This window comes from Pseudoalteromonas sp. K222D (assembly GCF_017653575.1).
GTDB lineage: Bacteria > Pseudomonadota > Gammaproteobacteria > Enterobacterales > Alteromonadaceae > Pseudoalteromonas > Pseudoalteromonas nigrifaciens.
Genome location: NZ_JAGGDL010000009.1, coordinates 57,672 through 112,026, shown reverse-complemented (window position 1 = coordinate 112,026; position 54,355 = coordinate 57,672). Strand labels below are relative to the sequence as shown.

At 40.7% G+C, this 54,355-nt stretch carries 48 protein-coding genes and 1 pseudogene (1 of these 49 running past the window's edge); 16 read left to right on the top strand and 33 right to left on the bottom strand.

From position 1 onward, the window contains the following. Positions 1-75, bottom strand: a pseudogene (locus J5X91_RS07135) (Mobile element protein); the annotation flags it as partial. A gap of 137 nt (positions 76-212) precedes the next feature. On the opposite strand from J5X91_RS07135, the gene J5X91_RS07130 reads away from it, so the two are divergent. Further along, positions 213-701: an Sbal_3080 family lipoprotein gene (locus tag J5X91_RS07130; protein WP_011328878.1), complete on the top strand. Its 489-nt coding sequence runs from the start codon at positions 213-215 to the stop codon at positions 699-701. 135 nt (positions 702-836) lie between these two features. On the opposite strand, the gene metH is transcribed toward J5X91_RS07130, so the two are convergent. The 3 genes from metH to metA are packed head-to-tail and all read right to left on the bottom strand — an operon-like array spanning position 837 to position 5,496. After that, on the bottom strand, positions 837-3,467 hold the full coding sequence (metH, locus tag J5X91_RS07125) for a methionine synthase (RefSeq protein ID WP_208834318.1): 2,631 nt from the start codon (positions 3,465-3,467) through the stop codon (positions 837-839). Between the two features lie 12 nt (positions 3,468-3,479). Beyond that, positions 3,480-4,559 carry a homocysteine S-methyltransferase family protein gene (locus J5X91_RS07120; RefSeq protein ID WP_011328880.1) on the bottom strand — a complete coding sequence of 360 codons (1,080 nt, stop codon included), beginning with the start codon at positions 4,557-4,559 and terminating at the stop codon, positions 3,480-3,482. Next, on the bottom strand, positions 4,549-5,496 hold the full coding sequence (gene metA / locus J5X91_RS07115) for a homoserine O-succinyltransferase (RefSeq protein ID WP_182684505.1): 948 nt from the start codon (positions 5,494-5,496) through the stop codon (positions 4,549-4,551). The genes J5X91_RS07120 and metA overlap by 11 nt, the downstream gene beginning before the upstream one ends. Positions 5,497-5,736: 240 nt before the next feature. On the opposite strand from metA, the gene ettA reads away from it, so the two are divergent. Further along, positions 5,737-7,410, top strand: a complete 1,674-nt coding sequence (ettA, locus tag J5X91_RS07110; RefSeq protein ID WP_208834317.1) for an energy-dependent translational throttle protein EttA — start codon at positions 5,737-5,739, stop codon at positions 7,408-7,410. Positions 7,411-7,496: 86 nt separating this feature from the next. Then, on the top strand, positions 7,497-8,405 hold the full coding sequence (locus J5X91_RS07105) for a histone deacetylase (RefSeq protein ID WP_011328883.1): 909 nt from the start codon (positions 7,497-7,499) through the stop codon (positions 8,403-8,405). A gap of 197 nt (positions 8,406-8,602) precedes the next feature. Here the strand turns inward: J5X91_RS07105 and cyoE are convergent, their stop codons facing one another. The 17 genes from cyoE to J5X91_RS07020 form a co-directional block, all read right to left on the bottom strand. Next, positions 8,603-9,487 carry a heme o synthase gene (cyoE, locus tag J5X91_RS07100; protein WP_208834316.1) on the bottom strand — a complete coding sequence of 295 codons (885 nt, stop codon included), beginning with the start codon at positions 9,485-9,487 and terminating at the stop codon, positions 8,603-8,605. A gap of 9 nt (positions 9,488-9,496) precedes the next feature. After that, on the bottom strand, positions 9,497-9,856 hold the full coding sequence (cyoD, locus tag J5X91_RS07095; RefSeq protein WP_011328885.1) for a cytochrome o ubiquinol oxidase subunit IV: 360 nt from the start codon (positions 9,854-9,856) through the stop codon (positions 9,497-9,499). Further along, positions 9,856-10,503: a cytochrome o ubiquinol oxidase subunit III gene (gene cyoC / locus J5X91_RS07090; RefSeq protein ID WP_244363778.1), complete on the bottom strand. Its 648-nt coding sequence runs from the start codon at positions 10,501-10,503 to the stop codon at positions 9,856-9,858. Before cyoC ends, cyoD begins: the two co-directional genes overlap by 1 nt. Next, positions 10,500-12,503 (bottom strand): cytochrome o ubiquinol oxidase subunit I, encoded by a 2,004-nt coding sequence (gene cyoB, locus J5X91_RS07085; RefSeq protein ID WP_208834315.1) that lies wholly within the window; start codon positions 12,501-12,503, stop codon positions 10,500-10,502. The genes cyoC and cyoB overlap by 4 nt, the downstream gene beginning before the upstream one ends. 2 nt (positions 12,504-12,505) lie before the next feature. Continuing rightward, positions 12,506-13,420: a ubiquinol oxidase subunit II gene (gene cyoA / locus J5X91_RS07080; RefSeq protein ID WP_086993897.1), complete on the bottom strand. Its 915-nt coding sequence runs from the start codon at positions 13,418-13,420 to the stop codon at positions 12,506-12,508. 316 nt (positions 13,421-13,736) lie between these two features. Continuing rightward, positions 13,737-14,156: a hypothetical protein gene (locus J5X91_RS07075; RefSeq protein ID WP_208834319.1), complete on the bottom strand. Its 420-nt coding sequence runs from the start codon at positions 14,154-14,156 to the stop codon at positions 13,737-13,739. A 371-nt stretch (positions 14,157-14,527) separates the two neighbouring features. Next, entirely contained in the window at positions 14,528-14,740 is a 213-nt protein-coding gene (gene nqrM, locus J5X91_RS07070) for a (Na+)-NQR maturation NqrM (protein WP_011328891.1), read from the bottom strand. Between the two features lie 94 nt (positions 14,741-14,834). Then, positions 14,835-15,866 carry an FAD:protein FMN transferase gene (locus J5X91_RS07065; protein ID WP_011328892.1) on the bottom strand — a complete coding sequence of 344 codons (1,032 nt, stop codon included), beginning with the start codon at positions 15,864-15,866 and terminating at the stop codon, positions 14,835-14,837. A 159-nt stretch (positions 15,867-16,025) separates the two neighbouring features. Next, positions 16,026-17,258, bottom strand: a complete 1,233-nt coding sequence (nqrF, locus tag J5X91_RS07060) for an NADH:ubiquinone reductase (Na(+)-transporting) subunit F (RefSeq protein ID WP_086993904.1) — start codon at positions 17,256-17,258, stop codon at positions 16,026-16,028. 18 nt (positions 17,259-17,276) lie between these two features. Further along, positions 17,277-17,885, bottom strand: coding sequence for an NADH:ubiquinone reductase (Na(+)-transporting) subunit E (gene nqrE / locus J5X91_RS07055; RefSeq protein WP_011328894.1), 609 nt, complete (start codon positions 17,883-17,885; stop codon positions 17,277-17,279). 10 nt (positions 17,886-17,895) lie between these two features. Then, positions 17,896-18,528, bottom strand: coding sequence for an NADH:ubiquinone reductase (Na(+)-transporting) subunit D (locus J5X91_RS07050; RefSeq protein ID WP_011328895.1), 633 nt, complete (start codon positions 18,526-18,528; stop codon positions 17,896-17,898). Then, positions 18,528-19,301, bottom strand: a complete 774-nt coding sequence (locus J5X91_RS07045) for a Na(+)-translocating NADH-quinone reductase subunit C (RefSeq protein WP_011328896.1) — start codon at positions 19,299-19,301, stop codon at positions 18,528-18,530. Before J5X91_RS07045 ends, J5X91_RS07050 begins: the two co-directional genes overlap by 1 nt. Further along, complete coding sequence (locus J5X91_RS07040; protein WP_011328897.1) at positions 19,294-20,496, bottom strand: NADH:ubiquinone reductase (Na(+)-transporting) subunit B; 1,203 nt, start codon at positions 20,494-20,496, stop codon at positions 19,294-19,296. The genes J5X91_RS07045 and J5X91_RS07040 overlap by 8 nt, the downstream gene beginning before the upstream one ends. A 4-nt stretch (positions 20,497-20,500) precedes the next feature. Continuing rightward, entirely contained in the window at positions 20,501-21,844 is a 1,344-nt protein-coding gene (locus J5X91_RS07035) for a Na(+)-translocating NADH-quinone reductase subunit A (RefSeq protein WP_011328898.1), read from the bottom strand. Between the two features lie 345 nt (positions 21,845-22,189). Beyond that, the gene (gene fabV / locus J5X91_RS07030; RefSeq protein ID WP_208834314.1) at positions 22,190-23,383 is read right to left on the bottom strand and encodes an enoyl-ACP reductase FabV; all 1,194 of its coding nucleotides are present in this window, start codon (positions 23,381-23,383) and stop codon (positions 22,190-22,192) included. A 116-nt stretch (positions 23,384-23,499) separates the two neighbouring features. Continuing rightward, positions 23,500-23,805, bottom strand: coding sequence for a BolA family protein (locus tag J5X91_RS07025; RefSeq protein ID WP_011328900.1), 306 nt, complete (start codon positions 23,803-23,805; stop codon positions 23,500-23,502). A 62-nt stretch (positions 23,806-23,867) separates the two neighbouring features. Continuing rightward, entirely contained in the window at positions 23,868-24,458 is a 591-nt protein-coding gene (locus J5X91_RS07020; RefSeq protein ID WP_208834313.1) for an alpha-ketoglutarate-dependent dioxygenase AlkB, read from the bottom strand. 43 nt (positions 24,459-24,501) lie between these two features. On the opposite strand from J5X91_RS07020, the gene J5X91_RS07015 reads away from it, so the two are divergent. From J5X91_RS07015 to J5X91_RS07000, 4 genes are read left to right on the top strand one after another with little or no spacing between them, the layout of a single operon-like run. After that, complete coding sequence (locus J5X91_RS07015) at positions 24,502-25,650, top strand: methyltransferase (protein ID WP_208834312.1); 1,149 nt, start codon at positions 24,502-24,504, stop codon at positions 25,648-25,650. After that, positions 25,651-26,211 carry a YajG family lipoprotein gene (locus J5X91_RS07010; protein WP_182678696.1) on the top strand — a complete coding sequence of 187 codons (561 nt, stop codon included), beginning with the start codon at positions 25,651-25,653 and terminating at the stop codon, positions 26,209-26,211. Positions 26,212-26,213: 2 nt separating this feature from the next. Further along, on the top strand, positions 26,214-26,834 hold the full coding sequence (locus J5X91_RS07005) for a peptidylprolyl isomerase (RefSeq protein WP_011328904.1): 621 nt from the start codon (positions 26,214-26,216) through the stop codon (positions 26,832-26,834). Between the two features lie 50 nt (positions 26,835-26,884). Further along, positions 26,885-28,264: an MFS transporter gene (locus J5X91_RS07000; protein ID WP_208834311.1), complete on the top strand. Its 1,380-nt coding sequence runs from the start codon at positions 26,885-26,887 to the stop codon at positions 28,262-28,264. Between the two features lie 88 nt (positions 28,265-28,352). Here J5X91_RS07000 and J5X91_RS06995 read toward each other — a convergent pair whose 3' ends face one another. Next, positions 28,353-28,592: a helix-turn-helix transcriptional regulator gene (locus tag J5X91_RS06995; protein WP_011328906.1), complete on the bottom strand. Its 240-nt coding sequence runs from the start codon at positions 28,590-28,592 to the stop codon at positions 28,353-28,355. Between the two features lie 394 nt (positions 28,593-28,986). Here J5X91_RS06995 and J5X91_RS06990 point away from each other — a divergent pair, with 394 nt between their 5' ends. Beyond that, positions 28,987-29,175: a hypothetical protein gene (locus tag J5X91_RS06990; RefSeq protein ID WP_011328907.1), complete on the top strand. Its 189-nt coding sequence runs from the start codon at positions 28,987-28,989 to the stop codon at positions 29,173-29,175. 315 nt (positions 29,176-29,490) lie between these two features. Here the strand turns inward: J5X91_RS06990 and erpA are convergent, their stop codons facing one another. Beyond that, entirely contained in the window at positions 29,491-29,829 is a 339-nt protein-coding gene (gene erpA, locus J5X91_RS06985) for an iron-sulfur cluster insertion protein ErpA (protein WP_011328908.1), read from the bottom strand. A gap of 253 nt (positions 29,830-30,082) precedes the next feature. Here erpA and J5X91_RS06980 point away from each other — a divergent pair, with 253 nt between their 5' ends. The 4 genes from J5X91_RS06980 (at position 30,083) to hemL (ending at position 34,667) form a co-directional block, all read left to right on the top strand. Continuing rightward, positions 30,083-31,765, top strand: a complete 1,683-nt coding sequence (locus J5X91_RS06980; protein ID WP_058373927.1) for a chloride channel protein — start codon at positions 30,083-30,085, stop codon at positions 31,763-31,765. 16 nt (positions 31,766-31,781) lie between these two features. Beyond that, the gene (locus tag J5X91_RS06975) at positions 31,782-32,216 is read left to right on the top strand and encodes a CopD family protein (RefSeq protein WP_011328910.1); all 435 of its coding nucleotides are present in this window, start codon (positions 31,782-31,784) and stop codon (positions 32,214-32,216) included. A gap of 117 nt (positions 32,217-32,333) precedes the next feature. Further along, complete coding sequence (locus J5X91_RS06970) at positions 32,334-33,350, top strand: aspartate carbamoyltransferase (RefSeq protein WP_011328911.1); 1,017 nt, start codon at positions 32,334-32,336, stop codon at positions 33,348-33,350. 36 nt (positions 33,351-33,386) lie between these two features. After that, complete coding sequence (gene hemL / locus J5X91_RS06965) at positions 33,387-34,667, top strand: glutamate-1-semialdehyde 2,1-aminomutase (protein WP_011328912.1); 1,281 nt, start codon at positions 33,387-33,389, stop codon at positions 34,665-34,667. A gap of 74 nt (positions 34,668-34,741) precedes the next feature. On the opposite strand, the gene mrcB is transcribed toward hemL, so the two are convergent. The 4 genes from mrcB to J5X91_RS06945 all read right to left on the bottom strand — a co-directional run bounded on the left by mrcB (position 34,742) and on the right by J5X91_RS06945 (position 40,285). Further along, a complete protein-coding gene (mrcB, locus tag J5X91_RS06960; protein ID WP_182684582.1) occupies positions 34,742-37,084 on the bottom strand; it encodes a penicillin-binding protein 1B in 2,343 nt (780 codons plus the stop codon). Between the two features lie 176 nt (positions 37,085-37,260). Continuing rightward, complete coding sequence (locus J5X91_RS06955) at positions 37,261-38,490, bottom strand: ammonium transporter (RefSeq protein WP_011328914.1); 1,230 nt, start codon at positions 38,488-38,490, stop codon at positions 37,261-37,263. A 9-nt stretch (positions 38,491-38,499) separates the two neighbouring features. Beyond that, positions 38,500-38,838, bottom strand: coding sequence for a P-II family nitrogen regulator (locus tag J5X91_RS06950; protein ID WP_011328915.1), 339 nt, complete (start codon positions 38,836-38,838; stop codon positions 38,500-38,502). Between the two features lie 181 nt (positions 38,839-39,019). Continuing rightward, positions 39,020-40,285, bottom strand: coding sequence for a diguanylate cyclase (locus tag J5X91_RS06945; protein ID WP_086994059.1), 1,266 nt, complete (start codon positions 40,283-40,285; stop codon positions 39,020-39,022). A 352-nt stretch (positions 40,286-40,637) separates the two neighbouring features. Here J5X91_RS06945 and J5X91_RS06940 point away from each other — a divergent pair, with 352 nt between their 5' ends. Next, positions 40,638-42,158: a carboxypeptidase gene (locus J5X91_RS06940; protein WP_197182676.1), complete on the top strand. Its 1,521-nt coding sequence runs from the start codon at positions 40,638-40,640 to the stop codon at positions 42,156-42,158. Positions 42,159-42,218: 60 nt separating this feature from the next. Here the strand turns inward: J5X91_RS06940 and J5X91_RS06935 are convergent, their stop codons facing one another. After that, positions 42,219-43,739 (bottom strand): CYTH and CHAD domain-containing protein, encoded by a 1,521-nt coding sequence (locus tag J5X91_RS06935; protein ID WP_086993916.1) that lies wholly within the window; start codon positions 43,737-43,739, stop codon positions 42,219-42,221. A gap of 216 nt (positions 43,740-43,955) precedes the next feature. Between J5X91_RS06935 and J5X91_RS06930 the strand changes: the two genes are divergently transcribed. Next, positions 43,956-44,561 (top strand): TIGR04211 family SH3 domain-containing protein, encoded by a 606-nt coding sequence (locus tag J5X91_RS06930; protein ID WP_011328919.1) that lies wholly within the window; start codon positions 43,956-43,958, stop codon positions 44,559-44,561. Between the two features lie 67 nt (positions 44,562-44,628). On the opposite strand, the gene J5X91_RS06925 is transcribed toward J5X91_RS06930, so the two are convergent. After that, positions 44,629-45,111, bottom strand: coding sequence for a winged helix-turn-helix transcriptional regulator (locus J5X91_RS06925; protein WP_011328920.1), 483 nt, complete (start codon positions 45,109-45,111; stop codon positions 44,629-44,631). Positions 45,112-45,280: 169 nt separating this feature from the next. Here J5X91_RS06925 and putA point away from each other — a divergent pair, with 169 nt between their 5' ends. Together putA and J5X91_RS06915 are read left to right on the top strand one after the other, a co-directional pair. Further along, positions 45,281-49,084 carry a bifunctional proline dehydrogenase/L-glutamate gamma-semialdehyde dehydrogenase PutA gene (gene putA / locus J5X91_RS06920; RefSeq protein ID WP_179808038.1) on the top strand — a complete coding sequence of 1,268 codons (3,804 nt, stop codon included), beginning with the start codon at positions 45,281-45,283 and terminating at the stop codon, positions 49,082-49,084. Positions 49,085-49,204: 120 nt separating this feature from the next. Continuing rightward, complete coding sequence (locus J5X91_RS06915) at positions 49,205-50,398, top strand: HD-GYP domain-containing protein (protein WP_197182674.1); 1,194 nt, start codon at positions 49,205-49,207, stop codon at positions 50,396-50,398. A gap of 7 nt (positions 50,399-50,405) precedes the next feature. On the opposite strand, the gene J5X91_RS06910 is transcribed toward J5X91_RS06915, so the two are convergent. From J5X91_RS06910 to J5X91_RS06895, 4 genes are all read right to left on the bottom strand, one after another. After that, positions 50,406-51,521: a general secretion pathway protein GspB gene (locus J5X91_RS06910; RefSeq protein WP_208834310.1), complete on the bottom strand. Its 1,116-nt coding sequence runs from the start codon at positions 51,519-51,521 to the stop codon at positions 50,406-50,408. Between the two features lie 11 nt (positions 51,522-51,532). Continuing rightward, positions 51,533-52,450 (bottom strand): AAA family ATPase, encoded by a 918-nt coding sequence (locus J5X91_RS06905; RefSeq protein WP_089368647.1) that lies wholly within the window; start codon positions 52,448-52,450, stop codon positions 51,533-51,535. Between the two features lie 147 nt (positions 52,451-52,597). After that, positions 52,598-53,113 carry a DUF1566 domain-containing protein gene (locus J5X91_RS06900; protein WP_011328925.1) on the bottom strand — a complete coding sequence of 172 codons (516 nt, stop codon included), beginning with the start codon at positions 53,111-53,113 and terminating at the stop codon, positions 52,598-52,600. 9 nt (positions 53,114-53,122) lie between these two features. Next, positions 53,123-54,355 carry the 3' portion of a DUF1566 domain-containing protein gene (locus tag J5X91_RS06895; RefSeq protein ID WP_197108659.1) on the bottom strand. 429 nt of this gene lie beyond the right edge of the window, so only the last 1,233 of its 1,662 coding nucleotides appear in the window; its start codon lies beyond the right edge, outside the window — the gene reads right to left on this strand; it ends in the stop codon at positions 53,123-53,125.

Sequence of the window (54,355 nt, the reverse complement as noted above, 5' to 3'; positions counted from 1 at the left end):
GCGTACACAGCGCGAAATACAGTGATAGTATTTTGTATCGACCAAACTAACCTGACGTTTTCTTGCGATAGCCATGTGACACCCTGCTTAATTATTGCACTAAACAGAGCATAGTTAATTACACTGATATTACAAATATTAAGGTGGGTGTCTGTTCAATTTTTACCATGGTATTATTTATAAGATCTATATAATTATTGGAAATTAATTTAATGTTAAGATGCTTCACCGCTATATCTACAATATTGTTACTCTCTGGTTGTGCTAACAATGCAATTGTTGAGCTTCAAAAACTAGATTCAAAAAGTTTAACAAACAAAAATATACAAATAATCGATGATGGTAAAACTAAAGATTCAATTAAACATATCATTGCTGGCAAGTTAGATAAATACGGCTTTAAATATCAAATTGTCGATATTTCACAGTCTAACTCTAACGTAACAAATAACCCTAAGCTGACTTACTCTGCAAACTGGTGGTGGGACATGGCTAGTTATATGCGCTATTTGAACATTGAGATAAAAGACAACAGCCAAACTATCGCACTGGTAAAAATTGACACCGTGAAGTGTGGTGGTTTTGACAAGTTTGGTTCAGCCCAACGACGCACTGAGATCACCTTAGATTTACTCCTAAGTGACTTGAGCAAAGAAGAAGCCAATGAACTGATTTGTCTTGGTGGCCAACCCAAAAACTAATCTAAAAAATTGAATAATAAAATTAATGTGTTGTGGCCAATTAATTCTAGACACTGAATTAATTGGTCACAATAGTTGTTAAAAACGAGCCAAATTTGGCTCGTTTTTGTTTTACTGATAACTGACCGCTCCGCTCTATTCTGGATCATACCCCAAATTAGGCGACAGCCATCTTTCAGCTTCTTCCAGCGTCATATTGGTTCGTTTAGCGTAATCTTCAACCTGATCCTTTTGTACCGCTGCTACTGCGTAGTATTTTGCCTCAGGGTGTGAAAAGTACCAGCCCGAAACGGCCGCACCTGGCCACATGGCGTACGAGCTGGTTAGCTGCATGCCAATACGTTTTTCGGTGTCGAGCAACTGCCAAATTTTCTTTTTCTCGGTGTGCTCTGGGCACGCCGGGTAGCCGGGCGCTGGGCGAATACCTTGGTAGTTTTCGCGTATTAGCTCATCGTTTTCTAGGTTTTCATCTGGTGCAAAACCCCAGTATTCTTTACGTACTTGCTCGTGTAGGTACTCGGCAAACGCTTCGGCGAGCCTGTCGGCAACGGCTTTAATCATTATTTTGTTGTAGTCGTCTTGCTGGGCGTCAAACGCATTAGCTAGGTCGTCTTCTTCCAACCCCCCCGTTACTGCAAATGCGCCAAAGTAATCTGGCGTACCTTTTGGGGCTATGTAATCGGCTAGGCAGTAGTTAGCAAAGTCGGTTTTTTCGGTTTGCTGGCGTAAATGGCACGAGGTAGTTAACACCTCTTTGCGTGTTTCGTCTGTGTATATTTCTATGTCGTCGCCAACGCGGTTTGCAGGGAATAAACCAATTACACCCAGTGGTTGCAAACTGCCTGCTTTTTCAAGGTCGTCTAACATGTCGTTGGCGTCTTTAAATAAGCTTTGCGCTTGCTCGCCTACTACTTCATCGGTCATTATGCGCGGGTATTTACCAGCAATTGACCAGGTCATAAAGTATGGCGTCCAATCTATGTATTTACGCAGCGTAGTTATAGATACATTTTTAAACTCTTGCACGCCAAGCTGTTTAGGCACTGGTGGTGTGTAGTTATCCCAATCGAGTTTTGCGGCGTTATCGCGAGCACGCTGAATTGTCACTGGTTTTGAGCGTGGTTTTTTACGCGCCTGTTGCTCGCGTACTTTAACGTATTCGGCTTGTGTTTTTTCTAAAAAGTCACTTTTGTGCTCTTTCGATAATAAGTTTGAAACCACACCCACCGCACGGCTGGCGTTACTCACATACACTACGCCTTTATCGTACTGAGGCTCAATTTTAACGGCGGTGTGCGCTTTTGATGTAGTAGCACCACCAATTAACAGCGGCAGTTCAAAACCACGACGTTTCATTTCTTTGGCTACGTGCACCATTTCGTCAAGCGATGGGGTAATTAGCCCCGATAAACCAATAATATCGGCTTTTTCATCGATTGCGGTTTGCAGTATTTTATCAGCAGGCACCATTACGCCTAAGTCGATTACTTCGTAGTTATTACATTGCAGTACTACGCCAACAATGTTTTTACCTATATCGTGTACGTCGCCTTTTACTGTGGCCATCACAATTTTGCCGTTGGTTGAACCTTCTTCTTTTTCAAGCTCAATGTAGGGGTCTAGGTAGGCTACGGCGCGCTTCATTACACGGGCCGATTTAACTACTTGTGGTAAAAACATTTTACCTGCACCAAATAAGTCACCTACTACGTTCATGCCGTCCATTAACGGACCTTCAATTACGTGAATAGGTTTAGCGGCAGCAGCGCGGCACTCTTCGGTATCTACTTCTATGTATTCGGTAATTCCTTTAACAAGGGCATGCTCAAGGCGTTTTTCAACGCTCCAACTGCGCCATTCTAAATCTTCAACGCGCTCAGCTTGTGCCATGCCTGAGTACTTAGGCGCAAGCTCTACTAAACGCTCGCCTGCACCTGGATCGGTGTTGAGTATTACGTCTGTAACGGCTTTGCGTAGTTCTTCTGGTATGTCGTCGTAAACCGCCAGTTGCCCCGCGTTAACAATCCCCATATCCATACCCGCTTGAATAGCGTGATATAAAAATACTGAGTGAATAGCTTCACGTACTGGGTTATTACCGCGAAACGAAAACGACACATTCGACACCCCACCCGACACTTTACAGTGCGGCAAATTTTGCTTTATGCGCCGTGTGCCTTCAATAAATTCGACCGCGTAGTTGTCGTGCTCTTCTATCCCTGTGGCTACAGCAAATATATTTGGGTCAAAAATAATGTCTTCGGGCGCAAAGCCAACGTCTTCTACTAATATTTTGTAGCTACGCTCACATATTTCAAACTTTCTATCGGCGGTGGCGGCTTGGCCGTCGGTGTCAAAGGCCATAACTACAGCCGCTGCACCAAAACGTTTAATGGTTTTGGCTTGACGAATAAACGGCTCTTCGCCTTCTTTTAACGAAATTGAGTTAACAATGGCTTTGCCTTGAATACACTTTAAACCGGCTTCTATTACTTCCCATTTAGAGGAGTCGACCATGATAGGTACGCGAGAAATGTCGGGCTCTGAGGCAATTAAATTTAAAAACTTAACCATGGCGGCTTTTGAATCCAACATGGCTTCGTCCATGTTTATATCAATTACCTGCGCGCCGTTTTCTACTTGCTCGCGGGCAACAGTTAGCGCGGTTTCATAGTCTTCTTCCATGATCAAACGTTTAAACATGGCGGAGCCGGTTACATTGGTACGTTCGCCGACATTAGTAAATACAGCTATTTTTTGAGTCATGTTGGCGGCTCCTTAATTTAAGTTACAGGCTTCGAGGCCCGATAAACGCATGCGTACTTCAATTTCTGGCAACTGGCGTGGCTTAACGCCTTCAAGCCCTTTTGCAAAGGCGCGAATATGCGCAGGTGTGGTGCCGCAGCAACCACCTACAATATTAATAAAGCCCGACTTACCCCAATCAATAATTTCGGTTGCCATTTCTTTTGCTTCTAGGTCGTAGCCACCAAATTCGTTAGGCAAGCCTGCATTGGGATGCACTGAGGTAAAGGTTTCGCATACACGCGACAACTCTTGCACATATTGGCGCAGTAAATCTGGGCCTAAGGCGCAGTTAAGGCCAATAGAAAGCGGCTTAATATGACGGATAGAGTTGTAAAAGGCTTCGGTAGTTTGCCCCGAAAGCGTACGCCCAGAGGCATCGGTAATAGTGCCGGAGATCATAACTGGTAATGTGCGCCCTGCTTGCTCAAACGCTTCCTCTACTGCAAACGATGCAGCTTTAGCATTGAGGGTATCGAATATGGTTTCGATTAAAATAATATCGGCGCCACCTTCCATCAGTGCCAAGGTCGATTCTACATAGGCAGTAACTAAACGATCAAAAGTAACATTACGATAGCCCGGATCGTTTACATCTGGCGACAATGAACAAGTTTTTGATGTTGGCCCAAGTACGCCTGCTACATAACGTGGTTTTTCGGGTGTTTTAGCACTAAACTCATCGCAAAGTAGCCGTGCCAATTTTGCCGACTCTAGGTTTATTTCACGGCTTAGATTAGCCATGTCGTAATCTTCCATCGAAATGGTGGTGGAGTTAAAGGTATTGGTTTCGATAATATCGGCACCGGCAGCTAAAAAGCTACGATGAATATCGGTAATTATTTTAGGCTGCGTAAGGCTTAGTAAATCGTTATTACCGCGAATAAGTACATGCCAATCTTTAAAGCGCTCACCGCGATAGTCTTGCTCTTCTAATTGGTGTGCTTGGATCATAGTGCCCATAGCGCCGTCTAAAATTAAAATTCGCTCTTTTAACGCTGCACTTAGTTCGTCGTGCTTATTTTGGTCATTATTAAGAGGGTTATTCGGCATAGTTGTTAGTCCTTACGTCTTGGCTAACTAAATTAATATCATAGGGTGTAGTTTGGTACACGTAATAATTTAACCAGTTCGAAAAAAGTAAAAAAGCATGGCTTTGCCACGTTTTTGAAGGTTGTTTAGTTGCATCATCATCTGGAAAGTAATTTTCGGGTTTGGGCGCATTGTCGCTTTTTTCGCAATCGCGTTGGTATTCAGCTTTTAACGAGTCGGCGTCATACTCTGGGTGGCCGGTAATAAACACTTGGCTGCCCGACTTATTTTTAACTAAGTAAGCACCTACTTTCTTAGAACCCGCTAGCACGACTAGTTCATTGCAAGCATTTATTTTATTTACATCTACATGGCCATAACGCGAATGCGGTACTAAAAAGGTGTCGTCAAAGCCGCGCGTTAACGCCCCATGTTCAAAATAACATTGGTGCGTAAATACGCCGCACAGTTTATCGGTTTTTAAATCGCGCTTTATTTTATAATGATGATAAAGCGCTGCATGCGCTGCCCAACACGAAAAAAGTGTAGACGTAACATGCTGCTCAGCCCAATCTAAAATTGCGGTAAACTCATCCCAGTATGCTACATCCTGGTACTCTAAATGCGCTAGCGGCGCGCCGGTAACTATTAATGCATCGTAGTTATTGTTTTTTACTTCTGAAAAATAACGATAAAAAGTGTCTAGGTGCTGCTCTGAATTACTGCTACTGCGATGAGTGTCAAGACGCAGTAGTTCTACATTTACTTGCAAGGGCGAATTGGCAAGCAAACGAATAAACTGTACTTCGGTTTCAACTTTATTAGGCATTAAGTTAAGAATAGCCAAACGCATGGGGCGAATTTCTTGCGTTTTTGCACGAGTTTGTGGCATTACAAATACGTTTTCTTGGCGCAGGCGAGCAATAGCTGGTAGCTCGTCTTTTACTGTAATTGGCATCCTTTTACTCCTATTCATCAAAACCGAAAACTTATTATGAACAGATAAGAAAAAATATCAACCAATAGATGTATAGATGTCTAAATATCCAAATGAAATTTTTTCATCCTATTTTATAATCGTTTTTGCGCACTTTATAGTTTGTTTGTCGGTTTAAAATTGGCCATTCGTTGACTGCCTCACCCGTCAACCACTACAATAGAGCATTGTAATTTTTATTATTATTTGAAGGTTTTTTCCATGGTTTTACCTGATAAATTTATATTCTCGATGAGTCGAGTTTCTAAGGTTGTGCCACCTAAGCGCACTATCTTAAAAGACATCTCGTTACACTTTTTCCCGGGCGCTAAAATTGGTGTGCTTGGTTTAAACGGCTCTGGTAAATCAACATTGCTACGTATTATGGCCGGTGTTGACCAAGACTTTGAAGGTGATGCCTTTCCACAACCAGGCACTAAAATTGGTTACTTACCGCAAGAACCTGTTTTAGACGAAAGCAAAACCGTACGCGAAATTGTTGAGCAAGCTGTTGGCGAAGTTAAATACGCGCTTAAACGCCTTGACGAAGTGTATAACGAATACGCCATGGAAGACGCTGACTTTGACGCACTTGCAAAAGAGCAAGGCGAGCTTGAAGCGGTTATTCAAGCGCACGATGGTCACAACATAGACAACGTTTTAGAGCGCGCTGCCGATGCACTACGTTTACCTGAGTGGGATGCTAAAATTGAGCACCTTTCGGGTGGTGAGCGCCGCCGTGTTGCTATATGCCGACTGTTACTTGAAAAACCAGACATGCTTATTCTCGATGAGCCAACTAACCACTTAGACGCTGAGTCGGTTGCCTGGTTAGAGCGCTTCTTACACGATTACGAAGGCACAGTTGTGGCGGTAACGCATGACCGTTACTTCCTAGATAATGTAGCAGGTTGGATTTTAGAGCTTGACCGTGGTGAAGGTATTCCATGGGAAGGTAACTACTCTTCGTGGTTAGAGCAAAAAGATGCGCGCCTACAACAAGAGCAAAAATCTGAAAAAGCACGTCAAAAGTCAATTGCACAAGAGCTTGAATGGGTTCGTTCAAACCCTAAAGGCCGCCAAGCTAAGTCAAAAGCACGTATGGCGCAGTTTACCGAAATGCAGCAGTCTGATTATCAAAAACGTAACGAAACCAACGAAATGTTTATTCCGCCTGGCCCACGTTTAGGGGATCAAGTGCTTGAAATAACTAACTTACGTAAAAGCTTTGGCGACCGTGTATTAATCGACGATTTAAGCTTTAGCATGCCAAAAGGTGCCATTGTGGGCATTATTGGTGCTAACGGCGCGGGTAAATCAACACTGTTTAAAATGATCAGCGGCGAGCAACAGCAAGACAGCGGCAACATCACCATAGGTGAAAGCGTACACATTGCAACGGTTGATCAGTTCCGTGACGGTATGGACGAAAGCAAAACTGTTTTCCAAGAAATATCTGACGGGCAAGACGTACTTAAAATTGGTAATTTTGAGTTCCCAAGCCGTGCTTACGTTAGCCGTTTTAACTTTAAAGGTAACGATCAGCAAAAGTTTGTTAAAGACCTATCGGGTGGTGAGCGTAACCGTTTACACCTTGCTAAGTTATTAAAAGCTGGCGGTAACGTGTTACTACTCGATGAGCCAACTAACGACTTGGACGTTGAAACACTACGTGCACTAGAAAACGCTATTTTAGAGTTTCCTGGTTGTGTAATGTGTATATCGCATGACCGTTGGTTCCTTGACCGTATCGCTACACATATTTTAGATTACCGCGACGAAGGCCAAATTAACTTCTTTGATGGTAACTACACTGAGTACGAAGAGTGGCTTAAAAAGAAGTTAGGTGCTGAGGCAACTCAACCTAAGCGTATTAAGTACAAAAAGATTGGTTAATAGCTAATTTTAAGCTCTAGGCAATAATTAAGCCCTGCATTTATGTAGGGCTTTTGTTTTATAACTATAACTACAAATAGAATTTTATGACCCTAAATCCTCACTTGCCGTTAGTTTATCATCCTAATTACTCGTTTAGCTTTGATCCTAAACATCGCTTTGTAATGAGTAAATTTGCACATTTATACCAGCACGTTAAGCAGTTAGGATTAGTTGGCGATAACTTAGTACAGCCGTTATTAGGTACGCCAGAGGCACTAGAATTAGTACACTGCGAAAACTATATTCACGACCTATATCATAATCAATTAGACGAAAAAGCCATGCGCCGTATTGGTCTACCTTGGTCAAAAGAGCTAATGGCGCGTACCTTTACAGCCCCACAAGGTACACTACAAACCGCTCGCTTAGCCCTTAAACACGGTATGGCATGCCATTTAGCAGGCGGTACACACCACGCGCATACTGATTTTGGCTCAGGCTATTGCATGGTTAACGACTTGGCTTTTACTACGCAAACACTCATTGAGTCGGGTGAGGTTACTAATGTACTTATTTTTGATTTAGACGTACATCAAGGCGATGGCACCGCGGCCATGCTGCAACATCAGCCTTATGCGTATACCTGCTCGATTCATTGCGAAAAAAACTTTCCGTTTCGTAAATCCCCTAGCGATTTAGATATTGGCTTAACTAACAATATGCAAGACGCTGAGTATTTAGGCATAGTTGACGACACTCTGCAATTTTTGCTCAAGGAGCTAAACCCCGATTTAGTGCTGTACGATGCGGGAGTTGATGTGTGGCAACAAGACGGTTTAGGCAAACTCGATATTAGCTGGCAAGGTATAGAGCAGCGCGATCATCTCGTACTTAAACGCTGCCTTGAGCACAACACTCCGGTAGCTACGGTTATTGGCGGCGGTTACGACAGAGATCACCAGCGTTTAGCTCAGCGTCATGGCATTGTAGTTGAGCAAGCAGCACGTTTTTAATAGTTTTAGAGTTTTGGTATAAATACATATTGCAGCGGGCGTTAAAACGAAAAAAGGCTCCTCGAATATCTCAGAGCCTTTGTTAACTTTGGAATTAACTCGGTACTATTAACTCGGTACTATTAACTAGGTGTATTAATTAGGTGTATTAATTAGGTGTATTAACTAGGTATGATTAAATTAACCGCAACTTAAACTTAATTAAGTACGAGTAACTGCGGCGCTATGCTTTGATAATCTACCGCCATAGCAATACTAAGTGCGGTAATATTAATAATTGAAAACGCGAATACTTGACGCGCCCAGCCGCTTATATCTATATTACGACGATAGCCCCGCAGCGCCATTAACAGCCACCAAAAACTAGTAATACAGGCAACCGCCATAAAAGCAGCACCGGTATAACCACTAATAGGTAGCAGCATTACAACCAAGGCATATATGGCAATATAAAGCACAATATGGCGTTTTGCTTTATCAATACCTTGCGCTACAGGTAATACAGGAATACCCGCTGCTTGGTAATCTTTAAAGCGAAAAATAGCAATGGCGTATGAGTGCGGCATTTGCCACAGGCTAAACATTACCAGTAAAATTAATGCCCCCATATCAAACTCCCCAGATACTGCACAGTAACCAACAACTGGTGGCACAGCCCCCGATAAACTGCCAATAAAAGTGCCATAAACTGAGTTACGCTTCATGTAAAGGCTATAAACCCCTACATAAATAAAGTAACCAAAGGCGGCAAAAAATACTGCTGCAGGAGTGGTATAAGCTATTAATAAACCAAAGCCTATAATCCCCAATACCACCCCATGACATAAAGCAGCCATTGCAGACATTTCGCCCGTTACTGTTACCCGGGTGCGAGTACGCGCCATGGCAATATCTATATCTCGGTCAATCACATTATTAATAGCACAACCTGATGCAACCACTAGCGATAAGCCAATTAAGGTAGCAACCATTAGCCATGGGTTTATATCACCGCGGGAGGCTAGTAAAAACCCGCCCGCTACGCTGATTAAGTTACCCATAATAATACCTGGCTTAGTTACTGATAAATAACGACGAAACATCTTTAGCTCCTAATACATCATCATTGCGTTAGATTCGTAAATAATCCAAACAGATAGCCCAACCACCATAACAATAATTAGGGCACTGAATAAAAACGAGAAGGTACTTGCACGGCCATCTTCAGTAATAAAATTAAGGTGTAAAAAGTATTTTAAATGCACCCAAATTTGTACTACGGCTAGAGTAATAATGCTGTAAAGCGTGGTTGCTTTTGAAAAGTCGCCACTCATTACCATATAAAATGGTATAGCGGTTAAAATTACCGACAATACAAAACCAATTAAATAACTTTTAACACTGCCGTGAGATTCATCGTGGTGATGCTCATTTTGCATTTGCTTTAAAGCATGTGTTTCGCTGTGGCTCATTACATTGCTCCCATTAAATAAACTAGGGTGAATACACAAATCCACACAATATCTAAAAAGTGCCAAAACAAGCTTAAGCAGCTCAAACGCGTTATGGTTGCTTTACCTAAGCCACGTTTAGCAACTTCAATCATCATTACACTCATCCAAATTAAACCTGCGGTTACGTGTAAACCATGCAAGCCAACTAATGCAAAAAACGAGGTTAAAAAAGCACTTTTTTGTGGACCATTGCCATGCACAATTAGGTGATTAAATTCGTAAACCTCCATACTAATAAACACCACACCTAAACAAAAAGTAACCGCTAACCATATTAAGGTCAGCGCCTTTTTTTGCCCTTGCGCGGCTATCATTGCAAAACCAAAGGTAATACTACTAATAAGCAGTGCGGCAGTTTCTACTGCTACAAAGTCGAGTTCAAAAATATCTTTACCCGATACGCCGCCAGCGGTGTTCATAAACAACACCGCGTAGGTAGCAAAAAACGAGGCAAACAATAGGCAATCGGTCATTAAGTAAAGCCAAAAACCAAAAGTAGTATTACTAGAGGTATCATGATGCGCGTGAGCATCATGATCCTGTTTGGTATTTACAATTGCAGAGTTTAAAGTTACTGACTCTTGACTAACAGACAAGGTACTCATGCGTTTAGCTCCTTATCAGTGGCTAAAATAGTGGCACTTAAGTTATGTGCTTGTTCAATACGTGCTACTTCGTCGGGCTGCACATAGTAGTCAACATCGCTTGCATAACAACGTTTGATAAATATAGCTATGCCTCCTGCTAAACCTGCCGCAGCTAACCACCAAATATGCCAGATCATGGCAAAACAAAATGCGGTTAAACTAGCAGCCATAAGTACCCCTGCCGAAGTGTTTTTAGGCATATGAATTGGGCTATAGCTTATTTTACCTTGATAAGCTTGGCCTTTTTCTTTCATGTCGGTCCAGGCATCAATATCGTCAACATGCGGTATTTGGGCAAAGTTATAAGCCTGTGGTGGTGACGATGTTGACCACTCAAGCGTGTGACCGTTCCATGGATCGCCGGTAGCATCGTCAAGTGCTTCACGGTCTCTAAAGCTCACATACAATTGAATTACTTGGCAAATAATACCAAACATAATAATGACTGCGCCTACTGCAGCTATGTATAACCAAATATTCCAATCTGGGTTATTGGTGTGATTTAAACGACGGGTCATACCTAAAAAGCCTAATACGTACAGCGGCATAAACGCGACAAAAAAGCCAATAATCCAACACCAAAATGCGCATTTACCCCAGCCTTCATTTAGCTTAAAGCCCATTGCTTTAGGGAACCAAAATGCAAAGCCAGCAAGGTAGCCAAATACCGCGCCACCAATAATAGTATTATGAAAATGCGCGATTAAAAACAAACTGTTATGCAGTACGTAGTCAGCACCAGGTATTGCTAATAGCACTCCGGTCATGCCACCTACGGTAAAGGTAACCATAAAGCCAAGCGTCCACAATACGGGTACGGTTATACGTAAACGACCACGGTAAATAGTAAATAACCAGTTGAACAATTTAACCCCGGTTGGTACGGCAATAACCATGGTCATTACCCCGAAAAACGCATTAACGTTGGCGCTCGAACCCATGGTAAAAAAGTGATGTAACCACACAATAAAGCCTAAAATAGAGATAGCACCACTGGCGTAAATCATCGACTTATAACCAAATAGACGTTTGCTGGTAAAGGTAGAAATTATTTCAGAGAACACACCAAATGCTGGCAGCACTAAAATATAAACCTCTGGATGACCCCACGCCCAAAATAGGTTGATGTACATCATGGCGTTTCCGCCCAGATCATTGGTAAAGAAGTGAAAATCGAGATAACGGTCAAGCGTTAGCATGGCCAATACGGCTGTTAAAATAGGGAATGATGCGGCAATTAAAATATTAGCCCATGTACAGGTCCAAGTAAAAACCGGCATTTTCATTAAGCTCATACCTGGTGCACGCATTTTAAACACGGTAACTAAAAAGTTCACTGCGGTTAATAATGTGCCAAGCCCTGATATTTGCAACGCCCATATATAATAGTCGACCCCCACCCCGGCACTAAAAGTTAGCTCCGAGAGCGGTGGATAAGCCACCCAACCTGTTTTTGCAAACTCACCAAAAATAAGTGACAAATTAATTAAAATAGCGCCACTGGCAGTAAGCCAAAAGCTTAAGTTATTTAAAAATGGAAAAGCGACATCACGTGCGCCAATTTGCAATGGCACTATAATATTCATTAAACCTATCATAAATGGCATGGCCATAAAGATGATCATAATAACGCCGTGTGCGGTAAATATTTGGTCGTAATGTTCTGGTGGCAAATATCCAGGAGCGCCACTGGTAGCAAGTGCTAACTGAGCACGCATCATAATGGCATCAGAAAACCCACGAAATAGCATAATTAACGCTAATAAAATGTACATTACGCCTAAGCGTTTATGATCAACCGAGGTGATCCAGTCGCGCCACAGCACGCCCCATTTTTTATATTTTGTAATAAGCCTGGCAATAATAAGCCCAGCTAATGCAATAACGGCCATGGTTACCATAATAATGGGTTCATGAAACGGAATTGCATCCATTGAAAGTTTACCTAAAAACAACATGGCTATTCCTCGCCTTGGCTGTGAGATGAGTGCGTTGAATGCTCGCCCATTGCAGGGTGCTTTTTATTCATATCGCCGTGTGCGCCCATATATTTCATCACTATGGTATGAAATAAGCCTGCTTCAACGTCGCCGTAATAGGCCACCTGGTTGTTTTCGCTCGCTTTAGCCAGCTCAACATAATTTGCATGAGTAAGGTTATTACCTTGTGCTTTAATATCGCTTACCCATTTGTCAAAACCGGCTTGGGTAGGAGTAGCAATGGCATTAAACTTCATACCGGTAAAACCTGCACCACTGTAATTGGCCGAAAAACCTTTAAAAGTACCCGGTTCATTGGCGATTAAATGCAGCTTGGTTTCCATGCCAGCCATTGAGTATATTTGACTCCCCAATTGCGGAATAAAAAATGAATTCATGGTGCTCTCTGAAGTGATTTTATATTCAACCGGTACATTTGCCGGAAACACTAATTCGTTAACCGTAGCAATGCCTTGCTCAGGGTAAATAAATAACCACTTCCAGTTTAGCGATACCACTTCAACAGTGAGGTGCTTGCCTTTGCCTTCAATTGGTTTATAAGGGTCTAACGCTTGCGTAGACTGCCAAGTAATAACACCTAAAATAACAACAATAACAATAGGAACAGCCCACACAACAGCTTCAATCTTATTAGAATGAGCCCATTTGGGAGCGTAAATTTCATGAGTTTGTGTGTCTCTATATTTCCAAGCGAAATATAAAGTCATCACAATAACGGGGATCACTACCAGTAACATAAGCACAGTAGCTATGATGATTAAGTTTTTCTCATCAATGCCTATCTGCCCTTTTGGATCGAGTATCCCGCCTTTACAGCCTGACAACGCCAGTACTGTACTAGCTAAAGCAATATTACAGAGGTTACGAATTATCAAGGGACTATCCTACAAACCTAAAAGTTCTAAGGTGCTGCTTTAAAATAGCGCTAAGCAACGGTTTATCGGTAAACCCAAGTTAACTAATATCAAATTATAAAAAAATAAGGGGGCTATTCAAAATCTAAAGCTCATGCCAATAAAAACCTAGCAACAAACCCAGCTTTCTAAACGCATTTATATAACGTAATAAAAGTTAACTTGGGTGAGTGGTGGTTGGCTGAAATGTGTTTAAAAAACACTGAGCTACTTTGTTTACAACAGGCTAATTATTTACAGCAAGACAAAATAATTAAACCAATAACAAGGGGTAACCTTACAGACAACCTGTAAAGCTAGGTGGAGCACGACAACCATGTGCGGCTTGCACTGGTTGGCTAACTTTAGCCTCGCTAAAAGCAAAGGCTGCTTTACGGAGGATTATTCCAGCACGACGTGCTGAAAATGTATGAAACAATAACCAACAAAGGCCAATAAGTAACTGGCTAGAAATAATCGGATAAGCCAAAAATTCAGCTATTGTAAGTAATAATGATTCTATAACCGAGTTATCACTTAATAAGGCTTCAAGGCTAAATACATCCTCTACAGCTCCGCTTAGCAGCATTAAGGTATTAAATACAATTAATGTTACAGCCACGCACACGCCTTTTCCTACCTTATTCAAGCGCCCACACAATGCACTCTCGCCAAAGGCAAGTTCCACATTAGTATGCTTACAAGATAGTGCGTTCAAAGACATTAACCTACTTAAATGACTAATAACAAAAATAACTCAATACGCAAATAGTGAAAAATCACATCTGCTGTAAGCCTAAAATCAGCTGCTAAATACAATTAGATCCGGTTAGCACAAATTAGCTAAGTGGCAATTGATTTGCATCAATCAAACTTTCAAAACTTACTGAAAGTTCGAACGTGAGTATAACAAAGCGAGTGTGCGGCACAAGAAAAAATTAATATTTTTTAAAAAGAGTTTTCTTTAAACTCGAGTAACATAATACCCGTGTGCATAACTGTTTGAGTTCGTATAAAAAGCAGATACTAAAAAGCCCCCAATAATTAAATATTGAGGGCTTTTTTACGTATGTTTTAAATAAAAATACGTTACATAATTTGGTTTTCTTTCCAAACTTGCTCTTTTGCCATGCGCTGTTTGCGTTTATCACACGGATCATCGCAATCGCAGGCTTTATCAATACCTACGGCACCTAGGCCACCGCAACTGCCAGCCATAGATTTTTTTTGTACAATCATGCCCACAGCCATCGCTGCCACAATCAAAATAAGTAAAGTAAAAGTGAGAAGAAAAAGTGACATTGCTTAGCCCCTATTGTTCAGCAATAAATTAGGCTCAAACATATTTGAGCAACTGTTATTATATACCTTAGTGATTAAAATATAAACCTAAGCGTTATAAATAAGGCTTAAATGCAGGGCTTGAATATGTTATTAAACCCTCATCTGACTTTCCTATTAAATACACTGGTAAATCATGTTTTTGTGCATAAGCTTGGGCTTTTTTCATACCCATTACAGTTAATGCCGTTGCAAGCCCGTCTGCTGTCATAGCACTTGGGTGCAATACTGTTACCGATACTAAATCGTGACGGCTAGGCATACCGGTTACTGGATCAATTAAGTGGCTGTATGTTTCACCTTCCATTTCATAAAAAATACGGTAATCGCCCGATGTAGCAATGCCATTGGTGCCTGGCGCTAAAACTCTGTGCACTTCGCGCTCACCTGGCTGTGCATCTGGTTGTTCAATGGCTATTTTCCAATCTTGATTATTGGGTTTAACACCGCTTATACGCAGCTCGCCACCAATTTCTACCATATAGTTACTAATATTATGGCTTTCTAATAGTTGCGCTACTTTATCTATGCCATAACCTTTAGCGGTTGCCGAAAACGTCAGCTCTAAGCCATCAACGGTTTTAGCCAAACCTTGCTCGGTTAAGGTAAGTTTATCAACGCCAATATTTGCCAACATTTTTGCTAGGGCTGCATCGCTTGGGCGCTTAGTTGGTTTTTTATTAGGGCCAAAACCCCATAAATCAATGAGCGGCCCCATAGTAACATCGAGAGTTTTAGTTGATTCGCCTAATCGAATTGACTCAGTAACAACCGCTCTAAAGTCTGCACTTATTGGCATTACTTCATTGGCTGGTAAACGGTTAAAAGTGTTTATTTCAGAGTCAGGTATGTACGTTGACATAGACTGATTTATATCGTGTAAAACAGCATCAACTTCCTCTTTAAGCACTACTACGTCGCGCTGAGGCTGCTCATCGTAAAATTTAATATGGTAAGTAGTACCCATTGTTTTACCTTCTAGGTAAAAGCTCTCTGGCTGCGGTTTTTCATTACATCCACTAAGTAAAAAAATCAGCGATATTAAAAACAAGGCCATTATGCCTTGGGGAATACTTACACGATTCATCACAACCCTACTTCCATTAATTTAAGAATAAAACTTTATGAATAAAAAAGCCTCGTAGCATAATATGCTACGAGGCTGATATTTTAACCAAAACTAAGTTGTTTTGATATAGATCTTGTTGATCTTTAAGGATTGAAATAGGTTCAACCCATTTAGCTATTAGCCACCGAAATCATCTAGTAAGATATTCTCGTCTTCAACACCTAAATCTTTAAGCATAGTAATAACTGCCGCGTTCATCATTGGAGGACCACACATGTAGTACTCACAATCTTCAGGGGCTTCGTGATCTTTAAGATAGTTCTCAAATAACACGTTATGGATAAAGCCTGTGTAGCCTTCCCAGTTATCTTCTGCTTGCGGATCTGAAAGCGCGGTGTGCCAAACGAAGTTATCGTTTTCAGCAGCTAGGCCGTCAAAATCTTCAACATAGAACATTTCGCGTCTAGAACGTGCACCATACCAAAAGCTCATCTTACGCTTAGAGTTCAAACGTTTAAGTTGATCAAAGATATGAGAACGCATTGGCGCCATACCAGCACCACCACCAACGAAGATCATTTCTGCGTCAGTATTTTTAGCGAAGAACTCACCAAATGGACCAGAAATAGTTACTTTATCGCCTTTAGTTAGTGACCAAATGTACGAAGACATTTTACCACATGGCAGGCTTAGGTTTCTTGGCGGTGGAGCAGCAATACGCACGTTAAGCATAATGATGCCTTCTTCTTCTGGGTAGTTAGCCATTGAGTAAGCACGAATTGTTTCTTCGTCTACTTTTGACTCCAGGTCGAAGAAACCAAAATGGTTCCAATCACCACGATATTCTTCTGGAACATCGAAATCAGCATATTTAACATGATGAGGTGGCGCTTCGATTTGGATGTAACCACCCGCACGGAACGGCACTGACTCGCCATCTGGAATTTGTAGTACAAGTTCTTTAATGAACGTTGCTTTGTTATCGTTAGAGATAACTTCACAATCCCATTTTTTAACACCGAAAATTGACTCTTCAAGCTCAATTTCCATGTCATTTTTAACATTTACCTGACACGCTAAACGACAGCCTTCACGGGCTTCACCTTTAGAAATGTGATCAAGTTCAGTTGGCAGAATATCGCCGCCACCTTCTTTAATGTGTACACGACACTGACCACAAGAGCCACCGCCACCACATGCAGAAGATACGAAAATACCTGACTCAGATAGCGCGCCTAATAGCTTGCTACCTGCTGATGTTTTAATGGCTTTGTCTGGGTCGCCATTAATCCCAATGATGATATCGCCACTTGCAACTAACTGAGATTTAGCACCAATGATCACTAAAACTAGTAGTACAACGATAGCGATGAAAACACCAACTCCTAAGAAAATATCAGTATAACCCATGATTTATCCTCGCTACCTTTACAGTGAAATACCAGAGAATGACATAAAGCCAAGAGCCATTAAGCCAACAGTAATAAAGGTAATACCTAAACCACGTAAGCCATCTGGAACGTCTGAATATTTCATTTTCTCACGGATACCTGCAAGTAATGTAATTGCAAGTGCCCAACCAACACCAGCGCCAATACCATAAACCACAGACTCGCCGAAGTTATAGTTACGCTCAACCATGAAAGATACCGCACCAAAAATTGCACAGTTAACTGTGATTAGTGGTAAGAAGATACCTAACGCGTTGTAAAGTGCTGGGAAGAACTTATCTAATGCCATTTCCAAAATTTGCACAAGTGCTGCAATAACACCAATGAAAGTTAAGAAACGTAAAAAGCTAAGATCTGCATCTGGGTAACCAAGCCACGTAAGTGAACCCGGTGCTAACACTGCATGGTAAACTAAGTTGTTAACTGGTACCGAAATACCTAATACAACAATAACCGCTACACCTAGGCCAATTGATGTGGTTACTTTTTTAGATACTGCTAAAAAAGTACACATGCCTAAGAAGAATGATAACGCTAAGTTTTCAATAAAAACGGCTTTTACAAATAAACTAATATAATGTTCCACTGTGTGCCCCTTACGCTTTAGCTTCTACTTGGTCTTTCTTATAAGTACGTAGTACCCATATGAATAAACCAATGATGAAGAATGCACTCGGTGGTAATATCAATAGACCCATAGGTTGATACCAACCACCATTTTGTACTAATGGGATAATATCAACACCGAATAGTGAACCCTTACCAAATAGTTCACGAATGAAACCAACGGTAAGTAGTACTACTGAATAACCTAAACCGTTACCAATACCGTCAAGAAACGACATAAGTGGCGGTGACTTCATTGCGTATGCTTCAGCACGACCCATTACAATACAGTTAGTAATAATTAGACCGATAAATACCGAAAGCTCTTTTGCCGTAGCGTAAGAAAATGCTTGTAGTACTTGGTCAACAACAATTACCAAAGATGCAATAATCGTCATTTGTACAATAATACGTACTGACGATGGGATCTGGTTACGAATAGTCGAGATAAAGAAGCTAGAAAACGCGGTTACCAAGGTCAAAGCAATTGACATGATTAATGCGTTTTTTAAGCTAGATGTTACCGCTAGCGCAGAACAAATACCAAGTACTTGTAGTGCAATTGGGTTGTTAGCTAAAACCGGGCCAAATAGAACCGCTTTCATTTCTTTAGTATCAGCCATTATTTCAATGCTCCTTTACGTACTTCCGCAAGGAATGGACCAAAGCCATTGTCACCAGTCCAAAAGTCAACTGTATTATCAACACCGTTAGACGTTAAAGTTGCACCCGATAGACCATCAATTTGATGCTCATTGCTAGCGCCACTTTTTACAACATCGATAGGTAATTCTTTACCTTCCCATTTTGCAGTCCACTGTGGATTTTGGATTTCGCCACCTAAACCAGGTGTTTCACCATGCTTATAAAAGATAATGTTTTTGATTGTTTCGCCATCGTTTTCAAGCGAAAGGAAACCATACATTAAGCCCCATAAACCGTAACCTTGAATAGGAACAATAATAGTGTCAACTGACCCATTATCTGCTCTAGAGATGTATACAGGTGCCTCTGTCGTTACGCGCTGAATGCCCGCAATGTCAGTAATGCCTTTTTCAGCAAGCGCAAAGCTTAGCTTAGGGTCAAATTTGCTTTTTTCAAAGTCAAATGCATTAACCTTAGCCTGAACTTCTTCACTTGAGTCGCTTGCAAAAGACTCACCCGTTTTCATATTAACTAAGCGTACTTCGATTTTGTTGTTGAATGTTTCAGAAACATTTTCAACTTTTCCGATTCCCGCTGCAACTAAGATATTACTTTGAATATCTTTCGCTTTATTAGCTTGCTGTAAAGGACGAAGCTGTACAGCAGCAAACGATACGATAATTGCACACACTAAACATAGCGCAACAACTACTGCTAACGTTTTACCGATTGATTCGTTATTACTAGACATTACGTGCCAACCTCCGTTTGATATTAGCTTGCACTACAAAGTGATCGAACAGTGGAGCAAATAAGTTAGCAAATAAGATTGCTAGCATCATACCTTCTGGGAAAGCAGGGTTCACAACACGGATCATAACAACCATAAAACCAATAAGCGCGCCATAAGCTAACTTACCTTTATCGGTAAATGCAGCAGACACAGGGTCGGTAGCCATAAAGAACATACCAAACGCAAAACCACCTAGTACAAAGTGCCAATGCCAAGGCATAGCAAATACTGGGTTAGTCTCAGAGCCAACTGTATTTAGCAGTAATGCAGTGATTACCATACCGAAAAATACACCTAGCACTATACGCCAAGAAGCGATACGCACGTAAATAAGGAACAAGCCACCCACTAATAATGCAAGTGTTGATGTTTCGCCTACAGAACCTTGAATGAAACCGTAAAACGCATTCCACCATAACTCCATGTTTGAAAAATCAAGTGTGCCAACAAACGCTTGACCAAGCATAGTCGCACCAGAGAACGAATCCACTGCTGTCCATACTGTGTCACCTGAAATTTGTGCCGGGTATGCGAAGAATAAAAACGCACGACCAGCTAACGCAGGGTTTAAGAAGTTACGACCTGTACCACCAAAGATTTCTTTAGCAATTACAACACCAAATGTAATACCAAGCGCAACTTGCCATAAAGGAATAGTTGCTGGCAAAATAAGTGCAAATAACACTGATGTTACGAAGAAACCTTCGTTAATTTCGTGTTTACGCACTGAAGCAAATATAACTTCCCAAAAACCACCTACAGCAAAAGTAACTGCATAAATTGGTAGGAAGAAACACGCTCCATAGAACATTTTAGCGCCCCAGCCTGCATCAGCGGTTAATTGACCGCCTAACAGTTGAAACAAATCAACTTGCCATATATTAGCTAGTTCAAAACCTTGTGCTAAAGCACCAGCGGCCTGATGACCAATATTGAACATACCAAAAAACATAGCAGGGAACGTTGCCATCCACACTAAAATCATCATGCGTTTTAGGTCGATGTTGTCACGAACGTGTGTCGCGCCTTTATTTACGTAGCCTGGTGTATAAAAAATAGTTGCTGCTGCTTCATACAGAGCATAAAACTTTTCATATTTACCACCGGCTTCAAAATTCGGCTCGATATCTTCAAGATATTTTTTTAAACCCATCTCTCTAGCCTTCCTTCTCGATCGTAGTTAAGCAATCGCGTAGGGCTGCGCCATACTCGTATTTGCCCGGACAAACGAAGGTACATAACGCTAAATCTTCTTCATCTAGTTCAAGCGCGCCTAATGACATTGCACTGTCTACATCGCGTGACAATAGGTCGCGTAATAATAGAGTTGGCAAAATATCTAACGGCATTACACGCTCATAGCTACCAATTGGTACCATGGCACGTTTTGAACCACCTGTTGACGTTGTCATTTTAAATAAACGACTCGGTGCAAGGTGAGAAATAAAGGTACGCGTTACGGAAAATTTATCACTACCTGGTGCAATCCAACCAAACAATTCTTTTTCGCGACCTTCAAGTAAAACAGATACTTGAACGTGGTAACGACCTAAGAATGCATGAACACCGTTTGAAATAGAACCTGACAATACTGAACCAGAAATAACACGGTTATCACCGTCTTCTAATTCGCCAGCAACTAAATCATCCAATGAAGCACCTAATTGTGTTTTCACTAAACGAGGGTTTTTAACGCGAGGACCTGCAAGAGAAATTACACGATCAGTGTAAATTTCACCGGTAAGGAATAAGTGACCAAAGGCGATAACGTCTTGGTAACCAATATGCCAAACCTGCTTGCTAATAGATACTGCATCAAGATGATGGATATGTGTGCCAACAAGGCCAGCCGGATGCACACCACCAAACTCATGTACTTCTACTTGAGCTATAGATGAGCTAGGAACTTGGCTACCTGCTTGTTTACAAACAAATACTTTACCGTCGGTTAAACGCGACACAACAGCTAAACCTGCTTCGAATGCTTGCACATTTTCAGCAATAATTACCGCAGGATCTGCAGCAAGTGGATTAGTGTCGATTGCGGTCACAAAAATAGAGCTAGGATTTGCATCCACTGCCGCTACTTTACTGAATGGGCGAGCACGAAGTGCTGTCCACTGACCAGACTGTATAAGTACTTCTTTGGCTTTTTCACGATCTAAGCTCGAAAGCTCGGCATCAGAAAAAGTACCAAAGGTGATTTGCTCACTGCCGTTAACTTCAATAACAACAGATTGCAGTACACGTTTAGCACCACGATTAATTTCTTTTACTGTGCCAGAAGCTGGAGCAGTAAATAATACACCTGGGTTCTTTTTATCTTCAAAAAGTACCTGGCCTTTTTTCACTTGGTCATCCACACGAACATGCATGGTTGGACGCATACCGATAAATTCTTCACCTAGCACAGCTACACGTTTGACGGTAGAACCATCATGAATAACTTGCTGAGGAGCGCCCTCTATGGGTAAGTCCAGACCTTTTTTTATATTGATCATACGCACTTGCACTACATTAACGGAAAGAAACTGAAAAATCGTATCAACCACGTCGCCATATTAACTATAACAAGTTGTGTAAAACTAACTTGCTATAAATACTAAACAAGCAACGCAGTAAAACTCCTCACATATTGCTATGATTTTAACATCATTGTGCAACACTATGCGAGTGTATTTATAAAAATTATACCAGAGAAAGACTTATTTACGCTTGATGTAGCTATTTAATAAAATTCAAGCTAGACCAAAGTTGTACGTTTACTAAGAAACATTATTTTTATAAAAAAATCAGTAATAAAAAAGTCGCACTAGGCGACTTTTCAAACTGTTTTGTACAATTGATTAGTCAATCATATTCGCAATAGGCTGAACAGGGTCAACCTCTTGCTCATAATCAACGCCTTGTATACCAAAACCAAACAAGCGTAAAAACTCATTATGATAACCAGCATAATCGGTTAGTTCATCAATGCTACTAGTATCTACTTTATCCCAAATAGCTTGAATACGTGCTTGTACGTCATCTTCTAGCTCTTTATAGTTTTGGAATAAATGACCGCCTTCGTCAAAACGTGGCGTGTCGCCGTATAAGTTTTCGCTAAATAACGCCTGTATTTGCTCAATAGTACCTTCGTAGGTGCCATCGGCTTTCATTACTTTAAATAAAGCAGAAATATACAAAGGCATAATAGGAATAGCCGAGCTAGCTTGTGTTACTACCGCATTAAGTGACGATACATACGCTTCGCCATTTAAATCACTAGTCGAAGCTTTAATAGCAGCCGTTGCACGATCCAAATCTTCTTTTGCTTTACCAATCGTTGCATGCCCGTATATTGGCCATGTTAGCTCTTTACCTATGTAGGTATAAGCAGTGGTTTTGAAGTTATCGGCTAGCACATCGGCTTGTTTTAGTGCATCAATCCACATTTCCCAATCTTCACCGCCCATTACTTTAATAGTATTGTCGATATCATCTTGGTTTGCCGCTTCAACGGTTATTTCATCAATTTCACGCTTTGAGGTATTCAGATTTTTAGTCGTAACTGCATTACCAATTGGCTTAAGCGTAGATGAGAACACTTCACCGGTATTAGGATCGGTACGACGCGGAGACGCTAAGCTGTAAATAATTAAATCTACTTTGCCTAAATCGGCTTTAATAGTATCAATTGCTTTTTGCTTAATTTCGTTTGAGAACGCATCGCCATTAATATTTTTTGACCAAAGGCCTGCTTCGTCTGCAGCATTTTGAAATGCAGCTGTATTGTACCAACCTGCAGAACCCGTTTTGCGCTCAGTGCCTTCTTTTTCAAAGAAAATACCTAATGTTTTAGCACCGCCACCAAACGCCGCAGTAATACGCGATGCAAGGCCATAGCCTGTAGAGGCACCAATAACTAATACATTTTTAGGCGCATTTTTTAATGCACCTTGTTGCTTTACATAATTAATTTGTTCTTGAACATGTTCGCTACAGCCCACTGGGTGGGCATTGGTGCAGATAAATCCACGAATTTTAGGCTTAATGACCATTGATCATCCTATATCTTTACAATAAAAATTAGCGCTAGTTTAAAGGCTAATACTAAAAACACTGATCTGATCAGTTAATCTTGAGTGTAAACATCAATCAAATCGCTATTAATTGTTTAAGCTGACTTAGAGCCACCCATACAATTGGGTGAATCAGGCGCTTCACCATTATGTTCAGCAAACTCATCTGGCGTATAAGTATGAATAGCCAGTGCATGAATATGATTGGCTAATTCATCTTTTAAAATTTCATTAATTTCGCGATGGCGCTGTAATAAGCGCTTACCAGCAAACTCTTCGCTAACCACTATCACTTTAAAATGCGAGTCGCTGCCAGCACTGTGCATATGGCTTTCGTTAATTACATTTAAATGCTTACAGGCAATTGCATCGCTGATTTTTTGTTGAATTTGTTGCTGCATGACATAAACCATTATTGTTACTTATTTATAAGCCCACTATAGCAACTTGCTAAGCCTAATGGCTAACGCTTTATCAAGCGAAAGGTTAAACTTATTCGCGGATGAGCCAAGGTAGTTTGCTTAGCAATAGCGTGTTGATAGTCGCGCTGACTATTGCCACTCATAATTAAACAGCTGCCGCTACGGAGCTTTAAATTAGTAACTTTATTGCTAGCTTTGTGTTTTAGTTTTAATACTCGCTCAGCCCCAAGCGATATACAAACGATAGTAGGTTGATGGCCAAGCTCTGCTTCATCGTCGCTATGCCACCCCATAGTATCGTTACCATCGCGGTAATAATTTACTAATAGTGAATTTAATGGCTGGTTTAAATGCCGCTCTAAACGTTTGCGCATCGCCAGTAAAACATCAGGCCAAGGCTCTACTATTAACTTACTGTGAGAATAACCATACTCAATATTGTTTTCACTGATAAAACACTGCAGCCGAGGAATTGGCCCCGTTTTATTGTAAACCGTAACATTAGGCTGCTGCCAACACAGGTTTTGCTGTAAATAGTAGAACAAATCGAGGCTTTTTTGTGCACTAAGCGCCCTACTTTGATAAGAAAAGCCATTTGGTAACAGTTGGGGGTTGGCGTTTGGCCGTTGCATGTTAGAATTTACCTATCATTTGATTACTGATCACTAAACTATTATGACCATGCAAGCACAGCTCGGCGATAAAACCTTTACTCTTGAACGCTTTCCTTTGGATCAAAAAAACCGCAGCTTACAAGCTTGGGATTCAGCCGACGAATATTTAATCGACTATGTTAGCGAACATCATCCTGATTGTCGCTCTTTGCTGATTTTAAATGATAGTTTTGGCGCGCTTTCTTGTTATTTTAGCCACAAGCAATTAACTGTTTGTTCAGTAAACGACTCTTATATTAGCCACCAAGCAGCAGCTTATAACTTAGCAGAGAATAAAATATCTGCTATTACCTTTAGCCAGCTCGATAGTTTATCGGCTTTACCTGAACAAGTTGATTTGGTACTTATTAAAGTACCACGCACATTAGGCTTTTTACAGTATCAACTGTCTGAGCTTAGCGAAGTGCTTGCACCCGGAACGCCTGTTATTGCCGCGGCAAAAACAAAAGATGTGCATAATTCAACAATTAAAGCGTTTGAGCAGTTTATTGGCGAAACAAAAACAAGTTTAGCGGTTAAAAAGTCACGCTTAATTATAAGCCACGCACAAGGTGGGTATAAAGCCGCTGATTTTCCGGTAAATTGGCCACTTGAAGGCACTGACTTTACTATTAGTAACCATGCAAATGTGTTTTCGCGTGATTCATTAGATATTGGCGCACGGTTCTTTTTTAACTACTTACCAGAAACCAATAAAGCTAAAAGCATTATTGATTTAGGCTGTGGTAATGGCGTGGTGGGTTTAATGGCATTATCGCGTTGCCCAAATGCAAATATTACTTTTGTTGATGAGTCGTATATGGCCGTTGAATCGGCACGCTTGAATGTAGAGCTCAATATGGAAGCTAAATATGAGCAATGTTCATTTGTTGAAAATGACTGTTTATCGGGATTTGAGCGCGACAGTGTTGATATGGTGCTATGTAACCCGCCATTTCATCAAGCTCAAGCGGTTACCGACCACATTGCATGGCAAATGTTTAAAGAAGCAAAAGATACTTTAAAAGAAGGTGGCGAATTGCGTATTATTGGTAACCGTCATTTAGATTACCACGACAAACTAAACCGTATGTTTGGTAACTGCAAGCTACTAGGTTCTAACAAAAAGTTTGTTGTACTTAGTGCCACAAAAAATACCGGAATGTTATAAATGCAAATTATAAAATACCTTTTACCTTGGTTGGTGTTTTTGGCACTGCCTGCATGTAGTAATCAGCCAAATCAGATAATACTTAATCCTGTTTATAAAAATGGGCAAATAAGTTCAATCAACAACAGCTTAAGTACCAGTGTAATTGATTTAAGAGGCGATACTGCCACCTTAAAACTTATAGAGTCTGACAAAACTAAAACTTTTGCCAGCCATGGTATTACAGCCTCAGTAAAAAGTGCGCTCGACAGCGCCCTAAGTCGTAACGGTGCCAGCATTTCTAACTTAGCCACGGTGCGCTTTGAAGTAGATATTCATGCTTTGCAAGCAGTTGTTACCGAAAAACTAATGAGCCACACCAGCGCGGCTTCTATAGAGTTTGGCGTGCGTGTTATTCGCGCTACCAGTAACTTTAGCAAAGTATACCGAGGCAATGCTAATTTAGCAGGGCCACTGGGGCACGACAGAGCAAAAATAGAAGGTCAGCTTAATAAGTTGACTGAGCAAATTATTACCCGCATTGTATCTGACCCTGAATTAATAGAATTTTTAGAAGGTTAACAATGAAACGACTTTTTTTAATCTGCTTAAGCCTATTCTTTAGTACCACTACGCTTGCTGCTCAAGAAGGCCGTTTTGTACAAAAAGATAATATTTTTCCGCGTGTTGAAATAGTCACTTCACTGGGTAGCATAGTGATTGAGCTTGACCGCTCTAAAGCCCCCATTACTGCAAATAACTTTTTAACCTACGTAATGGATAAAAGCTATCAAGGCAGTGTGTTTCATCGTATTGAGCGTGATGTAGAAAACGACCGTGACTTTGTTATTCAAGGTGGCGGCTACGATAAAGACTACGATGGACTACACGAAAACGATCCTATTTTTAACGAAAGCGGTAATGGCTTAAAAAACGATATGTATAGCATAGCTATGGCGTATCAAGACCGTCAACCTCATTCAGGAACGCGCCAATTCTTTTTTAATATGGACGATAACGACCATTTAAACCCTGGCAGAGAATGGGGGTTTGCGGTATTTGGCAATGTAATGGACGGCTACGACACGCTAGATAAAATTATGGCGGTAAAAACCGGATTTAACGAAAAAATTGGCTACGACTTTGTACCCAAAGAGCCTGTAGTCATTTTAAATATTAAATTACTTGAACAAGTTCCCCTGTAACTATTAAAAGAGCAGCCTAGCTGCTCTGTGTTAAAGCCAATGAAGGCCCTATGAGCAAAACACTCTCTATTCGCGAATATTTTTCTTATTTTAAAGACAAACGCCTTATCAATATTTTTATATTTGGTATGAGTAGTGGTTTTCCATGGGTGCTGATTGGCTCTGTAATGTCGGCATGGCTAAAAGACGAAGGCTTAAGCCGCAGTATGATTGGCTTATTTGGCATTGTGTTTGGCGCTTACAGCATTAACTTTTTATGGTCGCCGTTAATTGATCGTACCAAACTACCCTTTTTATACAAATGGTTAGGCCAACGCCGAAGCTGGATACTGTTTTGCCAAAGCTTTATTTTACTTGGCACACTGCTATTAGCTGGGCTTGATTTAAAAGCCAATTTAGCGCTCGTCGCCGCACTTTGTTTATTAATAGCCATAGCCTCTGCCACTCAAGATATTGCTATTGACGCTTTTAGAATAGACGCCCTTGGCGAAAATGAATCTCATAAAGCGACCGCCGCCGCCGCCATGGCAACCTCGGGTTGGTGGTCGGGTTATGCGCTACTTGGGGCCATTCCGTTTTATATGGCCGATATACCTTCGATAGATTGGCCGCAAGTATATTACTTTTTATCCGCCATAATGCTGCTACTAATGAGCTGTGTATTTTGGGCAAAAGAACCTGAATCAAACCGCGAAGCAGTGCACGCTGAGCTTGAGCGGATATACCTTGAAAAACTTGCCGCCAGCAAGCAAACACCATTAACTAAAACACTCGCTTGGCTTGCAGTTACTGTGGTTGATCCGTTTAAAACCTTTTTTGCTAAAAATGGCGTTAAAACCGCGTTGGCACTGCTTGCATTTATTTTCTTATTTAAAATTGGTGAAGCGTTTTTAGCTCGCATGTCGATTGTATTTTATAAAGAGGTTGGCTTTAGTAATACCCAAATAGCCAATTACTCTAAGCTAGGCACCGGATTAATTACCATCGTATTTGCCTTTTTAGGCAGTATTTTTAATCATAAATACGGCATTGTTAAAGGCTTATTTATTAGTGGTGTGGCAATGGCGGCATCTAATTTAATGTTTTCTTGGATTGCACTTGCCGGCCCACAAGAGCATTTATACGCCATGGCTATTGTGGTTGATGGTTTTACTCAGGCATGGTCGCTAGTAGCTATGGTGGCATTTATATCTATGCTATGCGATAGAGCATTTAGTGCAACACATTATGCGTTACTTGCGTCGCTGGGTAATTTAGGGCGTACTTTACTGTCGAGTTACAGTGGGGTAGTAATAGATGATTGGCTGGCGGGTAACTGGTCGCTATTTTTTATTCTTACTGCATTAATGGTGTTGCCATCGTTGATATTTTTATACTTAATTCGTCATAAACTGTATCAGCTAGAGCGTAATTATCACCAAAATACTTAAACTAAATACTTAAACTAAATACTTAAAATAAATTATTTACTTGGCATATTTAAAGGTGCATTAAAATATGCCAAGTAACTTGCGGCTATTAATCAACTTTAAGTAAGTTTAATGCCTCATGCGGATCAACTTCGAGTGCATTACAGTAGCGCACAAATTCAATTACATCTAAGCGGCGCTCTTGGTTTTCAATTTTGCCAATAAACGAATGTGGTGTACCCAATAACTGCGCTAAACTGCGCATTGTATGCCCTTTGTCATGACGTTTACTTTTAAGCCATTTGGTCAGTTTTGCATTTTCTTCTGATGAAACTGTTTTACCCATCATGTACATCTCCTACTTAATGCGGTGTAAATACTAATTGATGCAATTTATTAATAACGCTCAGTGATTACACTACACAACAGCCTAATTGGGCATTGATTGCAACTCAGCTTTACTAATTACTAATTACTCATTGTGAGCTAAAAAACGCTATAAATAATAATTACTTATTGTGGTGGTGAATGAAATTTTGCCCGTCTCATTCTTATATATTGTATACTATTAACTCATTGGTAAAATGGCTAATTACATTCGGCACAGGTTAAATAATGAATATATATTTACCAAGCCTGAATAGATAGCTTAAACCATTAATAAATATTTGTAACAATTTTGTTCCATTTTAGTGTTACATGTTTATGCTTAATCAATAACGAGCACCCTAAAAGGCTAAATAATGTTCAGGCTACTTTTTTTACTTCCTATTATACTGTGCTTAGGCTGGTGTTTTTTTCTTCGCCACCATGGTGTGCCTATTAAAAAAGGCAAAAGAGGCTTTGTATATATACTCGCGTTTTCTACTTTTGTACTTGGCTTTTTTATATTAATGATGCAAATAACCGAATTCACTCCTAGCGAATTTTAGGCATTAAAAAAGCCGCAAAAGCGGCTTTAATATTTTATTGTTTACCCAGGGTTTGTTGACCTTTGCGGGTTAATATTTGTTCCAACTAGGGGCAATTTAATCGCGGCGCTAGGTTTGTAACCTAGTGGGCTAAGTAAAAACCGAGCAACAAAGAGTTAATTGCCCCTAGGCAGAACCCTTCGGGCAGCGCCTGTTTGGCATTGATGCTACGTTATCGCCTATTTATGGGGAATAACCACACCACATAGGCTCTGCCTTGCCTAAACACCAAACAGACTGCTGCAAATTTAACCTTAAAAGATCAACAGACCCTTGTTAAATAGTAAAGCTTGAACCACAACCACAAGTTGTAGTTGCATGAGGATTAGTTACAAAAAAGCGTGCGCCTTCTAATCCTTCAGTGTAATCAACTTCACCGTCTACTAAATATTGTAAACTCATCGGATCAACCACCAGCATCACGCCATTTTTGACGATTTCTAAATCACCTGGATTGGCCTTTTCATCAAAGGTAAAACCGTACTGAAAACCAGAACAACCACCACCCGTTACATATACGCGTAATTTAAGTTCTGGATTTTCTTCTTCATCGATTAACTGTTTAACACGATCGGCTGCCGCGTCAGTGAACTTAATTGGTAATTCTTCAGACATTTTAAAACCCTCAATATCGTAATGCCGTGATTATCTAATACCCGAGTGTTTTAATCAAGTATAGTAAGATAAAGGTTGCAGGCACTCGCTGCTGTTAGTAGCAAACTAAACCTAAATATTGAGTCCAGCATCGCTTATTTGCGTATTTTAACGTTAACTTTTCTATAAATGTAATTATTTTACAAAATCACAACGACTTAGCGAGTGGCTTTTGCTAAAATGACCGCTGAAAAATGCTGCGGGGAAATAAAGCATGTGGCTTGAGCAACTCAGGCGTCGATTAGCCAAACCTAAAACATCCGTACAATTATGCTTATTAGGCGTAAGTGCCGGATTAATAGCTGCATTTTTTATTATTTTATTTCGCTTAACGATTCTTTTTTTTCAAAGTATATTTTTAGAAACTCCCGACGACTTTACCACCCTCCCCACTTTAGAACGCGTATTAATGCCCCTTATTGCGGCACTCTTAATTGCGCTTTTTGCGGCTTTTACTGGCTTTAAACATTATCGCTTGGGTATTCCGTTTGTAATTCATCGTATTAAACGCCATTACGGGCAAATGCCACTGTATAACACCCTAAACCAATTTGTTGGTGGTGCATTGGCCCTGATCAGCGGCTTTTCGGTGGGGCGCGAAGGACCTTCGGTGCATTTAGGTGCAACTGGGGCAAGTATCTTAGCAACTAAACTGCACTTACCTCATAATGCCATGCGTACCCTTAGTGGCTGTGGCATTGCAGCTGGTATTGCCGCCTCGTTTAACACGCCGTTAGCAGCGGTTATTTTTGTAATGGAAGTAGTACTTCGAGAATACAAAGTACATATATTTGTGCCAATTATGCTTGCAGCTGTTACTGGCGCTTTAGCAACCCAATTTGTATTTGGCGAAGGCTCAGAGTTAGCACTTATAAGCATTGCTCCGTTAAGTGGCTGGCATTACCCGTACTTAATACTGTGTGGCATGGCGCTGGGCGCAATAGCCTATAGTTTTAATCAAAACTTAATGTTAATTATTAAAACGTTTAAACCACTTAGCATGTTTCCTCGCTTACTTATTGCTGGCTGTATTGCCAGCTTAATTGCGTATACCGTCCCCCAAGCTATGGGTTCGGGTATGAGTGCGATTACTATTGCGGTTGAATCCCCTGAAGACATGCAATTATTAACTACTATTTTAATTGCTAAATTACTCGCCACATTATTTGCGATAGGTTTGGGTATTCCCGGTGGTTTAATTGGACCGGTTATAGGGCTGGGGGTTTTAATTGGTACTTTAATGGCCTTTTTTGCCCAGTTTATTAGCCCAGGTACAGATATAGCAGGCACTTATGGTGTACTTGGCATGGCAGGATTATTAGCAGCAACGCTGCATGCACCGCTTGCGGCTTTAACCACAGTGATGGAGCTCACTTCGTCTCCAGAAATAATAGTGCCTGCAATGATAGTTATTACCACCGCTTATGTTACCGCGCTGCAAGTGTTTGGTAATCGCTCGATATTTTTACAACAGCTGGATTTTCAAGAGTTACCTTACCAGGTATCTCCCGCTACTGAGGCACTACAAAAAGTAGGGGTAATGGATGAAATGGATGAAGACTTTAAGTTGCTTTACTCCGACGATAAACAGCAAATAAAAAACACCCTTGATGCGATGGACAGCCAAACCCCATTAATTGTATTCGATGAAGAAAATGGTTACCGATTGGCTGAATATGACTTGAGCTTAATGTCGGATCAAGCAACTAACCTTAGCTATATTAGCTTGGCCGGTATTAGCAGCCAAGCCACTTTAGCTGATGCCTTTGAGCTATTAAATGATAAGCGCAGTGGCGCATTGTATGTATATAACTTATTAGATAATCAACAAATTATGGGATTATTACGTTGGGATCAAATCCATCATATTTTAACCATTCGTAACAGCTTACTTTAATTAAAATGAGGGTAATATGAGCGCATTATTAATTTACAAAACCTTGCATATATTTTTTATGATTGCCTGGTTTGCCGGTATTTTTTACTTACCACGGTTATTTGTGTACCACGCTATGAGCGAAGAAAGGGCATGCAACTCTATGCTTAAAGTAATGGAACGTAGGCTGCTTTTTTTTGTCACTCCGTTTGCCGTGTTAACCGCGGTATTTGGTGTACTCACTATAGTTGAATATGGCCGCGATTGGTTTAAGTACAGCATGTGGTTGCATTATAAACTAGTGCTAGTAATTATTTTATACCTATACCATGGTTACTGTTTTAAGCTTTTAGCTGATTTTAAACATGACCGTAACACTAAAAGTGACCGTTTTTATCGTATTTTTAATGAGTTACCCGTTATAGCACTATTAATAATAGTGGCACTGGCGGTAATAAAACCCAGTTTATAATAAAATGTTTCTAGGTAATTTACTCTGCCAACTAGCTAAGTAACTTTGCTATAATATGCGCGATTGCGTGCTCCTTTAAGGATTATCGCGCCTTTTTGAATAAGTAGGAATAACCCCATGTTAAGTTTCCAAGGTGAAAATATACTCTCAGTTAATCAACTCGACAGAGACTGTATTGAACGTATATTTGCAGTAGCTAAAAAAATGGAACCCTACGCTAAAAAACAAAAGCGTACTAACGTGCTAGAAGGTGCCATTTTAGCCAACTTATTTTTTGAACCTAGCACACGCACACGCGTAAGCTTTGGCACCGCTTTTAACTTACTCGGCGGACTCGTTCGCGAAACAACCGGCATGCAAAGCTCAGCGCTCGCTAAAGGCGAGTCGCTTTACGACACCGCCCGTGTTATTTCGGCGTATGCCGATGCTGTCGCTATGCGCCACCCCGATGCAGGTTCGGTAAGTGAATTTGCAACAGGCTGCTCAATCCCTGTGATTAATGGTGGCGATGGCCCTAACGAGCACCCCACTCAAGCACTGCTCGATTTATTAACCATTGAGCGTGAGCTTAACCGTTTTGAGCAAAACATAGATGGTATGCACATTGCACTAGTAGGCGATTTAAAATATGGTCGCACTGTGCACTCTTTATCAAAACTATTATGCCACTATAAAAACGTGAAATTTTCGATGGTTGCACCCGATGGTCTACAAATGCCTAGCTATATATTAGATGCAGTAGATAATGCAGGTCATAAAATTGAATTGGTAAACAAAATGGAAGGTAACTTAGCCGCCGACATAGTTTATCAAACGCGTATTCAAGAAGAGCGCTTTCCTTCGCAAGAAGAAGCCAACAAATACCGTGGTGGGTTTAGAATTAGTCAATCAATTTACACTGCACATTGCAAACCTAATTCAGTGTTAATGCACCCGCTACCACGCGATAGTCGCCTAGAAGCCAACGAGCTAGATAACGACTTAAACGCAAATGACAATTTAGCTATATTTCGCCAAGTACAAAATGGCGTATTAATTCGTATGGCACTGTTTGCTTTAACCCTCGGCGTAGAAAACAAAGTCGAGCAGTATGAAGTAGACGTACCTTGGTTTAGCCGCAAACGCGATAGCTAAACCCACTTTTTTTGTGACAAAACAATAGGATTTTTCATGACAATTAGCCAAGACTTATTTGCACGCGCTCAAGCTTCTATTCCTGGTGGCGTAAATTCACCAGTACGTGCTTTTAATGGTGTAGGCGGCACACCGCTATTTATCACTAAAGCTGAGGGTGCGTTTACATTTGACGCCGATGGTAATCGCTATATCGATTATGTTGGCTCTTGGGGGCCTATGATCATGGGCCATAACCACCCTGCAATTAAACAAGCAGTACACGACGCGGTAGAAAACGGCCTAAGTTATGGCGCGCCTACCGAAGCCGAAATTTTAATGGCTGAAAAAGTAAAAGAGCTAGTACCATCAATCGAAAAAGTACGTATGGTTAGCTCAGGCACAGAAGCCACCATGAGCGCTATTCGCTTAGCGCGTGGTTTTACTGGCCGCGATAAAATACTTAAATTTGAAGGCTGTTACCACGGCCATGCCGACTCATTATTAGTTAAAGCGGGCTCTGGCGCATTGACTATGGGCGTGCCTAATTCACCGGGCATTCCTGAAGATTTTGCAAAGCATACGCTTACTGTATCGTTTAATAATTTAGATGAAGTGAAAGCTATTTTTGCTAAATATGCCGACGAAATTGCATGCATTATTGTTGAGCCTGTTGCTGGTAACATGAACTGTATCCCACCGGTTCCGGGATTTTTAGAAGGTTTGCGCGACGTTTGTGACGAATACAAATCGGTACTTATTTTTGATGAAGTAATGACCGGGTTTCGAGTTGCACTTGGCGGCGCACAAGCCTACTACAATATAAAACCAGACTTAACCTGTTTAGGTAAAGTAATTGGCGGCGGCATGCCAGTTGGCGCTTTTGGCGGCAAAACCGAAATTATGGATTATATTGCACCGGTTGGCCCTGTTTATCAGGCGGGTACATTGTCGGGTAACCCAATTGCCATGGCTGCAGGTTTAAAATCGCTAGAGTTATTAAGCGAGCCAGGCTTACATGCAAAACTAGAAGCAACCAGTAAAGCAATTTGTGAAGGCTTTGAAGCCGGTGCTAAAAAAGCAGGCATTGCATTAACCACTAATTACGCCGGTGGCATGTATGGTTTTTTCTTTACTGATGCTGAAAAAGTAACAACTTACAAACAAGCTACTGAGTGTGATTTAGAGCGTTTTAAACGTTTTTTCCACCTGATGCTTGAAGAAGGTGTTTACTTAGCCCCCTCTGCTTTTGAAGCAGGCTTTGTATGTGCAGCGCACAACGAGCAAGAAATAAAAGATACCATTGCAGCCGCAGAGCGCGCGTTTGCTAAGCTGTAAAACATCAGTTTTATTCAGCCAATAAAAAAAGCCCTAACGGGCTTTTTTTATGTCTTGTAGTTATTCAAAACTGCTTAACGAATACACTGCGGCCTTGGTTCAAATTCACTGGCTCTTAGTGGTAGCTGAATAACTTTGCCGCACCCTGGTGGCGCTTGTTTACCCGTTAGCTCGTTAATAAACGCCCAGCGAATTGAAGGTGGACGAGTATCGGCTATCGCTTCGGGATTTAGCGGTTTTAAATAACGAATATAGGTCTCTAAAGCCCCTACACTACCGGTTAAGCCGGTACTTTTGTTATCATCTCGGCCTAGCCAAGCAACGGTCACTGTGTTTTGATCAAACCCGGCAAACCAGCTATCGCGTAAATCGTTACTAGTGCCCGTTTTACCCGCAAGTTGAATCGACGGAAAGTGTAAGTTTAACCGTTTTGCGGTGCCATCTTTAGTCACTCGTTTCATTGCGTATTTTGTCATGTACATGGCATCTTTAGCAAAACGCGGCTCAGATTTCACTTCATGCTTATACAATACTTTGCCTATTGAGTCGGTTAACGCAGAAATAGCGGTTAACTTTCTATATTCGCCATCGGCAGCAATGGTTGTGTACAATTGTGCTACCTCAAAACTAGACATTTCAAGTGCCCCCAATAACAACGATGGGTATTCGTTAATTCTTCCCTGCGCGCCTAACCCTCTTAGTGTATTTGCAACTTTATCTACCCCTACATCAAGGCCAAGATTTACCGCAGGTATATTTATACTGCGACTAAAAGCTTTGTATAACGGGATCGCTCCGCGAAATTGACGATCGTAGTTTTCAGGTTGCCATACTTTACCTTGCTCATTGGTAACTTGCACCGGTGAGTCGTCAAGTAAAGTGGCTAGGTTATAATGTGGTAACTGCAGCGCGCTTAAATACACCGCAGGCTTAACTAATGAGCCAATATTACGTTTGGTATCAAGTACTCGGTTAAAGCCTGAATAACGCACATCGCGCCCAGAAACTAATGCCGATACGCCACCTTTTTCTACGTTAACTGAGATCATCGCCGCTTCAAGCGCGCGAGTATTAGGGCGTTTTTCTAAATAAGGCAAACTTGCCTGAATCGACTCTTCCATTGCCGTTTGTTTTTGTAAGTCAAAATAGGTAAACACACGAACACCGGCATCTAACACATTTTGATCGGGCAATAACTGCTTGAGTTCACGATTTACTAGTTCTAAATAACCTGGGTACGATTTTTGTAAACTGGCTTTCATTGGCGCTATATTCAAAGGACGTTTTAATGCAGCGCGGTATTCATTAGTACTCAAAAGTTTGTCTTCAACCATTAAGCGCAGCACTAAGTCACGACGTTCCATTGTGCGCTCTTCGTAACGACGTGGATTGTAATAAGACGGCCCTTTTACCATAGCCACCAGCAGCGCTATTTGATCGTACTCTAGCTCATCTACTGGTTTAGAAAAGTAAAATTCAGCAGCCAAGCCCATACCATGTACACCTTGGTTATAAGACTGCCCTAAATATACTTCATTTAAATACGCTTCAAGTATTTGATCTTTTGAATAACGGTAATCTAAAATAAGCGCAATAAACGCTTCGTTTATTTTTCGTGTAAGTGAGCGCTCTCGGGTTAAGTAAATATTTTTAGCCAGTTGTTGCGTTAGCGTACTGCCGCCCTGAACTGTTCGCCCAGCACGAATATTACTATACAACGCACGTAAAATAGAAAATACCGATACGCCGTGGTGCTGATAAAAATTACGATCTTCAACCACTAAAAGCGTGTCTTTTAGCATTGCCGGAAATTTATCCAGCGGTACAAATTCACGGTCTTGTTTAGAGTCGTTACCTATACGCGCTATTTGCACCGGCTCCAGCCTAGCGTTGTTTAAACGCCGACCAAACTTGTCTTTAATACTAGCCACTTTTTGCCCTGCAAAACGCAGTTCAATTATATGCGCCTGTTCTAGCGCGTCATAAAATTCAAAATCGCGACGATATATTTTAATGCTGTTGGCAGTTTTAACATATTGCCCTGTACGACTTAACCTATTAACGGCTGAGTAGTTTAGCCGCTCTAACTCCCAAATAACCTCTTGGCTTGATAAGAACTGCCCGGGGTAAAACGCCATCGAGCGTGCATAAACTTGCGCAGGAAGCTGCCATTTATTACCTTCAAATTGACGAGTTATTTTTGCATCGAGGTAAATAAAATAAAGCGCCATAGCAATAAATGTCGCTAAACTAAGTTTCCAAAAAATAGACCATAGTTTATTGAGTAAAGATCGCTGAGCAACTGATGATTTGTTTTTTGTACTTTTTTTAGCGCCGTTACGCGGTGTACTTTTAGAGGGTTTAGCGCTGCGCTTTGTGGGGGTTTTACCTGTCGGTGTTTTTTTGTTATCAGCCATTTAAATGTAATTTATTCCAAGGTTTATTTTACGGACGTGAGCTTAGCATAGTCACCTACTAGTTCACCATTATAAGGTAAATTAACAACCCATCTTAGCAGCACTAAAGTTAACCTCCCCTGAAATAAAAAAGCGCTACCTAAGTAGCGCTTTGGACAACACACAATAACTTAAATTTAATTACTACGAACCGATACAAATTCTGGGTAGGCGTCAATGCCACAATCGTGTTGATCCATACCGTTTAGCTCTTCTTCTTCGGTAACCCTAATGCCCATAGTATGCTTTAAGATTGCCCACACCAGCAGCGAAGAAATAAACACAAAACCAATAATACACAACAAGCCTATTAACTGAGTTACCAAGTTTGCCTCGGCGTTTGTCACAGGTACTAGCATAATACCAAGTACTCCACATACGCCATGCACAGAAATAGCGCCAACTGGGTCGTCTATTTTTGCCTTATCAAGTATAACAATACTAAATACCACTAATGAGCCGCCTAATAACCCTAATAAACACGCCATCAATGGTGAAGGTGAAAGCGGATCGGCGGTAATCACAACCAGCCCAGCTAACGCGCCATTTAATACCATAGTTAAATCGGCTTTACCCCATAATGCTTTACAAACAAATAGTGCTGAAACAGCCCCCATTGCAGCAGCAGCATTGGTGTTTAATAAAATCTTTCCTACAGCAGTCGCGTTTTCTGCATCTGATATAAGTAGCTGCGAGCCGCCGTTAAAACCAAACCAGCCCATCCATAAAATAAACGTACCTAACGTTGCCAAAGGCAAGTTTGACCCCGGAATTGGGTATATTTCGCCATTTTTACCATATTTTCCTTTACGTGCACCCAGTAATAATACGCCAGCTAATGCCGCTGATGCGCCGGTTGCATGCACTATTGCTGAGCCCGCGAAGTCAACAAAACCCATTGCCGATAAAAATCCAGAGCCCCAAGTCCAGTAACCCTCAATAGGATATATAAGCCCAGTTAACACCAAGGTAAACACCAAAAATGCCCACAACTTCATGCGCTCAGCCACCGCACCCGAGACAATAGACATAGCCGTGGCAACAAAAACAACTTGAAAGAAAAAATCAGATTCTAGAGAGTGATCAGCATCAGCGGCTTGTGTACCAATTAAGCCACCAAATGAAGGAATGATGCCTCCCTCGGTATTCCCTACATACATAATATTGTAACCAACGAGTAAAAACATGGTGCATGCAATTGAATACAAGGCGATATTTTTAGTTAATATTTCTGTGGTGTTTTTTGAGCGTACTAAACCCGCTTCTAGCATGGCAAACCCTGCGGCCATCCACATTACTAATATGCCACAAATTAAAAAATAAAAGGTGTCGAGCGAAAATTTTAGTTCTATCAGTGTACTTTCCATAAATCCCCCTTAAAGTGCATCTTCATCAAGTTCGCCCGTACGAATACGAACAATTTGATCTAGGTCGTACACAAAAATCTTACCGTCACCTATTTTTCCGGTGCCTGCAACTTGCGTAATTGAGTCAACTACGCGTTGGCAGTTTTCAGTACGAGTGGCAATTTCGAGTTTAATTTTAGGAATAAAATCAACTTGGTATTCAGCCCCACGATACAATTCGGTATGACCACGTTGTCGACCAAAGCCTTTTACATCAACAACTGTCATCCCTTCTATGCCTAAATCAGCGAGTGCTGTACGCACTTCATCTAATTTAAATGGCTTGATGATTGCACTAATCATTTTCATTTTAGTCCCCTTAGGACACGTTATTGTTTTTCTTAGTTAATACAATCCAAGCTTTATGCCATTTTTATATGGCAATAAAAAACAATAACTTATAAAAATATTTTATATTTAAAACAAAAAAACGCACCAATTAGGTGCGTTTTTTTATATATAATACTTGATTGGTGCGTGTGTATTTAACTCAACGTATAGCTGTAACCTCTGCTAGCTGCAAAGTACTATTTAAAACCACACAATTGCGCCCTTGCTCCTTAGCTTGATACAAAGCTCTGTCGGCAACACGCATAGCAGCGGTTAAATTGGTATTTTGAAATTCGGCTAGGCCTATACTTGCTGTTATTGATAAGGTTTTATCACTGATAGTAAAGTCGTAACTTGCGAACTTTTGTATAAATAAATTTAAACACTTCTCGGCTTGTTCAACTTCTACTTGCGTTAATATAATTGCAAACTCTTCACCGCCAATACGTGCCACTGTACTGTTAGAAAATGAAGTACGGATTAAATTACTCACTTGTTTAAGTGCCTGATCGCCGCCGTCATGCCCAAATTCATCGTTTATTGCTTTAAAAAAATCTATATCGAGTAACACTAAGCTATTTTTCTGATTTTTATTTTTGAGTAGTTTTTCAGCATACTGATAAAAGTAACGACGATTATAAAGCCCGGTAAGATGATCTCGAAAAGCACTTTCTTTAATGTCTGCAATTAACGATAACTGCTCCATGGTTTGCAAGACACGACAATGAAACTCTTCATTCATAAAAGGTTTAGTTAAAAAATCATTAGCACCATATTTAATAAATCGCGCCGATAAACCATGCTTACTCGCGCCTGATAACCCAATAATTGCTAAGTCATCACGGCCTCTAAAGTTTCTCACCGCTTTAACTAATTCAAAACCATCCATTGTTGGCATTGCATAGTCTGTCATGAGTAATTTAATTTCAGCATCGTTTTTGAGCATATCTAATGCTTGGCGTCCATCGTGCGCCTCACTGACTGCAAATAATTGTTTTTCTAGCATTTGCTTCATTAAAGTACGACTTAAAACCGAGTCGTCGGCTATTAATGCTTTACAGCCTTGGTTACGCAACAGCTGTGCAACTAATTTTATAGCGTAATTATATGAGTCACGGTTATCTTTTATCACATAATCAATTACGCCTAATTCTAACATTTGCAGGCGCTTGTACTCATCCATCTTAGAAGTAAGCACCACAGTAGGAATACCTTTTAATAAGGTATATTTGGCCACCTCACCATTTGGTGCGTCGGGGAGCGTTAAATCAACTAAGGCTAGTGTATAGCTGTGCTTACTTACAAACTCCTTACACTCAGATAAAGACCAAGCAAAATCAATGGCAACATCAAGATACTGTGCAGATATATGGCGAAGGACTTGTTGTACTACTTTACTATCTTCAACTATCAACAGTCTTTGCATAGGGCTTCTCTTTACTTCTAATTTGATTACTTGTTTTATAACCATGTGTTCATCATAAATTTAAAGCCTTTAATGAGATTTTAAATTTATTAAAAAGCAAATTACACACCCTGTCGGTTTGCCACTATTTTTTTAAAGTAAATCTCACTTATTTAAGCTGCTATTTATAAATAGATGCGAATATACATTACTTTCATTACGATCGAAATAAAGAGCGATACAAAGCGTTAAAAGCTAAGTTTTTACACATTCTATTTACTCAACCACTATTATCGGCAACTAGTCTCAATACTTTTGTTTTTTTACTGAATATTTCTTTTAATAGAACATTAACAATAAAAAAGGGTCATTCATGAAGTTTAGCCAAAGTATTTTTTTACCTATTGCCGCCATTGCCTTAACACTTAGTAGTGCCTCCTTTGCCGATAATAACCAGCGTCGTATTGATATCGACAGCAAAGTGGTTACTGAGCACAAAGCAAAAATTAATAATCAGCGCTTTTCATATACGGTTGCAACCGGTACGCAACCTGTTTGGGATGACAAAGGCGATGCTATAGCAACCTTGCAATATACTTACTACACCCGCGATAAGGTAGATGACAGAGCAAAGCGCCCTTTGCTTATTTCGTTTAATGGCGGCCCTGGCTCGGCATCGGTTTGGATGCACCTTGCTTATACTGGCCCTCGCGTATTAAAAATTGATGATGAAGGCTACCCTATTCAACCATATGGGGTTAAAGACAACCCTTACTCAGTGCTCGACATTGCCGATATTGTATATGTAAATCCGGTAAACACCGGCTACTCTCGGGTAGTTGAAGATAAAGACGGTAAATTACTCTCTAAAGCTGAACAAAAAGAGCAGTTTTTTGGCGTAAAAGCCGATATTAAGTACCTCGCTGAGTGGCTTAATACCTTTGTAAACAGAAACGAGCGCTGGCGCTCTCCTAAGTTTTTAATTGGCGAAAGCTACGGTACAACACGTGTATCGGGCCTTGCTCATGAACTGCAAAATAGCCAATGGATGTACATTAACGGCGTAGTATTGGTTTCACCAACCGATATTGGCATTAAGCGCGACGGCCCAATTAAAGCAGCTAACCGCCTGCCTTACTTTGCCGCTACAGCTTGGTATCACAAAGCATTAAATGCCAACTTACAAGCTAAAGACCTAGACGAGTTACTGCCTGAAGTTGAGCAGTTTACAATTAACGAACTGATCCCCGCACTGGCTAAAGGCGGCTTTATTGCAGATGATGAAAAACGCCGCATAATTAAAAAAATGGCGCAATATGCTGGGCTTTCTGAAACCTTTGTAGAGCAAAATAACTTAGATGTTCCAACGCAGTTTTTTTGGAAAGAGCTATTACGTGATCGCGGCCAAATGGTAGGACGCTTAGACTCGCGTTATTTAGGTATTGATAAACGCGATGCGGGCGAGTCGCCTGATTACTGGGCAGAACTCACGTCGTGGTTACACTCTTTCACACCCGCTATTAATCATTACTTACGTGAAGAGCTAAATTATAAAACAGATATTAAATATAACCTGTTTGGTAATGTGCACCCATGGGATAGAAGCGGTAATAACACCGGCGAAAACTTGCGTTTAGCTATGGCGCAAAACCCGTATTTAAAGGTAATGATTCAATCGGGTTATTATGACGGTGCAACTAACTACTTTGATGCTAAATATACGTTATGGCAGTTAGACCCAAGTGGCAAAATGCAAGACCGCTTAAGCTTTAAAGGCTACAGAAGCGGACATATGATGTACTTACGCCATGCGGATTTAGAGAGCTCTAATACCGACTTACGTGAGTTTATAAAAGCGGCATTACCTAAAGAAGGCCAAGCTGCTAAATACTAATCAGCAAACATAAAAAAAGGCTCATAATGAGCCTTTTTTATTTAATCATATTCTGTAAATCTAAAGCCAATAAGGCTTTATATCGAACGAAGCCAATCTACTTTGCTCCATTGCACTTACCAAGTATTCTGTTTTTTGTGCTAGCCATGTTTGAATTTTAGCTAGCTTTTCATCTTCTTGACCACCGCAAAGCTGCTTTAAATAGTCAAGGGTACTAAGCTCGTACATACCATGAGAAATATCAAGCCAAGGGAGTCTAAACTCTAAGCGCTCTTCTTTATCAAATAACGCTCCTAAACAATTACCACTTAGTAAACTGTTCTCTAATTGTGTGCGTATATTAAGGTAATCATTCGCGGTTAAAGTTTGTTCTTTAGGTAACAGCTTATGCAAATTTCGCCAATCTTTATCAAACAAACGGTTAGCAATGCTGGCTACCGATTGGTCAGCGTTTTGTAATTGCTTTTGATCCCAAAACTTGCGCCATTGTTTGTCTATTAACCAGGTTGTTAACGACAGTATTAAACGATTATAGCGTGCACTATGAAACAGCGCATAAATGTCGTCAATGCTAGGCTGTAGCTCTTTTAGGTCATTAATAACTTGTGTTAATGCCGGTGCGTTGTTTATTTTTTTATAAAAAGCGTGGCGTTTAGAAGTATAGGTTTTTAATTGAATTGCATTTTCAACCCACGCTAACTCGCTGAGTAACCACTTTAATTCGTTGCGTAAATGCTCAGTACTTTCTTTGCTAACAATGTCGTCAAACAACCAAAAGTTATGACGAATTAAGCTTATACCGTCGGTTACTCGCTTTAATGTTTTTAAACTTGGCTTATTGAAATAACATTGTTCGTGCTTTTGCACAAAACGAATACCAAAACCCATAGCCTCTATTAATGCTTGCTCTTGGGTTACTTGCCCTTTGAGTTTAACAAACCCAATAGACTTACTTGGTTGCAGTGGCGTGTCGTCAGCAAGGCGATACCCTCTTGCGGCCTTTGAATACAAACCTAAGCGAATACAGTTTTGGCTTACTAATTTATCGGCTAGCGCAAATAATTCATTACGGCTGCCCTCAACAAGTTCAATTTCAAGCTCGCTGATCACCTCAACTTTACCCGCTGCGGCAATTTCACCTTTATCAAGCACTACTTCAATTTTTGCACCGTTTTGAGTCTCAATTAACCAAGTACGGCGAATAAAGTTAGTACTAAAAATCGGATGTATATTTTCTGCAATAACATTGGCTTGCATGCCATGAGGCCAAATAGATGGGTCAAATGCCATTATATCTGGACGATTAGACTCTATTGGTAAGTTAAATTCAGGGCGTTGATGTAAGCCCCCAACAACCTCACCGGCGAGTTTAATTGTTTGCTCACATTTATTATCAGCACAACGCGTTCTATAGCCAATATCAAGGGCTCTAAGCTCACGGCTTGGCGTATCATAATAAGCATTTTGTAAACTTCGAGATGGCTTATTAGTAACTGTTTTTGCAAATTGTGTAATTAATGAGGGGATCAGTGGAATGACGGCATCTGATACCAAAAATTTTAGTTCTATCTCAGTATCCATTAGTTATGCGGATTACCCTTAAAATTAATAAGTGGTCAAAATAAACAAAGCCGCCCCATATTGCAAATATTTTAGTCAAAATGGGCCGCTAATAAAATAACACCGGTTACAATATCAACCTTGCTATTGCGCTATTTAATCCATATTATCGCTATACTTATGTGAAATATAAAATCACGTTCTAAACGGACACGGTTAGATTAACAAGGTAAATAAATGCTAAAACACTGTTTATTATGGCTGTTTTTAACAGCCTCAACATTTGCGAGCCAAGCAGAAGAAGCTCAAACAGCAGCCCCCACCAATGCAAAAACAGCTTATATAATTGACAATCTTTATACGTTTATGCGCTCTGGTGCGAGCAAAAACTATCGTTTACTCGGCTCTATTGATGCAGGCACACAACTGACCTTATTATCGAGTGAAGAAAACGGTTTTTTAAAAGTTAAGGATGATAAAGATCGTGAAGGTTGGGTTGAAGCTAAATACATCACACAAACAGCTGGCTTACATAAGCAGTACCAAACGTTAAGTGATGAAATGAGCTCAATACAAAATGAACTGCGCCAAGCACAAGTTGAATTACCGCAGTTGCAAGAGCAAAACGTGCAGTTAACAAACCAAAACAAACAATTGTTTACACAAATAACTCAATTAAAAACTACACTTGAGCAAGAGCGCACTTTAAAGCAAGCTACTAGCTCTAAAGAAAAACGCCAATTACTTACTTATGGCGGTGCTATTGCATTTTTAGGATTGTTTTTAGGTATTATATTAACGATTGTGTTGTCTCGCCGTAAGCGCTACCAAGGCTGGGCATAACACGACAACTTAATTAGTCGCATAAAAAAAGCATCATTTGATGCTTTTTTTATGCCTGCAATTTATATTACAAATCTAGGCGCAGACCCGGATCTTGTTTTATTTTTTCAATTACCATGTAGGTGTGATGCGTTCCCACTCCAGGTATATCAACTAAGTCGCCAAGCACTTGCCTGTACTCGTCCATGTTTGATACCCTGATCTTCAGCAAGTAGTCGTAGCCACCAGCAACCATGTCGCACTCCACTACTTGCCTAATTTTTAAAATGTGTTCTCTAAACACTTTAAATACCGCGGTATTTGAAGTCACCAGCGACACTTGTACATGTGCAACTAAGCTTTGATTAAGCTTGGCTTCGCTAAGCTTGGCAACATAGCCTTCAATATAGCCTTCTTGCTCTAAACGCTTTACACGATCAAGACAAGGGCTGGGGCTTAAATTAACCTGCTTTGCGAGGTTAACATTTGAAATTCTGCCGTTCTGTTGCAGAACGTCTAAAATAGCTAAATCGATACGATCAAGCAGGCGTAATCTATTTGGACTCGTCATAACAGAACTTTATACGGATAAGTAGAAAATATGCCCTGTAAATTAGCGTAAAACGCTAAATTTAACCAGCATATTCTGCTGAATTTTAATTAGAATGCACGCCTTACACCAACGAATATTTAGTGGTAATTAATTTTACCTTAAGTTTTAACACTCCTGAGGGTTGCTTATGTTATTCAATAGCGATTTGACAACGACTTGTCCAATTCGACAAAAAATCCGTGACTTCTACCGCATCGACGAAAATGCGGTTATCGATCATATTTTACCACTTGCTGAAGTAGGTGTTAAAGCACGAAGTCGTGCCTGGGAAAGAGCTCGCCAAATTGTTTTAAATATTCGTAAAGACCAAGATGGTCAAAGCGGTGTTGATGCACTATTAAATGAGTTTTCACTCTCTAGTGAAGAAGGCGTAGTATTAATGTGCTTAGCCGAAGCCCTGCTTCGCGTACCAGACAAAGCAACTCAAGACACATTAATTCGTGACAAATTAGCAAAGGGCGACTGGAGCTCTCATTTAGGCAGCAGTGATTCGTTATTTGTTAACGCATCGTCTTGGGGTCTATTAGTAACCGGTAAAATGGTTAACTACACAGATAAAACCAAAGAACAGCAATTTGGTATGCTTAAAAAAACCATAGGTCGTTTAGGCGAGCCTGTTATTCGTAAATCAGTAAACTTTGCGATGAAAATTATGGGTAAGCAATTCGTTATGGGTCGTACCATTGACGAAGCAATAGTACGTGCTGCCGATAAAGAACAAAAAGGCTATGTATATTCATACGACATGCTAGGCGAAGGCGCGCGCACCATGAAAGATGCGCAGCGTTACTTTGACAGTTACATGAACGCGATTCATGCTATTGGTAAAGCGGCAAATGGCCGTGGCCCAATAAAAAGCCCAGGCATTTCAGTTAAGCTTTCTGCTATTCATCCTCGTTATGAGTTTACGCATAAAGAACGCGTAATGGCCGAGATTGTGCCTAAGCTTAAAGAGCTTGCGCTAGCAGCTAAACAATATGATATTGGCTTTACTGTTGACGCTGAGGAAGCAGACCGTCTAGATATTTCTTTAGATGTAATTGAAGCGGTATTTAGTGATGACGACCTAGCAGGTTGGAACGGCTTTGGTTTAGCGGTTCAAGCGTATCAAAAACGCGCTATATTTGTAATTGAATGGCTAACTGAACTTGCAACCCGTGTGGGTCGCAAAATGATGGTGCGTTTAGTTAAAGGCGCTTATTGGGACACTGAAATAAAAACCACACAACAAGATGGTTTAGAGCATTTTCCGGTATTTACTCGCAAAGCAACCACCGACGTGTCTTATAAAGCGTGTGCCATGAAAATGCTCGAAGCACGTGATGTACTTTACCCACAGTTTGCTACCCATAATGCCTACTCAGCAGCAACTATATTAGAAGTGGCTAAAGGTGATAACACCGGTTTTGAATTCCAACGTTTACACGGTATGGGCGAATCTTTATTTGACCAAATCGTTACCGAGGAAAAAATTCAGTGCCGCGTATACGCACCAGTGGGCCAACACGAAGACCTGCTGGCTTACTTAGTACGCCGTTTATTAGAAAATGGTGCTAACTCATCGTTTGTTAATGCCATTGTAGATACCACTAAGCCGGTTGAGTCACTATTACCTGACCCGGTAGAAACACTGCAAGGTTTACGTAATAAATACAATACGCAAATTAAAATGCCAATTGACTTATATGGCGCCGAGCGTGCCAATTCAAAAGGCATGGATTTAACCGATATAAACGTGATCACTCCGTTTAAAGAAAACCTTGATCTGTGGTTTAACGAGCACTTAATTGAGCCAAGCCAAGTACCTGAGGGCTCTGTGGCAGTTAAAAACCCGGCAAACCACAAAGAAGTAATTGGCCATATAAAACTGCAATCTAGCGATGAAATGCAAATTTTGCTAGCCAACGCAGAAAGCGCTTTTGAATCATGGTCACAAACATCGGTAAAAGAACGTGCTAATTTATTACGCCGTGTTGCCGATATTTTAGAGCGTCATCATGACGAACTAGTGGCTATTTGTATTAAAGAAGCCGGTAAAATAGCTAAAGATGGTATTGATGAAGTACGCGAAGCGGTTGATTTTTGTCGTTACTACGCAGCCCGCGCTGAAGAGCTATCGCAAGATGAGCGCTTTGAAGCCCGTGGTGTTATTTTATGTATTAGCCCATGGAACTTCCCGCTAGCTATTTTCTTAGGCCAAGTAGCCGCTGCCATTGTGACCGGTAATACCGTTATTGCAAAACCAGCTGAGCAAACCAGCCTAATTGCGCTGCGTGCCATTGAACTTATGCTGTCGGTAGGTTTACCAGAGCATGTTGTGCAAGCGGTAATAGCCCGCGGTAGTGACGTAGGTAAAACAATTGTTCCGGATGAACGCGTTCAAGCAATTATGTTTACTGGCTCGACTGAAACAGGCACGCTTATTTCACAAACACTCGCGGCGCGTAGCGATATTCAAGTACCGTTAATTGCTGAAACAGGCGGCCAAAACTGTATGATCGTTGACTCAACAGCACTCCCTGAGCAAGTGGTTGACGATGTAATTAGTTCTGGTTTTCAAAGTGCTGGGCAACGCTGTTCAGCGTTACGTGTATTATTTATTCAAGAAGACGTTGCCGATGGCATAATCGAAATGCTTAAAGGTGCACTGGCTGAATTACATATAGGCGACCCATCGTTACTATCTACTGACGTAGGCCCGGTAATTGATGAAAAAGCGCTGAAAAGCTTAAACGATCACGTTGAGTACTTAAAAGGTAATGCGACATTACATTACGAGTGTAAAATTCCAGATAACACAGTAAATGGTGCGTACTTCTTTGCTCCTCGCTTATACGAAATAAAAGACTTATCGGTACTTAAGCGTGAAGTATTTGGCCCATGTGTACACGTTATACGCTTTAAATCGAGCGAACTAGACAGTGTTATGGATCAAATAAACAACACAGGTTACGGCTTAACTATGGGCGTGCATTCGCGCATCGAAGAGCGTTGTGAATACCTAGCTAAAATGTCGCGTGCAGGTAACGTATACGTTAACCGTAATATGATTGGCGCTATTGTTGGTGTGCAACCATTTGGTGGCCGTGGTTTATCTGGTACTGGCCCTAAAGCCGGCGGCCCTAACTACTTACAACGTTTAGTAAAAGAAAAAGCATCACCAGAAAACGTGCAAATGACCAATCTAACGCCAGACGAGCTGGATTTACACCACTACAGCGGTGCAAACGAGCAAGTAGAAAAGCTAATGATTAACTCTATGCGCGATGAAAAAATTTGGCGCTCAACACCACTAAACGACCGTGTCTCTGCGGTGCGTCAATTGCTTGCTAAAATAGCCACAGTTGAAATTATTGACGACTTAGCTGATGATTTAGCACTAACACTTGCCGATGCACGTGCACAACTTAATCGCTTAGAAAAGCACATGCGTAAATTTACTACATTACCAGGGCCAACGGGTGAGTCTAATACATTGCACCTTGAAGCACGTGGTTGTGTTGTATGTTACGCCGATAAGAGCACATCGTTTAACTTTTGGGCATTATCGATCATTACTGCAATTGCTGCGGGTAATACGGTAATTACTGTTGCTTCTGAAATATTTTATGAAGAAGCGGTTGCCTTTAGAGATAAATTTATTGCCACCGGTGTTGCCGAAGGCGTGTTCCAAGTAGCTAAACCAAATCAGTTACAAGCTATATTGGCACATCCGCACTTAGCCGGCGCTGTGGTTGCAGCACGCTCTTCTCGCTTTGGTTATTTCAGCCAGCAGCTAGCGCAGCGTAAAGGTGCTATTTTGCCAGTGATCAGCTCTGAATATTACGATACGCTTATTAAACGTTTAGTAACTGAAAAAACCATCAGTATAGATACAACGGCATCGGGTGGTAATACATCGCTGATGACGCTTGTTGAAGATGATGAGTAACTAGTTTAGCACTAATTACTTATTCGTATGAAAAGGCACCTTAGGGTGCCTTTTTTACTATGTTAATTGTAATATTTTTGTTACTTTAACCAGTAGAATACTTATATGAAGTGAATTAAATTGAAAGTCATTCCAATTTCGCAGTTATTACCTGGCATGTTTGTACAAAGCGTAACAAAGCAAACCGGACGTATTAAAATAAAAAGCCAAGGCTGGGTTAAAACCCAGGCAGGCATCGATAAGTTAAAAAATGTCGGTATTTTAGAAATTGAAATAGATCCAGATAAAACCCTCATCGAATCAGTGCCTGAGAAAGAGCCTGCCAATACACCTTCCCCTGTTGCAAAGCGCGATCCTTGGCAAAAAACGCACAGTGCTGAACAAGAAATGGGCAAAGCTAAAAAGCTCTACGATGAAGCTAAATCTCTACAAATTAAAGCATTTAAAGATATAAAAGCAGGCCGAGATATAGACATAGCGCCTTTTAGAGATCTTGCTAGTGGTTTTATGGATTCGGTATTTAGAAATCAAGATGCACTTGCTTGTCTTACTCAAATGCGCCAAAAAGATGCCTACCTGTTAGAGCACTCTATTAATGTTTCTATTTTAATTAGTATTTTTGCCAAGCATTTGAATATAGATAAAGATATTATTGAACAGCTAACTACTGGCGCGCTACTGCATGATATTGGCAAAATAAAAATTCCCGATGCAGTACTCAATAAGCCGGGACGTTTTACTGATGAAGAATTTACAATAATGAAAAATCATGCGCGCTTTAGTAAAGAAATTTTACAAGCTGCAGGGCTCAAAGGTATAGCTGTTGATATTGCCGGTATGCACCATGAACGCTTAGATGGTAAAGGCTATCCGTTTGGTAAAAAAGGCGATGAAATAAGCCAGTATGTGCGTATGGCGTCAATTGTTGACGTGTATGATGCACTCACAGCTGAGCGCGTTTATAAAGCGGGTATGGAGCCGATAAAAGCCTTTAAAATATTAAAAGAAGGTTGCCCTGATAGTTTTGATAGTGAGTTATTAACTAAATTTATTCAGTGTATCGGTATTCACCCGGTAGGCACACTGGTTAAGCTCTCGAGTCAAAAAGTGGGACTGGTGACACAGAGCAACCCTGCCAGCCCACTAAAGCCCGTTGTTAAAACTTTCTATAGTGCAAAGCATGGGCGCTACACCCAAGTGCAAGACATAGATTTAGCACATAAAAAAAGCCAAGATACACTTGAGTCGGCAGTTAAAACTGACGAATACAAAATTGACTTACAACGCTTTTATAAAAATTCAATTTTACCCTAATTAGCCGCTATTGCGGCCAATCTTGTAGCGCCTTTAAGCTAAATTCGTAGCCGTCAAAATCAAGTACGCTTTGCTCTGGTGTTATTTCTCGCACTGTTAATGCACCTATACTATCGCCCTCAAAAAGCTCGCGACCATTGAGCTTGATCCAACGCTTATCGAGTGCAGAGGAATATATATGCGCCTGATATTTAAGTGGCGGTAACATGGCTTGCAATCCATCTGGCAACAGCTCTATTGGTTGCACTCGTGATGAGCTGCGCGTTGCTTGCGTTACTTCGTAGTTTTGTGTTTTTTCTGTATCTTGAATAGCTTGATCAAAAGCTGTTTTTAGTAATGTTGGGTTCTTTGCAAGCGCAGGTCTTTTAGTTTTTTGTGCTGTAGAGCCTTGCGAATCGAGCGGTTTACCAAGCACTTTATACTTACTTAAATCAAGCGATGCCGATGAAGGCATATTTGTTTGAGGTTGCTGCCCAGCAGCTTGTGTTGCCTGGTTACTAGTTTGATTGAAGCTGGACTGATTATAATGTGGTTGTGAATATCCCTGCTGATTAATTGCGCCTTGCCCATACGTACCCTGAGCAAAACTATTTTGCGGATTTAGGTTTTGCTGAAGTGTGGCTTGATTTTCCATTATTGGAATATATTGCCCTTGTGGCGTAAGTAACATTTGTACAATACCACTGGGGGTTTGTACATACACTAACTGACCTTGAATTGAAGTTGCTGTATTTACTGCGTCTGGCGGGGCCGTTTTTGGCGCTGATGATTGCGCCGCTAATACAGCTATGTTTTGCTCTGCACTTTGTAATTTTGCTGTATTATCTATATCCGATTTGGTTGTTATTGTTGGTTCTTTATCGGCATTAGTATTTTTTAATATTGCTGTAGTGCTAACTTGCTCATTATTACTATTAAATGAGCTGTTTTGTAGCCATTTTCCACTAACAAAACCACCAGCAACACTAAAGCTAACCGCTAAGCTGCCACCAATCACAAACGCCAAGCGGCGGTATCGCACTAGAGACTGTTGTTGTTTAGCCTGCTGTGCCTGTAAGTCATACTGCTCGGCGCTTATATCGGCTTGTTGCGATTGCTTTAACGCATCTAATAAATAAGACATTAATCACCTAACTATAAAATAAATGAAAGCCCTAAGCCTGCTGCAAATAAAGCAACAAAAGCAGAGCAATATAGCCAATATGGCACGGTTTTAGGTGGCGTATTATTAGCCGCAATAAAATCGGGTGGTAATGATTCCTGAGCAGATTTTTTTATAATCTCGCTATCTATTGTTAATTGCTGTTTTGCAAATGCCCCTACTAACGCCCGCTCACACACTAAGTTCATTAATCGTGGCACGCCACCGGTAAGTTGATGAACGCTTTGCATTGCTTCCAACGAAAAAATACCTTTATCACAGCCTGCAATATGTAAACGATGCTTAATGTATGCCACCGTTTGTCCTTGTGTTAAAGGCAGTAAGTGATAGCGAGCTGTTATACGCTGTGCAAGCTGCCTTAACTCATTTCGTTTTAATAATACTTGCAGCTCAGGTTGCCCCACCAGCACTATTTGTAATAGCTTTTTATGATCGGTTTCTATGTTGGTTAGTAGGCGCAGTTGTTCTAGTACATCGGGAGCAAGTAACTGCGCTTCGTCAATAATAAGTATGGTATGCCCACCCGCTTTATTATTTGCTTCTAAGTGCTTTTTTATAACATCGGTAAGGCTTTTTAAACTCGCATTTTGTGCATCATAATTAATTTTAAGCTCATCACAAATACTCGCCAAGAGCTCAAGCTCTGATAATGCCGGATTATGGATCATCGCAACTTGAGTATTCTCTGGCAGTTTTTCTAGCATACTGCGAGTAATGGTTGTTTTACCGGTACCCACTTCGCCGGTTAATAATACAAAGCCGCCGTCTTCACCTAGTCCATAGGTAAGGTGCGCTAACGCTTCTTTATGTCGCTCACTTAAAAACAAATAATGGGGATTAGGCGAGATTGAAAAGGGTTTTTCATGCAAACCAAAATAGCTTAAATACACCTGAGTATTCCTTGGTAAATAAATCCCCTCCATAATGGCAAAAAAAGAGCCTTAGTGACAACACTCAGGCTCTTTTATTATTGAAATAACGTAAATTAATGTAAAAAGCACTGCTTTAAACTTAGCTGTGCATTTACTTATATTGGATTATTTTTCGTAACGCATTAAGCGCAAATAAACACTACTGGTTTTAGCGTGCAAACTATTTAATCCACTGTCAAACTGATAAACCCAAGCAGAATTAATCGTATTTACACCTGAGGTATTGGTCCAATAGTTTTGTAGCTTTGTGCCCAAAAACACCGACTCGTTAATACTTGGCTCTGTACATCTGTGTTCAATAATACTTGCTAACTCTTTAATATTTGGTACTTGCCAGTCATTATAACTTGCCGTTGTATCGTTAACTGCGCCTCGCAATGCAGCTTGCCAGGTTAATGATGGTGTAGAGCCTTCGCATGTTGCTGTAGCATTGTTATACACTTGTCCGTAACTACAACGCTGCCACATTAAACCTGTTTTGCTATCTGACACTGTGCCATCGGGATTTATTGTAAATCGCTCTGTTGGTGTTGTTTGCGTAACAGAGTCATAACAAACCCCAGCTATTACGTTAAAGCTTAAACTCATTGCCGCAAATGTAGTTATTAATTTAAATTTCATATACTTCCCCTAACGGCTTCTAACTAAACGAACATAAGCAATATTACCTTTTGGATAAGCAAGGTCATTACCATCGCTCATATCTATAATATAAGCTTGCGATAAACTGGTGCCATCAACCGCTGTTTGAGAGGTCCAATAACGCAAGTGACCCAGTAAACTAACCGCAGGCGTATTAGGGAAAATACTCTTATCTATTAATACATTTTGCCCTTGCTTGCCATAATCTACTAAGCTTAGTAGCTCGGTGTAAGTGGGTACTCGCCAATTTGTGCCACCACAAAAATCTAGCGCATTTACTTCTTGTATATAGCTTTGCAATCCGCAATCAGTATTGCTTGGGCAACTGGAGTTAGCTGCGCCTCTTGCTCCGCCTACTTGAGGAATAGCAGATTCAGTAAGGTACCATGTATAAAGATTTTGCCCATCGCGTAATGTAGTGTTAGGTACCACACCTGACACAGGGCTTTTAACCTCCCACACTAAACCGGTTACGTTGTCGCGAATACAACTAAAATTTTGTGCGTCATCAGCCACTTCATCGGCAAACTCATTTAGTTTGGTGTAATCAAACGCTAAATTACCTTGCCCTACTTTGGCTAAACGATTCGCAAAGCTGTCTCGACCAAGTTCAGCATCTTGATTTGGAAAATCTTTACTAACACAGTTTATACGTTGAGTATTGTTGTAACACTCCCCTACACCTGTATCGTTTATTAACCCAAGCGCTTTAGGTGCAACATCTACAAATACACTATCGTTTGCGGTGCGCCCTTTTGAATCAGTAACCATTACTTCAAAGCTTAAAGTGGCGTTAGTGTCTATGTCTGAGGCATAAAAAGTAGTAATACATTGATTACTATTAGCTAATGTTTCCGCTTTGCCGGTTAGTTGTTGCCAGTCACATTTATAAGTACTGGTTGCGGCAGCGCTGTTACTTGCATCTAAGGTTACTTTATCAAACTCGTTAACTTGCTGATCAGCCCCGGCATTGGCAATAACAACTTGCGCTGTTTTATTTAAAGTCATGTCATATTCAGAGGTTGACTCTCCCCCTTCATCATCGGTAACCGTTAATGACCACTTTAAATTTGTATGGTTTTCAAGCAGTGGATGGCTAAAGCTTAAGGTAGAATTAGTAAAACTATTAATATTGAGGGCTGGTCCTGATATTAATTGCCACAAGTAGCTATTAATTTGACCATTTGTATCTGGATCTGTTGAGTCTGCTGCGCTTAGCGT

Excerpts from the sequence above, each read along its gene's own strand:
- J5X91_RS07130 (WP_011328878.1), top strand. The coding sequence starts at position 213 with ATGTTAAGATGCTTCACCGCTATATCTACAATATTGTTACTCTCTGGT.
- metH (WP_208834318.1), bottom strand. The coding sequence starts at position 3,467 with ATGACTCAAAAAATAGCTGTATTTACTAATGTCGGCGAACGTACCAAT.
- J5X91_RS07120 (WP_011328880.1), bottom strand. The coding sequence starts at position 4,559 with ATGCCGAATAACCCTCTTAATAATGACCAAAATAAGCACGACGAACTA.
- metA (WP_182684505.1), bottom strand. The coding sequence starts at position 5,496 with ATGCCAATTACAGTAAAAGACGAGCTACCAGCTATTGCTCGCCTGCGC.
- ettA (WP_208834317.1), top strand. The coding sequence starts at position 5,737 with ATGGTTTTACCTGATAAATTTATATTCTCGATGAGTCGAGTTTCTAAG.
- J5X91_RS07105 (WP_011328883.1), top strand. The coding sequence starts at position 7,497 with ATGACCCTAAATCCTCACTTGCCGTTAGTTTATCATCCTAATTACTCG.
- cyoE (WP_208834316.1), bottom strand. The coding sequence starts at position 9,487 with ATGTTTCGTCGTTATTTATCAGTAACTAAGCCAGGTATTATTATGGGT.
- cyoD (WP_011328885.1), bottom strand. The coding sequence starts at position 9,856 with ATGAGCCACAGCGAAACACATGCTTTAAAGCAAATGCAAAATGAGCAT.
- cyoC (WP_244363778.1), bottom strand. The coding sequence starts at position 10,503 with ATGAGTACCTTGTCTGTTAGTCAAGAGTCAGTAACTTTAAACTCTGCA.
- cyoB (WP_208834315.1), bottom strand. The coding sequence starts at position 12,503 with ATGTTGTTTTTAGGTAAACTTTCAATGGATGCAATTCCGTTTCATGAA.
- nqrM (WP_011328891.1), bottom strand. The coding sequence starts at position 14,740 with ATGTCACTTTTTCTTCTCACTTTTACTTTACTTATTTTGATTGTGGCA.
- J5X91_RS07065 (WP_011328892.1), bottom strand. The coding sequence starts at position 15,866 with ATGAATCGTGTAAGTATTCCCCAAGGCATAATGGCCTTGTTTTTAATA.
- nqrF (WP_086993904.1), bottom strand. The coding sequence starts at position 17,258 with ATGGGTTATACTGATATTTTCTTAGGAGTTGGTGTTTTCATCGCTATC.
- J5X91_RS07050 (WP_011328895.1), bottom strand. The coding sequence starts at position 18,528 with ATGGCTGATACTAAAGAAATGAAAGCGGTTCTATTTGGCCCGGTTTTA.
- J5X91_RS07045 (WP_011328896.1), bottom strand. The coding sequence starts at position 19,301 with ATGTCTAGTAATAACGAATCAATCGGTAAAACGTTAGCAGTAGTTGTT.
- J5X91_RS07040 (WP_011328897.1), bottom strand. The coding sequence starts at position 20,496 with ATGGGTTTAAAAAAATATCTTGAAGATATCGAGCCGAATTTTGAAGCC.
- J5X91_RS07035 (WP_011328898.1), bottom strand. The coding sequence starts at position 21,844 with ATGATCAATATAAAAAAAGGTCTGGACTTACCCATAGAGGGCGCTCCT.
- fabV (WP_208834314.1), bottom strand. The coding sequence starts at position 23,383 with ATGGTCATTAAGCCTAAAATTCGTGGATTTATCTGCACCAATGCCCAC.
- J5X91_RS07025 (WP_011328900.1), bottom strand. The coding sequence starts at position 23,805 with ATGCAGCAACAAATTCAACAAAAAATCAGCGATGCAATTGCCTGTAAG.
- J5X91_RS07020 (WP_208834313.1), bottom strand. The coding sequence starts at position 24,458 with ATGCAACGGCCAAACGCCAACCCCCAACTGTTACCAAATGGCTTTTCT.
- J5X91_RS07015 (WP_208834312.1), top strand. The coding sequence starts at position 24,502 with ATGACCATGCAAGCACAGCTCGGCGATAAAACCTTTACTCTTGAACGC.
- J5X91_RS07010 (WP_182678696.1), top strand. The coding sequence starts at position 25,651 with ATGCAAATTATAAAATACCTTTTACCTTGGTTGGTGTTTTTGGCACTG.
- J5X91_RS07005 (WP_011328904.1), top strand. The coding sequence starts at position 26,214 with ATGAAACGACTTTTTTTAATCTGCTTAAGCCTATTCTTTAGTACCACT.
- J5X91_RS07000 (WP_208834311.1), top strand. The coding sequence starts at position 26,885 with ATGAGCAAAACACTCTCTATTCGCGAATATTTTTCTTATTTTAAAGAC.
- J5X91_RS06995 (WP_011328906.1), bottom strand. The coding sequence starts at position 28,592 with ATGATGGGTAAAACAGTTTCATCAGAAGAAAATGCAAAACTGACCAAA.
- J5X91_RS06990 (WP_011328907.1), top strand. The coding sequence starts at position 28,987 with ATGTTCAGGCTACTTTTTTTACTTCCTATTATACTGTGCTTAGGCTGG.
- erpA (WP_011328908.1), bottom strand. The coding sequence starts at position 29,829 with ATGTCTGAAGAATTACCAATTAAGTTCACTGACGCGGCAGCCGATCGT.
- J5X91_RS06980 (WP_058373927.1), top strand. The coding sequence starts at position 30,083 with ATGTGGCTTGAGCAACTCAGGCGTCGATTAGCCAAACCTAAAACATCC.
- J5X91_RS06975 (WP_011328910.1), top strand. The coding sequence starts at position 31,782 with ATGAGCGCATTATTAATTTACAAAACCTTGCATATATTTTTTATGATT.
- J5X91_RS06970 (WP_011328911.1), top strand. The coding sequence starts at position 32,334 with ATGTTAAGTTTCCAAGGTGAAAATATACTCTCAGTTAATCAACTCGAC.
- hemL (WP_011328912.1), top strand. The coding sequence starts at position 33,387 with ATGACAATTAGCCAAGACTTATTTGCACGCGCTCAAGCTTCTATTCCT.
- mrcB (WP_182684582.1), bottom strand. The coding sequence starts at position 37,084 with ATGGCTGATAACAAAAAAACACCGACAGGTAAAACCCCCACAAAGCGC.
- J5X91_RS06955 (WP_011328914.1), bottom strand. The coding sequence starts at position 38,490 with ATGGAAAGTACACTGATAGAACTAAAATTTTCGCTCGACACCTTTTAT.
- J5X91_RS06950 (WP_011328915.1), bottom strand. The coding sequence starts at position 38,838 with ATGAAAATGATTAGTGCAATCATCAAGCCATTTAAATTAGATGAAGTG.
- J5X91_RS06945 (WP_086994059.1), bottom strand. The coding sequence starts at position 40,285 with ATGCAAAGACTGTTGATAGTTGAAGATAGTAAAGTAGTACAACAAGTC.
- J5X91_RS06940 (WP_197182676.1), top strand. The coding sequence starts at position 40,638 with ATGAAGTTTAGCCAAAGTATTTTTTTACCTATTGCCGCCATTGCCTTA.
- J5X91_RS06935 (WP_086993916.1), bottom strand. The coding sequence starts at position 43,739 with ATGGATACTGAGATAGAACTAAAATTTTTGGTATCAGATGCCGTCATT.
- J5X91_RS06930 (WP_011328919.1), top strand. The coding sequence starts at position 43,956 with ATGCTAAAACACTGTTTATTATGGCTGTTTTTAACAGCCTCAACATTT.
- J5X91_RS06925 (WP_011328920.1), bottom strand. The coding sequence starts at position 45,111 with ATGACGAGTCCAAATAGATTACGCCTGCTTGATCGTATCGATTTAGCT.
- putA (WP_179808038.1), top strand. The coding sequence starts at position 45,281 with ATGTTATTCAATAGCGATTTGACAACGACTTGTCCAATTCGACAAAAA.
- J5X91_RS06910 (WP_208834310.1), bottom strand. The coding sequence starts at position 51,521 with ATGTCTTATTTATTAGATGCGTTAAAGCAATCGCAACAAGCCGATATA.
- J5X91_RS06900 (WP_011328925.1), bottom strand. The coding sequence starts at position 53,113 with ATGAAATTTAAATTAATAACTACATTTGCGGCAATGAGTTTAAGCTTT.